Source organism: Thermococcus atlanticus (assembly GCF_054657855.1).
In genome coordinates this window covers 2223453-2281123 of sequence record NZ_BAAHXX010000001.1, presented here as the reverse complement: position 1 = coordinate 2281123, position 57671 = coordinate 2223453, and the positions used below count along the sequence as shown (strand labels likewise).

Annotated in this window: 50 protein-coding genes and 2 tRNA genes (2 of these 52 cut by a window edge); 19 read left to right on the top strand and 33 right to left on the bottom strand. The window is 50.0% G+C overall.

Annotated elements, in window-relative coordinates; translation table 11 throughout:
• The 8 genes from ACYQ27_RS12445 to ACYQ27_RS12410 form a co-directional block, all read left to right on the top strand.
• Nucleotides 1–727, top strand: partial view of an ORC1-type DNA replication protein gene (locus tag ACYQ27_RS12445; protein WP_456396712.1) — the 3' portion only. The gene continues 521 nt to the left of window position 1, outside the view; only the last 727 of its 1248 coding nucleotides appear in the window; the start codon falls outside the window, past its left edge; the stop codon is at nt 725–727.
• Nucleotides 727–2787: a DNA-directed DNA polymerase II small subunit gene (locus tag ACYQ27_RS12440; RefSeq protein WP_460041887.1), complete on the top strand. Its 2061-nt coding sequence runs from the start codon at nt 727–729 to the stop codon at nt 2785–2787. The genes ACYQ27_RS12445 and ACYQ27_RS12440 overlap by 1 nt, the downstream gene beginning before the upstream one ends.
• A 3-nt stretch (nt 2788–2790) precedes the next feature.
• Nucleotides 2791–3876 carry a DUF8203 domain-containing protein gene (locus tag ACYQ27_RS12435; RefSeq protein WP_456452144.1) on the top strand — a complete coding sequence of 362 codons (1086 nt, stop codon included), beginning with the start codon at nt 2791–2793 and terminating at the stop codon, nt 3874–3876.
• A 165-nt stretch (nt 3877–4041) separates the two neighbouring features.
• Nucleotides 4042–9279 (top strand): DNA-directed DNA polymerase II large subunit, encoded by a 5238-nt coding sequence (locus tag ACYQ27_RS12430; protein WP_460041733.1) that lies wholly within the window; start codon nt 4042–4044, stop codon nt 9277–9279.
• Nucleotides 9280–9358: 79 nt separating this feature from the next.
• On the top strand, nt 9359–10399 hold the full coding sequence (locus ACYQ27_RS12425) for an ABC transporter permease (RefSeq protein WP_456396706.1): 1041 nt from the start codon (nt 9359–9361) through the stop codon (nt 10397–10399).
• Nucleotides 10396–11712, top strand: coding sequence for an ABC transporter permease (locus ACYQ27_RS12420; protein WP_456452836.1), 1317 nt, complete (start codon nt 10396–10398; stop codon nt 11710–11712). Before ACYQ27_RS12425 ends, ACYQ27_RS12420 begins: the two co-directional genes overlap by 4 nt.
• 136 nt (nt 11713–11848) lie before the next feature.
• Nucleotides 11849–12529, top strand: a complete 681-nt coding sequence (locus ACYQ27_RS12415) for a hypothetical protein (protein WP_456452838.1) — start codon at nt 11849–11851, stop codon at nt 12527–12529.
• Between the two features lie 48 nt (nt 12530–12577).
• A tRNA-Gln gene (locus tag ACYQ27_RS12410) sits at nt 12578–12653 on the top strand.
• Between the two features lie 133 nt (nt 12654–12786).
• Here the strand turns inward: ACYQ27_RS12410 and ACYQ27_RS12405 are convergent.
• The 8 genes from ACYQ27_RS12405 to ACYQ27_RS12370 form a co-directional block, all read right to left on the bottom strand.
• The gene (locus ACYQ27_RS12405) at nt 12787–13233 is read right to left on the bottom strand and encodes an ASCH domain-containing protein (RefSeq protein WP_460041886.1); all 447 of its coding nucleotides are present in this window, start codon (nt 13231–13233) and stop codon (nt 12787–12789) included.
• Nucleotides 13234–13292: 59 nt separating this feature from the next.
• Complete coding sequence (locus ACYQ27_RS12400; RefSeq protein ID WP_460041732.1) at nt 13293–16673, bottom strand: helicase-related protein; 3381 nt, start codon at nt 16671–16673, stop codon at nt 13293–13295.
• Entirely contained in the window at nt 16666–17682 is a 1017-nt protein-coding gene (locus ACYQ27_RS12395) for a nucleotidyl transferase AbiEii/AbiGii toxin family protein (protein WP_460041731.1), read from the bottom strand. The genes ACYQ27_RS12400 and ACYQ27_RS12395 overlap by 8 nt, the downstream gene beginning before the upstream one ends.
• Nucleotides 17672–18295, bottom strand: coding sequence for a type IV toxin-antitoxin system AbiEi family antitoxin domain-containing protein (locus ACYQ27_RS12390; protein ID WP_460041730.1), 624 nt, complete (start codon nt 18293–18295; stop codon nt 17672–17674). The genes ACYQ27_RS12395 and ACYQ27_RS12390 overlap by 11 nt, the downstream gene beginning before the upstream one ends.
• Nucleotides 18296–18337: 42 nt before the next feature.
• Entirely contained in the window at nt 18338–19129 is a 792-nt protein-coding gene (locus ACYQ27_RS12385) for a restriction system modified-DNA reader domain-containing protein (protein WP_460041729.1), read from the bottom strand.
• A gap of 96 nt (nt 19130–19225) precedes the next feature.
• Nucleotides 19226–20335 (bottom strand): AAA family ATPase, encoded by a 1110-nt coding sequence (locus tag ACYQ27_RS12380; protein WP_460041728.1) that lies wholly within the window; start codon nt 20333–20335, stop codon nt 19226–19228.
• 194 nt (nt 20336–20529) lie between these two features.
• Nucleotides 20530–21102: a hypothetical protein gene (locus ACYQ27_RS12375; RefSeq protein ID WP_460041727.1), complete on the bottom strand. Its 573-nt coding sequence runs from the start codon at nt 21100–21102 to the stop codon at nt 20530–20532.
• Entirely contained in the window at nt 21099–25052 is a 3954-nt protein-coding gene (locus ACYQ27_RS12370) for an Eco57I restriction-modification methylase domain-containing protein (protein ID WP_460041726.1), read from the bottom strand. The genes ACYQ27_RS12375 and ACYQ27_RS12370 overlap by 4 nt, the downstream gene beginning before the upstream one ends.
• A 590-nt stretch (nt 25053–25642) precedes the next feature.
• Between ACYQ27_RS12370 and ACYQ27_RS12365 the strand changes: the two genes are divergently transcribed.
• Nucleotides 25643–26026, top strand: coding sequence for a type IV toxin-antitoxin system AbiEi family antitoxin domain-containing protein (locus tag ACYQ27_RS12365; RefSeq protein ID WP_460041725.1), 384 nt, complete (start codon nt 25643–25645; stop codon nt 26024–26026).
• Nucleotides 26027–26242: 216 nt separating this feature from the next.
• Here ACYQ27_RS12365 and tpiA (ACYQ27_RS12360) read toward each other — a convergent pair whose 3' ends face one another.
• Both tpiA (ACYQ27_RS12360) and coaD read right to left on the bottom strand, forming a co-directional pair.
• The gene (gene tpiA / locus ACYQ27_RS12360) at nt 26243–26923 is read right to left on the bottom strand and encodes a triose-phosphate isomerase (protein ID WP_460041885.1); all 681 of its coding nucleotides are present in this window, start codon (nt 26921–26923) and stop codon (nt 26243–26245) included.
• A gap of 27 nt (nt 26924–26950) precedes the next feature.
• Nucleotides 26951–27454: a phosphopantetheine adenylyltransferase gene (coaD, locus tag ACYQ27_RS12355; protein WP_460041724.1), complete on the bottom strand. Its 504-nt coding sequence runs from the start codon at nt 27452–27454 to the stop codon at nt 26951–26953.
• A 70-nt stretch (nt 27455–27524) separates the two neighbouring features.
• Here coaD and ACYQ27_RS12350 point away from each other — a divergent pair, with 70 nt between their 5' ends.
• Nucleotides 27525–28847 carry an acetate--CoA ligase family protein gene (locus tag ACYQ27_RS12350; RefSeq protein ID WP_460041723.1) on the top strand — a complete coding sequence of 441 codons (1323 nt, stop codon included), beginning with the start codon at nt 27525–27527 and terminating at the stop codon, nt 28845–28847.
• A 25-nt stretch (nt 28848–28872) separates the two neighbouring features.
• Here ACYQ27_RS12350 and arcC read toward each other — a convergent pair whose 3' ends face one another.
• From arcC to ACYQ27_RS12305, 9 genes are all read right to left on the bottom strand, one after another.
• Nucleotides 28873–29820: a carbamate kinase gene (gene arcC, locus ACYQ27_RS12345; protein WP_456452390.1), complete on the bottom strand. Its 948-nt coding sequence runs from the start codon at nt 29818–29820 to the stop codon at nt 28873–28875.
• A gap of 176 nt (nt 29821–29996) precedes the next feature.
• A complete protein-coding gene (locus tag ACYQ27_RS12340) occupies nt 29997–31259 on the bottom strand; it encodes a phytoene desaturase family protein (protein ID WP_460041722.1) in 1263 nt (420 codons plus the stop codon).
• Between the two features lie 134 nt (nt 31260–31393).
• Entirely contained in the window at nt 31394–33352 is a 1959-nt protein-coding gene (gor, locus tag ACYQ27_RS12335) for a glyceraldehyde-3-phosphate:ferredoxin oxidoreductase (protein ID WP_460041721.1), read from the bottom strand.
• Nucleotides 33353–33457: 105 nt separating this feature from the next.
• The gene (tpiA, locus tag ACYQ27_RS12330; protein WP_460041720.1) at nt 33458–34135 is read right to left on the bottom strand and encodes a triose-phosphate isomerase; all 678 of its coding nucleotides are present in this window, start codon (nt 34133–34135) and stop codon (nt 33458–33460) included.
• A gap of 9 nt (nt 34136–34144) precedes the next feature.
• Nucleotides 34145–34510: a DUF1667 domain-containing protein gene (locus ACYQ27_RS12325; RefSeq protein ID WP_456453283.1), complete on the bottom strand. Its 366-nt coding sequence runs from the start codon at nt 34508–34510 to the stop codon at nt 34145–34147.
• Nucleotides 34503–35753, bottom strand: a complete 1251-nt coding sequence (locus ACYQ27_RS12320; protein WP_460041719.1) for an NAD(P)/FAD-dependent oxidoreductase — start codon at nt 35751–35753, stop codon at nt 34503–34505. The genes ACYQ27_RS12325 and ACYQ27_RS12320 overlap by 8 nt, the downstream gene beginning before the upstream one ends.
• On the bottom strand, nt 35743–37242 hold the full coding sequence (locus ACYQ27_RS12315; protein ID WP_456453287.1) for an NAD(P)/FAD-dependent oxidoreductase: 1500 nt from the start codon (nt 37240–37242) through the stop codon (nt 35743–35745). Before ACYQ27_RS12315 ends, ACYQ27_RS12320 begins: the two co-directional genes overlap by 11 nt.
• A gap of 78 nt (nt 37243–37320) precedes the next feature.
• Nucleotides 37321–38835: a glycerol kinase GlpK gene (gene glpK / locus ACYQ27_RS12310; RefSeq protein WP_456453313.1), complete on the bottom strand. Its 1515-nt coding sequence runs from the start codon at nt 38833–38835 to the stop codon at nt 37321–37323.
• Between the two features lie 2 nt (nt 38836–38837).
• Nucleotides 38838–39656: an MIP/aquaporin family protein gene (locus ACYQ27_RS12305; protein WP_460041718.1), complete on the bottom strand. Its 819-nt coding sequence runs from the start codon at nt 39654–39656 to the stop codon at nt 38838–38840.
• A 708-nt stretch (nt 39657–40364) separates the two neighbouring features.
• On the opposite strand from ACYQ27_RS12305, the gene dhaK reads away from it, so the two are divergent.
• The 5 genes from dhaK to ptsP are packed head-to-tail and all read left to right on the top strand — an operon-like array spanning nt 40365 to nt 44249.
• Nucleotides 40365–41366, top strand: a complete 1002-nt coding sequence (gene dhaK, locus ACYQ27_RS12300; protein WP_456394735.1) for a dihydroxyacetone kinase subunit DhaK — start codon at nt 40365–40367, stop codon at nt 41364–41366.
• Between the two features lie 38 nt (nt 41367–41404).
• Nucleotides 41405–42040, top strand: a complete 636-nt coding sequence (dhaL, locus tag ACYQ27_RS12295) for a dihydroxyacetone kinase subunit DhaL (RefSeq protein WP_460041717.1) — start codon at nt 41405–41407, stop codon at nt 42038–42040.
• 1 nt (nt 42041) lies between these two features.
• Entirely contained in the window at nt 42042–42431 is a 390-nt protein-coding gene (dhaM, locus tag ACYQ27_RS12290; RefSeq protein ID WP_460041716.1) for a dihydroxyacetone kinase phosphoryl donor subunit DhaM, read from the top strand.
• Between the two features lie 17 nt (nt 42432–42448).
• Nucleotides 42449–42709 carry an HPr family phosphocarrier protein gene (locus ACYQ27_RS12285; RefSeq protein ID WP_456453295.1) on the top strand — a complete coding sequence of 87 codons (261 nt, stop codon included), beginning with the start codon at nt 42449–42451 and terminating at the stop codon, nt 42707–42709.
• On the top strand, nt 42699–44249 hold the full coding sequence (ptsP, locus tag ACYQ27_RS12280) for a phosphoenolpyruvate--protein phosphotransferase (RefSeq protein ID WP_460041715.1): 1551 nt from the start codon (nt 42699–42701) through the stop codon (nt 44247–44249). The genes ACYQ27_RS12285 and ptsP overlap by 11 nt, the downstream gene beginning before the upstream one ends.
• A 97-nt stretch (nt 44250–44346) precedes the next feature.
• On the opposite strand, the gene ACYQ27_RS12275 is transcribed toward ptsP, so the two are convergent.
• From ACYQ27_RS12275 to ACYQ27_RS12260, 4 genes are all read right to left on the bottom strand, one after another.
• Complete coding sequence (locus tag ACYQ27_RS12275; RefSeq protein WP_460041714.1) at nt 44347–44811, bottom strand: type II toxin-antitoxin system VapC family toxin; 465 nt, start codon at nt 44809–44811, stop codon at nt 44347–44349.
• On the bottom strand, nt 44774–44977 hold the full coding sequence (locus ACYQ27_RS12270; RefSeq protein ID WP_456394729.1) for an antitoxin family protein: 204 nt from the start codon (nt 44975–44977) through the stop codon (nt 44774–44776). Before ACYQ27_RS12270 ends, ACYQ27_RS12275 begins: the two co-directional genes overlap by 38 nt.
• 168 nt (nt 44978–45145) lie before the next feature.
• Nucleotides 45146–46273, bottom strand: a complete 1128-nt coding sequence (gene fbp / locus ACYQ27_RS12265) for a fructose-1,6-bisphosphate aldolase/phosphatase (RefSeq protein WP_456394728.1) — start codon at nt 46271–46273, stop codon at nt 45146–45148.
• A 98-nt stretch (nt 46274–46371) separates the two neighbouring features.
• Nucleotides 46372–46605, bottom strand: a complete 234-nt coding sequence (locus ACYQ27_RS12260; RefSeq protein WP_456453315.1) for a hypothetical protein — start codon at nt 46603–46605, stop codon at nt 46372–46374.
• Nucleotides 46606–46884: 279 nt separating this feature from the next.
• On the opposite strand from ACYQ27_RS12260, the gene ACYQ27_RS12255 reads away from it, so the two are divergent.
• Both ACYQ27_RS12255 and ACYQ27_RS12250 read left to right on the top strand, forming a co-directional pair.
• Nucleotides 46885–47025: transfer RNA gene (locus ACYQ27_RS12255), tRNA-Trp, on the top strand.
• Nucleotides 47026–47126: 101 nt separating this feature from the next.
• A complete protein-coding gene (locus ACYQ27_RS12250; protein WP_456453301.1) occupies nt 47127–47417 on the top strand; it encodes a DUF5658 family protein in 291 nt (96 codons plus the stop codon).
• Nucleotides 47418–47487: 70 nt separating this feature from the next.
• Here ACYQ27_RS12250 and ACYQ27_RS12245 read toward each other — a convergent pair whose 3' ends face one another.
• Genes ACYQ27_RS12245 through ACYQ27_RS12235 form a run of 3 tightly spaced genes read right to left on the bottom strand, consistent with a single transcriptional unit; the run spans nt 47488 to nt 49084 of the window.
• Entirely contained in the window at nt 47488–47940 is a 453-nt protein-coding gene (locus tag ACYQ27_RS12245) for an Lrp/AsnC family transcriptional regulator (RefSeq protein ID WP_456394739.1), read from the bottom strand.
• A gap of 55 nt (nt 47941–47995) precedes the next feature.
• Nucleotides 47996–48550 carry an XTP/dITP diphosphatase gene (locus ACYQ27_RS12240; RefSeq protein ID WP_456453303.1) on the bottom strand — a complete coding sequence of 185 codons (555 nt, stop codon included), beginning with the start codon at nt 48548–48550 and terminating at the stop codon, nt 47996–47998.
• A gap of 42 nt (nt 48551–48592) precedes the next feature.
• Nucleotides 48593–49084, bottom strand: a complete 492-nt coding sequence (locus tag ACYQ27_RS12235) for an adenosine-specific kinase (protein ID WP_456453317.1) — start codon at nt 49082–49084, stop codon at nt 48593–48595.
• Nucleotides 49085–49136: 52 nt separating this feature from the next.
• Here ACYQ27_RS12235 and ACYQ27_RS12230 point away from each other — a divergent pair, with 52 nt between their 5' ends.
• Nucleotides 49137–50054 carry an Lrp/AsnC family transcriptional regulator gene (locus ACYQ27_RS12230; RefSeq protein ID WP_460041713.1) on the top strand — a complete coding sequence of 306 codons (918 nt, stop codon included), beginning with the start codon at nt 49137–49139 and terminating at the stop codon, nt 50052–50054.
• Here ACYQ27_RS12230 and ACYQ27_RS12225 read toward each other — a convergent pair.
• The 7 genes from ACYQ27_RS12225 to ACYQ27_RS12195 all read right to left on the bottom strand — a co-directional run bounded on the left by ACYQ27_RS12225 (nt 50043) and on the right by ACYQ27_RS12195 (nt 56797).
• Nucleotides 50043–50984 carry an SPASM domain-containing protein gene (locus ACYQ27_RS12225; RefSeq protein WP_460041884.1) on the bottom strand — a complete coding sequence of 314 codons (942 nt, stop codon included), beginning with the start codon at nt 50982–50984 and terminating at the stop codon, nt 50043–50045. The genes ACYQ27_RS12230 and ACYQ27_RS12225 overlap by 12 nt on opposite strands.
• Nucleotides 50985–51087: 103 nt before the next feature.
• Nucleotides 51088–51516, bottom strand: a complete 429-nt coding sequence (locus ACYQ27_RS12220; RefSeq protein WP_456453309.1) for a molybdenum cofactor biosynthesis protein MoaE — start codon at nt 51514–51516, stop codon at nt 51088–51090.
• Nucleotides 51517–51526: 10 nt separating this feature from the next.
• Nucleotides 51527–51790: a ubiquitin-like small modifier protein 1 gene (locus ACYQ27_RS12215; protein ID WP_456394736.1), complete on the bottom strand. Its 264-nt coding sequence runs from the start codon at nt 51788–51790 to the stop codon at nt 51527–51529.
• Between the two features lie 69 nt (nt 51791–51859).
• Nucleotides 51860–52102, bottom strand: a complete 243-nt coding sequence (locus ACYQ27_RS12210) for a hypothetical protein (protein WP_460041712.1) — start codon at nt 52100–52102, stop codon at nt 51860–51862.
• Between the two features lie 220 nt (nt 52103–52322).
• Nucleotides 52323–55604 carry a hypothetical protein gene (locus tag ACYQ27_RS12205; protein ID WP_460041711.1) on the bottom strand — a complete coding sequence of 1094 codons (3282 nt, stop codon included), beginning with the start codon at nt 55602–55604 and terminating at the stop codon, nt 52323–52325.
• Between the two features lie 117 nt (nt 55605–55721).
• A complete protein-coding gene (locus ACYQ27_RS12200) occupies nt 55722–56228 on the bottom strand; it encodes a CDP-2,3-bis-(O-geranylgeranyl)-sn-glycerol synthase (RefSeq protein WP_460041710.1) in 507 nt (168 codons plus the stop codon).
• Nucleotides 56229–56260: 32 nt separating this feature from the next.
• Complete coding sequence (locus ACYQ27_RS12195) at nt 56261–56797, bottom strand: GbsR/MarR family transcriptional regulator (protein ID WP_456394297.1); 537 nt, start codon at nt 56795–56797, stop codon at nt 56261–56263.
• Nucleotides 56798–56902: 105 nt separating this feature from the next.
• Here ACYQ27_RS12195 and ACYQ27_RS12190 point away from each other — a divergent pair, with 105 nt between their 5' ends.
• On the top strand, nt 56903–57671 hold the 5' portion of the coding sequence (locus tag ACYQ27_RS12190; RefSeq protein WP_456453110.1) for a hydrophobe/amphiphile efflux-3 (HAE3) family transporter. The gene runs 1475 nt beyond the window's last position; the window shows 769 of its 2244 coding nt (coding positions 1–769); its start codon is at nt 56903–56905; the stop codon falls past the right edge of the window.

Sequence of the window (57671 nt, the reverse complement as noted above, 5' to 3'; positions counted from 1 at the left end):
GATAAACTCCGAGCTTGTGAATGCCAAGGTTAGCATAATCGGCATCTCGAACGACCTTAAGTTCAAGGATTATCTTGACCCAAGGGTTCTCTCAAGCCTGAGTGAGGAGGAGGTCGTTTTCCCGCCCTATGATGCAACGCAGCTCAGGGATATACTCCTCCAGAGGGCGAAATATGCTTTTTATGATGATGTGCTTGACAGCGGCGTGGTGCCCCTCTGTGCGGCTCTGGCGGCGAGGGAGCACGGGGATGCGAGAAGGGCGTTGGATCTGCTCAGGGTCAGCGGCGAAATTGCCGAGCGTGAGGGAGCCCCCAGGGTCACCGAGAGACATGTGTGGAAGGCCCAGGAGAAGATTGAACAGGATACGATGGAAGAGGTCATAAAGACCCTCCCGCTGCATTCAAAGGTGCTCCTGTATTCCATCGTGCTGCTGGATGAGAACGGCGAGCTGCCGGCAAACACCGGCGACGTGTATTCGGTTTATAAGGGCCTGTGTGATTACATTGATCTTGAGCCTTTAACCCAGCGCAGGGTGAGCGACCTCATAAACGAGCTCGACATGCTCGGGATTATCAATGCCAAGGTCGTGAGCAAGGGGCGCTACGGCAGAACCAAAGAAATCCGGCTTAACATAACACCTTATAAGGTCAAAAACATATACCGGCATGACAATCAGCTCCAGTCCCTGTTGACTGTGAACATGTCCCCGCAGAGGAGGCTGCTTTGATGGATCTGGTCAGGGATTTGCTAATGAACAGGTATCTGATAACCCCATCGGCCTATTTCCTTCTTCAAGACAGGTATAAGAGAGACTTCATGCTTTCTGAACTGATAAAATTTGCCCGGACACGGGGAACATTTGTGATAGATAATGCACTGGCCGAGGAGTTCCTCAAATCGAAGGGGTTGATTGCTGAAAAGCCCCCTCTGCTGGAGAGCATTGAAAAAAGTGTGGTGGTCGAAGGGGCACTGGAAGCCCGGGCCGCGGAGGAGGATACGGTTTCCACCGGAGCCGTCCCGGTGGGAGGGGAGTATCGGACTCCTGTTTCCAGTGGAACTTCCCCCGAAACTTCAGCAGCACCGCCTGATTCTGGAGAAATCCCGGGTTTGGAGTTTCAAAATGAGGCGGGGCAGGGGTATATTTCCACTGGAACTGCCCCTGAAAAGCATCTGTTATCTCCCAGTTCTGTGGAAATTGAGGCCGTAGAAATCCCCTCTAATGGGGGCCAGAGTTCTGTTTCCACTGAAGCTGCCTCCGGTGTGCGGCCCATAGAGGTTTCGCAGGAGGCTGAAATCCCTGAATCTGAAGCCTCTGCACAGGAGTTTTCCAGTGGAAATGGCGATGAGGATGCCCCCCGGGTCGTCTATGGGGAGTACGGTGTTCTGGTGCCCGTGGAGGAGGAGATTATCCCCGAGGGTGAGGTGAAGAGCTACTCGACCTATTCTGACCTGAGCATAAGGCCCAGGGAGGATTTTGAGTTTAGGGCTAAGGAAATTCCCGACGAGTACGAGATTAAATTTGATGTAAAAAATGTAAAGCTGAAGCCCCCGAAGGCAAAGAATGCAAACGGCAAAGAGGGCGAGATAATAGTTCAGGTTTATGCCAACTACTTCAGGAGCAGAATGAAGAAGATGAGGAAGCTCCTGAGGGAGAATCCGGAGGTTTCGGGGGTAATTGACATCGCAAAGCTCGGCTATGTTGCTCCTGAGGGGGAGGTTGCGATAATAGGCCTGATAAATTCAAAGCGGGAGACGAGAAAGGGCTACATGTTCGAGGTGGAGGACGGGACCGGGGTCATCAAGGTTTTCATCGGAAGGGATAAGGAGGACTACAGGAAGGTTTTTGATATAGTTCCCGATGCCGTTGTTGCCTTCAAGGGATACTACTCCAAAAAGGGCATTCTCTTCGCCAACAGCATCTACCTGCCCGATGTTCCCCTCTACAAGAGGAATAAACCGCCACTCGATGAGAAGGTCTATGCGGTGCTTTTGAGTGATATACACGTGGGGAGCAACAAGTTCTGTGAAAAGGCGTTCATAAAGTTCCTGGAGTGGCTTAACGGTGAGGTAAACAGCAGGGAAGAGGAGGAGATTGTGAGCAGGATCAAGTACATAATAATCGACGGCGATGTTGTTGACGGCGTCGGCATCTACCCGGGTCAGTACAGCGAGCTGGTTATCCCGGATGTCTTTGATCAGTACGAGGCCCTCGCAAATCTTCTGGCGAATGTTCCTGAGCACATGACAATGTTTATCGGGCCCGGAAACCACGATGCCGCAAGGATGGCACTCCCCCAGCCCGGGTTCTACAAGGAATATGCGCACCCGATTTTAAAGCTTAAAAACGCGGTGATAATAAGCAATCCTGCCGTTATAGACCTCCACGGGAGGGAGTTTCTCGTCTACCATGGCAGGGGAATTGAGGACATTGTCTCGTTCATCCCCAACCGGAGCCACCACAGGCCGGCGGAGGCCATGGTGAACCTCCTGAAGCTCCGCCACCTCGCCCCGACGTTTGGCGGGAAGGTTCCAATAGCCCCGGATCCGGAGGATCTGCTGGTGATTGAAAGCGTTCCTGACCTCTTCCACACAGGGCACGTGCATGTTCTCCAGTACCAGGTCTACCACGGGGTGTTCCTCGTAAATTCCGCCACATGGCAGGCCCAGACCGAGTTCCAGAAGATGGTCAACATAGTCCCGACTCCAGGCAAGGTTCCGGTTATAGATATCGAGACCGCCCGTCTGAAGACGGTTATAGATTTCGGTAAATGGTGCGAGGGGGTTTAAACGATGCAATGGCTTTTTGGGTCTGATGAGGACATTCTTAAACTTGTCGGTAGGCGAGGTTCGTTCCTTAGTCGGATTGGGGTTGCTGTTGGCATTAAGGATTCAGATTTTCCCGTTTTCAGGGAGCTCCACTACGAGTTTATGGAGCAATTTAAGTCTCGTTATCGTGTCTATATCCCCCGGAGAGTTTTTGCATCAGTAGATATTCGTGGAATTTTGATTGATGGGTCCGAGTTTAAAGAGTACATGCTTTTTTTGAGGGATTTTGTTAATGAGGTTGTGAACACCTCGGGTCTCTATGTTAATTTTGTTTTTGCTTCATTTGGGGCATCTAAGATCTCTCTCCCCGGAAAAGAAAAGCCCATAAGTGTAAAAACGTTTATTGAAAGTGTGCTTAAGTCGTATTTTGCATATGTTCCTGTCTGGACCGTTATTCATCGGACCGGGATTAAACGCGCTAGAGTTTATGTAGACAGTTTTTCAACATCTCCTGAGACTCCTGCATGGAATGAATTGTGTAATAACAACGAGGTTTACGTAGTTCCCAATGGAGATAAGGTTAATCTGCTTATCTCCGCGGCTGATTTATTGTTGGGGTACATTGGAACTATACTAAAGCTGAGAAACAAAAAACCTGATATTAGCGAGCTAAAACAGTATCTAAAACCCTTTGGATTTAACGATGATAGATTTAGAATTTACCACGTCGGAAATCGAGACCTGGGTCATATTATTTATAGGGATCCCTCGGTTAAAATAAATCCCCTCCGCTATCGTCCATTTCCGATTGTTTACCTGATTCCTGAACTGTCCCCTGCGGGTTTATTGGCGGGGAAGGACGAGAGAAAACTGATTGAATCCTCCCATGTTTATGAGTACATTCTTAGATATGTTGAAGAACAAGAAGGTTCCCTCAAGATCATTTCCTTCACTGAGGATTTCAAGCACTTGTCAGCTGGTGGTGTTGTAGTCTCTCTTGGCGAACACAGCAGGCGGATAGCTGAATATCTTCGCCTTTTGGGATTCCCCCTTGAACATCTCAACGCTAGAGAACTTATCCATCTTTATGGGGGTGATCCCCGCTTATGAATGGCTCTCTGGATTTTCGAAAGGTTTTTATTTGGAACAGCATAAAATTAGAATGGAGGTACCGCCAGACTAGGCGGTATCTCCTTGGCCGACTTATGCAGTATCTCGTTTTTTATTTTACTCTCCTTTTGATATCCATTAGACTGTTTTGTAGAGGTGATTTCTATGGAACTTTATTCCGATGAAATGAAATCCTACTTCGAATCCCTCCAGCGCGAGATAGACAGGGCATACAAGATGGCCGAAAAGGCCAGGGCAACCGGTCTTGATCCCTCCAGAGAGGTTGAGGTTCCCCAGGCGACCGATATGGCCGGGCGTGTTGAGAGCCTCGTCGGCCCGAAGGGCGTTGCGGAGAGAATAAGGGTTCTGGTGAAGGAATACGGTAAGGAGCTCGCATCGTTAAAGGTTGTTGATGAAATCATAGCGGGAAAATTCGGGAAGTTTGAGAGCAAGGAAAAGCTGGCTGAGCAGGCCGTGAGAACAGCTCTGGCAATTCTCACCGAAGGTATCGTCTCTGCCCCCCTTGAGGGCATAGCCGACGTTAAAATCAAGAAAAATTCTGATGGGAGTGAATACCTCGCCCTCTACTACGCCGGCCCGATAAGGAGCTCCGGCGGAACGGCTCAGGCTTTGAGCGTTCTCGTTGGCGACTATGTCAGGAAAAAGCTGGGTCTTGACAGGTTTAAACCCACAGATGAGCACATAGAGAGGATGGTTGAGGAGGTCGACCTCTACCACAGGGCCGTCACGAGGCTGCAGTATCACCCGAGCGCCGATGAGGTAAGGCTGGCCATGAGGAGCATTCCTGTGGAGATAACGGGTGAGGAAACGGACAAGGTTGAGGTGAGCCACAGAAACGTTCCCGGCGTCGAAACGAATCACCTCCGCGGCGGTGCAATACTCGTTCTGGCCGAAGGCGTCCTCCAGAAGGCCAAGAAGCTGGTGAAGTACATAGATAAGATGGGTATTGAGGGCTGGGAATGGATTAAGGAATTCGTTGAATCGAAGGAGAAGGGGAAGGTCTCGGGGGAGCTGCCGGAAGCGAGTAAAAAAGCCGAAGAAGCCCCTTCTGAGAGAGCCGGGGAAAAGGTCAAAAAAGGCTTTTACTACGAGCTCTATGAGAAGCTCAGGGAGAACATAGCCCCAAACTCAAAGTACACGAAGGAGATAATCGGTGGCAGACCTCTCTTTGCGGAGCCTTCGAGGAACGGCGGCTTCCGCCTCAGATACGGCCGCTCAAGGACGAGCGGGTTTGCGACCTGGTCCATAAATCCCGCGACAATGCTGATTCTCGACGAGTTCCTGGCTGTGGGAACCCAGATGAAGACCGAGAGGCCGGGAAAGGGATGTATAGTTACCCCCGCCACGACAGCCGAGGGGCCAATTGTCAAGCTCAGGGACGGCTCCGTTCTCAGAGTCGATGACTATGAAACCGCCCTGAGGATAAGGGACGAGCTTGAGGAGATTCTCTACGTAGGGGATGCCATAATAAACTTCGGCGACTTCGTTGAGAACAACCAGACCCTCCTGCCTGCAAACTATGCGGAGGAGTGGTGGATTCAGGAGTTTGTTAAGGCTGTGGAGGATGTGTATGAGCTCAGGCTGAGGCCATTCGAGGAAAATGCGCACGACGTGCTGGAAGAGGCCGCTGATTACCTCGATATGGATGCCGGATTTTTGAGGGAGCTCCTGAAGGATCCTCTGAGGGTCAGACCGACGGTGGAGGAGGCCATACACATTTCCAGAATCCTTGACATACCGTTCCACCCCCACTACACCCTCTACTGGAATACGCTCAGGCCTGAAGAGCTTTCATCGCTCCAGAATATCCTCATAAATGCCCAGATCGAATGGGCCGAGTACAGGGGGGTAAAATATGCCAGAAGAACCCTCATTCCCCTCGATGTTCTTGGAAGTGCAAAGCGCCACCTCGAACTTCTCGGCCTTCCCCACAGGGTGGAGGATGGAAGCGTTGTTGTTGAATATCCATGGAGCGCCGCCCTGATGACCCCCCTGATGAACCTTGAGAAAAGGATAGAGGTCAAAGAATTCCACACGCCGATAGACCTGATAAACGAGGCAGGCGAGATAAAGCTCAGGGACAGGGGCATAAGCTGGATAGGTGCGAGGATGGGGAGGCCCGAGAAGGCAAAGGAGCGGAGGATGAAGCCCCCAGTTCATGTTCTCTTTCCCATCGGCCTTGCCGGGGGCAGTTCGAGGGACATAAAGAAGGCAGCGGAGGACGGAAGGACCGCTTTCGTGGAGATAGCCCAGTTCAGGTGCACCGAATGCGGCCATGTCGACATATTCCCGAAGTGTCCCGTCTGCGGGGCCCGGGCAGAGCTCCTCTATACGTGTCCGAAGTGCGGCTTCCAATCAACGGAGGATACGGTCTGTCCTAAGTGCGGGATTGACATGAAGCCTTACGTAAGGAGGAAAATCAACCCCTCCGAGCTTCTGAGCAGGGCAATGGGCAATGTCAGGGTCAATACCATTGACAGGCTTAAGGGCGTCATGGGAATGACGTCGGGCTTCAAGATAGCGGAGCCTCTTGAGAAGGGAATCCTGAGGGCCAAAAACGATGTCTACGTGTTCAAAGACGGCACCATCAGGTTCGATGCCACGGACGCTCCCATCACCCACTTCCGCCCGAGGGAGGTTGGGGTTAGCGTTGAAAAGCTCCGTGAGCTCGGCTACACCCACGACTTCGAAGGGAAGCCCCTGGTCAGCGAGGATCAGATTCTTGAGCTCAAGGTTCAGGATGTTATCCTGTCCAAAGAGGCCGGAAGATACCTTGTGAGGGTTGCGAAGTTCATAGATGACCTGCTTGAGAGGTTCTACGGTCTTCCGAGGTTCTACAACGTTGAAAAGATGGATGATCTGGTCGGTCACCTCGTCATAGGGCTTGCCCCCCACACATCAGCAGGAATCATCGGACGGATTATAGGCTTCGTCGACGCTCTGGTTGGCTATGCTCATCCCTATTATCATGCAGCGAAGAGGAGGAATTGCTTCCCGGGTGATACCAGAATACTTGTTCAGATCAATGGAATGCCCCGGAGGATAACGCTCAGGGAGCTGTATGATCTATTTGAAGAGGAAAGCTATGAAAACATGGTTTACGTCAGAAAGAGGCCCAAGACTGACATCAGGGTTTACTCTCTCGATCCCGGGACGGGCAAAGTAGTTCTGACTGAAATTGGGGACGTCATAAAAGCGCCGAGCACCGATCACCTGATACGGTTCGAGCTTGAGATGGGGAGGAGCTTTGAAACGACGGTTGACCATCCGGTTCTGGTCTACGAGAATGGAAAGTTCGTGGAAAAGCGGGCCTTCGAGGTGAAGGAGGGCGACAGAATATTCGTTCCCAAGCTTGAGTTTGAAGAGGTTAATATTGAAAGTTTCGACTTGCTCAAGGCCTTCTTGGATGAACGGTTCGCACACATATGGGATATTATCATGGTCCGTGGACTCTCTGAGTGGCTGTCCTCGCTTGGAGTGAAAGTTAACGGAGATTACCTCCGCAGAGACTCTCTGCCGCTGGGAGAGCTTTTGAGAATCCTAAAAGAAAATGGGCTTTCGTTCGAAGACGTCCCAGACTGCTGGCTGGCTTTCAAGCGCGATAAGGTTAGAATAAAGAGGTTTGCTCCGATAAAACAGCTGATGCGCGTCCTTGGCTATTATCTGGCTGAGGGCTACGCGAGGAAGAACGACAGCGTCTACCAGATAAGTTTCTCAATAACCGATAGCGAGGTTCGCGATGACTTGAAACGTTCTCTCAGAGAGGCCTTTGGGGATGGCTTTGGAATCTACGAGCGCGGAGAAAAGGTCACGATTGGCTCTCGTATTTTGTACCTGCTGTTTACAGAGGTTCTTGGCGCAGGAAGCAACGCCCACACAAAGCGTGTTCCGTCACTCGTTTACACCCTCCCCAAGGACGTGGTCGCGGAGATGCTAAGGACGTACTTTGAAGGAGACGGAACTATTATTGGCACGAGGCCAATGGTAGTTGTGTATAGTGTTAACAAGGCCCTGTTGGAGGACATTGACACATTGCTAATCTCCAAATTTGGCCTTTACCCGAGCTGGGGTGTGGACAGAGACGCAAATTCCCGTCCCGGCAACGTTGTCCAAAAATACCATCAAGCCAAGGGTGGTACTGTCCCTGTGTCTAAAGTCTATCGTTTGAACCTCTACAGTATTCAGGCGTTGAGTTTCATGAATTCAATTGGATTCATCAGCAAAAGAAAGAATAATGTTGCCGAACAATGGAGAGACTACAACTTCCAACCCTATCGGCGTGCTACGGAAATGGGGGTTCTTCTTAAAGTTCGGTCTATTGGGTTTGTCAGACCTCCTGACGATTTTGTATACTCTCTAAGTGCCACCAAATATCATACTATAATAGTTAGTGATAATATTACTACAGCAAATTGTGATGGCGACGAGGATGCTGTCATGCTCCTCCTCGATGCTCTCCTGAACTTCTCCAGATACTACCTCCCTGAGAAGCGCGGCGGCAAGATGGACGCTCCGCTGGTCGTTACCACGCGTTTGGACCCGAGGGAGGTTGACAGCGAGGTCCACAACCTCGATATCGTGCGCTATTATCCGCTTGAGTTCTATGAGGCAACCTACGAGCTCAAATCTCCAAAGGAGATAAAGTTCATAGAGCGCGTTGAGGATCGCCTCGGAAAGCCGGAAATGTATGAGGGGCTCAGGTTTACGCATGATTCCGATGATATCGCCCTCGGGCCGAAGCTGAGCCTCTACAAGCAGCTCGGCGACATGGTCGACAAAGTGAGGAGGCAGCTCGAGCTGGCCGAGCGCATAAGGGCGGTTGACGAACACCACGTCGCCGAGACGATAATCAACTCCCACCTGATCCCGGATTTGAGGGGCAACCTGAGGAGCTTCACGAGGCAGGAGTTCCGCTGTGTGAAGTGCAACACGAAGTACAGGAGGCCGCCGATGAACGGCAAATGTCCGAAGTGCGGGGGGAAGATTGTCCTCACCGTCTCGAAGGGCGCCATCGAGAAGTATCTGCCGACGGCAAAGATGCTCGTGGCAAAATACAGCGTCCTTGACTACACGAGGCAGAGGATATGCCTGACGGAAAAGGACATTAAGAGCCTTTTTGAGAATGTTTTCCCCGAAACCCAGCGGACGCTCATGAGCCTGAACGCCAATGACATCTGCGATAAGATGATAGCCGAGAGAACCGGAAAGAAAATAAAGGGCAGGGGATACCTTGATGAGCTGAGGGAGAATGGAAAGTTCAAGCGCAGGGAAAAGCCTGTGAGGGTGAAAAAGGAACCGAAGCCGGAGAAAGAGGTTAGGGAGGAAAAAACCCGGATGAAAAAGAAGAAACCGATCCGGCTTGATGAGTTCTTCGGTTCCTGAGTTTTTACCACTGCCCGGCTTAAAAAAGCTCTTGGTAAAATTTATAAGGGTTTTTCTGTTTACTCATGCCGGGGTTACCATGTCACGCACGCTTTTCGTTTTGAGACGTTTCCTTGAAATAATTACAATCAGCCTGATAGTCATGCTCATTCTCTCGGCTTTGATAATACAGGTTTCAAAGAGGAATGTTGTTGAGAGTATAGACAGGCAGGCCTACAGCGTTTTTTACAGAAGCCCCTGGATGCAGGAGGAGGCGAAGAGGCTAAACATGACCCCAAGGCAGTACCTTGAGTACTACTACATCAAAAAGGCCGGGCTATCGGATCCAACCTATGTCCTTGCCCCCCGATATCTGAAGCAGGCTCTGGAGATAATGGTCAGATACCGGAGCAATTTATCGCCGTATATCATAAAAACCATCTCCCTGCTGGCTCTTTCATGGGTTCTGATACTTCTCCTCGGAATCCCCATCGGACTCTTCAGCGGGCTTAAGCGGGACTCTCCAATAGACCATCTTCTGACATTCATGGCGCCTTTTTCGGAGGGAATCCCCGCATGGTGGCTCGCGGGAATCCTCATACTCCTCCTCGGGTTTAAGGTCAACCTCCTCCCGGTTTCCGGCTGGGAATCCCTGCCCCCGAAGGAGGGCATATGGCGGTATCTGGATATCCTCTCCCATCTGGTTATTCCCGTCCTCTCGGTTGCCCTCATCTATGTCTGGGGCTATGCCTTCAGAATCAGAAACCTTGCAATAGAGGAATTTGACAAGGAGTACGTAACGGTTGCCAGGGCGAAGGGCTTCACGGAATGGTGGATCATAAGAAAGCACATATTGAAGAACGTTTTTCCGCCCTTCCTGACGTTCACAACCTACACCCTCCTCGACCTGATTACGGGCACGTTCATAATAGACATAATCTTCGGCCTCAACGGGCTGGGCACCCTTCTCTACTACAGCTTTTCCAGACGTGTTGTCCCGAATCAGGGGGTGGCCATGAGCATCCATCCAATGCTTTTCCTCATCGTGAGCTCCCTGATAGTCATCATCTATGTCGCCGCTGCCGTGATCCTTGAGGCCCTCTACGTGTATCTTGACCCGAGGGTGGGGGTGAGGGAATGAAAATCAGGCTCGGGATTGCGATAATTCTCTTCTTCCTCCTCTTTTCGCTCATCGTTCCGGTAATTGTCCCCGAGAGCGAGCTTTCCGCATGGAATGACATCACCCGCTGGCACTACAACCCGAAATTCGCACCCCCCGAGTGGTACAACTACCTTACCTTTCACGACAGGGCGGTTTCGGAGGTTCTGAAGCCCGAGACCCGGGTGCTGAGGTATTCCGGCGTGACGGCCTACAACACCACGTATGTCTATGAATACAGCTACGATGTTCCGCCCCAGGATATTGTTATACTGTTTGGCCCGAACTTCACGGACAGCTATGTGGTCGATATCTCCCTCCGCAGGCCCGACGGATACACCGTCCACCTCTACAGCAACCCCATCAACTATCCCGAGCTTTTCCTGGGAATAGACAGATCAGTCCGGGAGCAGATTTCGGGAATGGCCTCGTCCTATCTCAACGTTACCATGGATTACTTCACAAACCCCGTTTCCCTGCTGTTTACGGGGAAGAACGGGATGCCCCTCCACGGGAAATACGTCTTTGATATAGTGGTTTATTCCCTCACCAACTCCACACCCCCAACGCCGGAAGTTCGTGTTATAGGCAGCTGCTTCGGACTGATGGGAACCGATTCGAGGGGCAGAGACCTCTGGATAGGCTTCACGTGGTCAATGAGAACCACCCTTCTGATAACATTCCTCGCTGCGGGGCTGCTCTTCCTCTTTGTGATGTTCTTCGGCATCGTATCCGGCTATTACGGCAATTCCGCAGGTAAAGCCGTGGACTTCCTGAACAAGGTTCTCCTTGCCATACCCCTCCTGCCGGCCTCTCTGGCTCTGATTTTTCTTTTCTCAAAGCAGGCATCCGGCCTGGGAATGAGCATCTCAACGTCCTCTCTGGCCCTGATCCTTGCGTCCCTTTTCTGGGGCAGGGATGCTAGGAGCCTGAAGATGATAGTCCTTCAGGAGCTCTCGCAGGAGTACATAGAGGCTGCGAAAAGTCTGGGCGCCGGTGACCGCCACATCATAACGAGACACATCATCCCGAGGGCCGTTGTTGTCGCCACATCGTACATCTCCCTTGCAATCCCGCGCCTCATAGTCTTCATAACATTCATCGGGTTCTTTGGCATGATTCCCGGGATAAACTGGGGCTCATACATGGCGGATGCGTATGTTCAGGGGGCGTTCATAAGCGGCGCCTGGTGGTGGATTCTGCCGCCGGGAGTTGCGATAGCCATCCTAGCTCTGGCATTCGTTCTCATAAGCAGGGGAGTTGAGGAGAGGTTTGCCCTCAGGCAGAAGCTGTAGGCCGGGCCAAGCTCAAGAAAATTGAACAGAAATTACAAACAGATATAAGAATACCAAAAATAAAAAACAAGAAATAAACCAGCAAAAACCATAAATACTTCCTGAGCGTTTCTCAATTTAGCGGTGAAAATCAGTGATAAAACTGGTGCCGAGCGTTGCCTACCTCAGGGTTCAGAAGCAGTTCTTTGTGGGTTACTCCATGGCACTTGCCGGCTGGATCGGTGAATACTATCTGACCTACTCTTCTTATCCCAGACCCGGATTCATGAACCGTGCCCTGAGGAAGCTCGGCTTCCGGCTTGTGGGGGAGGACAGGGAGGAAAACCTGACCCAGTTCTTTTCATCAAAGCACGTCGGGGTTACGGTGAGCTATGAGCCGTACAGCGATTCGATGTTCCTCCAGCTCTATCCCCTCAGGAGGAGGATAGGCGCCGGGATTACGGTAAGGGCCCAGAACATTGAGTTCTACAATCAGTTCGTCGTTTCGATAGAGCCGGCCCAAAGGCTGCCGCACGGAATCAGGAGCCTCGGGATAAATCCCCTTCTGGTGGAGGATGAAGTCCCGGTCTCGACCCCCTACTGGGGTATGGTGCATGAGGACTGGGAGAACGAGCTGAAGCTTCTTGTAATGCTCGATGAGGTCTTTTCGAGGTTTGAAGCCGAGGAGTACCGCTGTCCCATCTGTTTTGCCCCTCTGAGAAGGGAGGGGAGCGTTCTTAAATGCGACAGGTGCGGCTTTGTTTACGCCGCTGAAAGCGACTTCGAGAGCGTCATGAGCGAGTTCTCCCCCGGTGAGAGTGAGGAGTTTGTTTTCTGAGCTGGCCCGATAACTTTTATAAGGCGGGGGAGTTCCATACTATCGGGCAGCCCCGTGGTGTAGCGGCCAAGCATGCGGGACTTTGGATCCCGCGACCCGGGTTCGAATCCCGGCGGGGCTACCATACAGCTCCGCAATTTCTCTAAAAAAGCTCCCATTGCCCTGCTGAACAATTCCATGAAGAATTCGATGTTTTCCGACAAATACTATCCCTTAGGCTCTTCTTCGTAGGGGGTCGCAAGACCAGAAGGCCTGCTTTAAAGCCCGCTCTTCCTTAGGATTTCCCTGTACTCCCTTTCCTTTATGTATCTTCCCGATACTGCGATGAACCTTTGGGGTTTAACGGGTTTCGGGTACTTTCTGATGTTCTTCAGCCTGAGAACCATCCAAGGCCTCGGCCTCCTCCCACGGGAGTGCCACTTGGCTCTTTCGCGATCGTACTCCCTAAGCTCCTTGGGAGTGAGGAAAAGCTCTTTCTCATACTTCTTGAGTATCTCCTCAACGTTCTCCAGAAACTCGACGCTTTCAACCTCAGCCTCCCCGAGCCAAGCTTGGCTTTCTCTGGACGCGTAGAAGACGACCTTCATGCCAGGCTTCACCCTCAGCGTGGAGGGCTTAACAAAGACAGTCTTGCCCTCATTGAGTATCCTCTCAAGGAACCATCTTGGAACGGGGAACGTAGCACCAACAACTTTTTCCTCCATCGTTCTCACCACTCAATGTTTCAGGTTAAAGATTAAATAATGTTCGGAAAAGCAAAATCCTAACTTCCTTTCTCCGTGGGGACTAAGAGTAGCCCTGCAACTATGTGTGGTTTAACTCCTTCCATCCTGCGCTTTCTAATTTCCTCTTTGACCGTCTTACGGCGTGCCGCTATCCCGAAGCGCTCGACGAGATTCCAACAGAGCTCTTCTACCTTGTCTCTTGAAGTATTCTTCTTCACGTTGGCTTTTAAGAGTGCATTTCTGAAAGGTTCATGGTTTAAGTATCCCCAATAGACAAGATCATAGAGCAGACTCAGGGACTCCTTCTCCCCCGGGTTCTTGGCTCTCGCAATCTTCTCTTGAAGTTTACCGAGGATTATTCTGACCTGCCTCGGAATTTTTGACGGCCGCCTATGGGTGTACTCAAGCTCGCTCTCGGCAATCTTTAGAAGTTTCTTAAAGTCAGACAGTGCCTTATTGGCAACAACGCGGTAGGTTTTCATGGCTTCAGTGCTATTGTATGGGGGTGTGTCCTCCTCCAATCCAGTGTCTTTTAACAGCTGTTCGATCGGGACGTTTTGGGGTTTCCACTCACCGTCCACGAGGCGGTAGACGAAATACTGAGCCATCACCCCATTACTGCAGACAAAGAACGCCATCGGGGCACTTTCCTTGGGAATCTTTGCAACGCTTCTCATTGAGTACCTTTTGATGATTTCATTGAACCTTTTCTCATCTGCCTCCTTGTAATCTCTCAAGAGCTTCTCTGCAAACGTTGTAACCGATAATAATGAGCCGCTGAATTCGTCCTCTATTTTCTCTATCTCCTCAGTTCCGTAGATGGCCCTTATTGCCGAGGGATTCCACTCCTCTTCCTCTTGGAGGATTTTTCCATCCGTTCCAAGGGCCCTATTGAACTCCTGAATTCTTCTCTCGACCTTTTGGAGGAGCCCAAGGTTCTCCTCAAGCTTCCTCTCAGGGAAGAAGTTGTAGACCAAAATCTCATCGTGCTCTGTCCCTATTCTATCGACCCTACCTATCCTCTGGATGAGCTTAATTGGGGTCCAGTGAAGGTCGTAGTTTATGACCACGTTAGCATCTTGGAGGTTGAGACCCTCGCTGAGGACATCGGTCGCTATTAAAATGTGAAGTTCCTGAGATTCTTCAATCTCCTCATATCCATTGAATTTTGGAGCGAAGCGCCTTATTTTGTTAGCTATTCCCTTAGTGTTTGAGCTCACATATTCCATCTTTTGGACGATATCATTGGGAAGTATCTTTTTGAGGCCCTTGTAAATCCACTGAACCGTCTCTTCGAACTCACTGAAGACGAGGACTTTCTTACCGTCCTCTCTTAGTTTCACAATTTCCTCCGCTAGTCTTCTGAGCTTCGGGTCTTTCTCAGGGTTCTCATCCAGTTCATTTTTGAGGGGTTCGAGTGCCTTTTTCATGGACTCCAGGATTTTTACGTCGTGCTCCAAGTCCTCAAGAAGTTTCTTAATCCTGAAGCCACCCGCCTTGTAGGTGACTTTGTTCTCCTTCTTGTATTTCTCAATAAGGGCCTTCACTTCATCGTCGTCGAGGACTCTCTCTTTATTGCCACCAATTTTCCCTAGCAGAACATCATCAAACTCGTCTCCAGCAGGAATGAAGCCGTTCTGAACGAATTTAATGAAGTTCTGGGTTTTTATCAGATCCCTCCCCAGGGTCTGATACATAGCATACCAAGAACTCTCCAGACGTTTCAGATAGAGAATTCTCATGATACCCCTGAGTCCTTTACCGGCGGAAGATAAGCTCCTGTAAGGCTCAGCGTCCTGGAACTGGGGCAGAACGTAGTTGTAAAGGTCAAACCTAGTGTAGTTCATTGAGGAAATGCCGTTCAAAAGCAACTCGTAGATGTCTCCTGGATAAACCTCTGATATCGTGTACGTGAGTACGGACAGCTTTCTCTTGGGGAAGCAGAGCTTCTTGTTTTTCTTTACCTTGATGCAATTGCCCTCGCCTCCGTAGAGCTTGAGGATGTCGTATCTAGTTCTTCTTATTAAAACCTCCCTGAATACATATGAGGGGTCTATTTCACCCCGTTCTATGGCTTTTGTAAGATCCTCCCACGTCTGCGGCGTTATCGGGAAGGGATGTCGTCTCTCTGGGAGAAAGAGGCGAATCTGGCTTATTATGTCCTTGTACCTCTTCCTGTACGGTGTCGCCGTGAGGAGGATAAGTCTTTTGCCAGCGACGAGCTCCTGGAGGTTTTTGTAGGATTTCGTGCTTGGATTTGAGTAATGATGGGCCTCATCAACCAAGACCGTCCCAACTCGCTTAAGGTACTTCTCCATTTCCTGGTATTTGTCGGGCGATAACTCCCTGCGTGGCAACAGGCCGGATGAAAACACCCTACCCGGAATGTTGTACTCCCACAATAACCCTTCCCAGTAGCGGACAAGGCCTGGCGGGGCTATTACCGCGACTTCCCTCGGGCGTCCATGGAGAAGATCCAAAAGGGAGAAGTGCTCCAAGAGGGCCAAACCTATGTAGCTCTTACCCAGACCGACAACATCACTTATTAGAACTCCCCCGTACTTGTTAACAATGGATATCGCCCTCATAACGGCATCCTTCTGGAAGGGGTAGAGCACATTTCCCAGCTTCCTCAAGAGAAATCCAGTGTCTTTCTCCAGTATCTCTTTGTAAAGCTCGTACAGGCCCCTAATAAGGACTTCCCACGGTGAGGGCAGGTTGCCAGGAACTTGACCCGCCCAGCTGTTCCTTATTATCTCGAGGAGCTTTGGGTTAAAGAGGAGGGCCTCTTCCCAAATCTCCTCGTACCACTCTTTTAGGCCCTCAAAGTGAGTTGACTGCACAATAGCGTTCAGTTCAGTGTTGCCAGAGAAACCGGCCAGTGTGAAGTTGCTTGAACCAACCAGCCCTATCCGGGTTACCGAGGGCCTTGAGGGGTAGAAGAGATACGCTTTGGCATGCATAAACTCCTTGACGTAGATTTTAATCTCTAGTTTCTCGCTTTGGATCCAGTCCATAAGCCTCCTCAGGAACATCTCGTTCTCCTCTGTCTGCTCCATGAAGTTGGCGTTCTTTTCGATGTCCTCGCTCTGTTGGTCAGGGATCTTTTCCATGCTTTTCTCACGGCGTTTTATCTTTTGAAGGGCCTCAAGGGAGTGGTAGACCATGCTGAGCTGCTCGAAGGTTTCCCTGTTCGTTTGGTTGCCTATCACAATCCTCATCTTGCCCCCGTTTGAGAAGAATTCATCAAGCTCGTTTTGAATCTCCTTCATACCGCTTATGAATAAGAAACCCACGGCAACGTCAATCTGGTTGTAGTCCCCTGAGGTCAAAACTTCCCTGAGAACGTCTATCAGCATCACCCGTTTGTTGTCAACGAGACCGTGTTTGTCGAGAAGATGTATGGCCGATTCAGCCATCGGTTTTCACCCCAACTAAGTCCCCTAGCTCATCAACAATATCCAAGAGTTCTAACCGTAACTCCCCAACGAAGTTCAAAAACTCTTCCCTTGAAAAGGGCTCAACGATGAGTCCAATGTCCCTTCCTATCTCTGGTTCGAGGTTGCTAAGAAAGCTTCCATCCTTGAGAGCCGTTATCGAGTTCTTCAGGTTTTTAGAGGCGGTGGAGCTCAAGTTGAGATACTCCCTGATTTTGCCTTCTATCGCTTTACTGTAACGTGATATCTTGAGACCCCTCTGATGGAGCTTGTAAAGGTCGTAGAGGTCCCTGAGTTTGAACTCTTTCCTCGTCAAGAGAGCCCTAACCTTCTCCACGAGAATCTCTCTGTCAGAATAAGCCACGAGGGAAACTGGATAATAGTTGCCGAGAAACTCAATGTATTTTTTGTATTCTCTTGAAGTGAGCTCAACACGCTTCCGAGATAGGAGAGTATTTGCCGTTAGGGCTTTTGGCTTAAAGGCCAGTCTTTCGGCGTAGTTTATCTCAATTTTTATCTTCTCGCCGAGTGGGGAGTAGAGTATTATCTCCCTGAACCAGCCCGGACCGAGGAGAAAACTGAAATACCTGTGATTGTTGAAGTCGCTGTGATCCTTGTAATGGAATTCAAGGCCCCAATCTCTGGCCATACATCCTAAAATCTCCGCGATTCTACCGGTTTCTTCGTTCAGAAATTTTTTGAGCTTGCTCCTGCTTATCTCTCTGAGCTCATCGCTGTGCCGATACGCGAAGTCCAAATCCCTGCTGAAGCGGTAGTAACCTAAGTGGCACTTTACAAGGCAGGTTCCGCCTTTGAAGACGTAGTTCTCCTTGAAAAGCGGATCCCTCTCAAGCTCCTTCAGAATTGTGTGGATTATGTAATCCCATTCCACAAGGTCTACGGATTTTATTTCGGTTTTCTTTGAAACGAAGTTTGCAAAGCCCCTCCGTTCGTTCCTGCGAATCTCCATTAGAAGTGAATCATTCGCCATTTTCAATCACCTTACGTATTGAACGGGGGTATCTTTTGGAATACTCTTTGAGTTTCGTGGGGTCTGCCATCCCATAATACTCCTTCCATAGTCTCCACGCCAAGCTCTTGGGCAGGGTGCCGTAGTTGGCGAAGTAGAGGAAGTCAAGGAGCGTCTTCTCTAGGTCTGAAAACCGGAGGGAGTCTTTGGTGACTATCCCGAAGTCGAAAAGATTTCTTCTGCTCTGGATTATCCTAACAGGGGTTCCGTTCACTTTGATTGGCTTTGGCCTCGCTATTCTGTCGTTTATCACGAAGACCGTCGTGTAGGTTTCATGGGTGAGACCGCTGAGGATTAAAGCAGTGAAGAGACCGAGGTACCAGTTCTTCGTTATCTTACCCATCCCAAGGGAGAGAAGCCTGTAGATTGAAGGCGAACCCCCGGTCGAGAACTCCACCGGCGTTTTAACGTAGTAGAGGCCCCGCAAAATACGAATAACATAGCCGTACTGGATGAGATAGTTCACAAGGTAATCAACGTCCTCGTTGAAATATGAAGCGAGCCTTTCGAGTTCTTCGCGGGTTATTGCCTCCCCTCCGAACTCTGAGAGGAGGAGCTGAATGATTGGCTTCATGATTTTTAATTTAACTAACAACCCATAAAAAGTTAGTGGTTGTTAGTTAAATCTACGACGTAGGTCATCAATTACATGCTCAGTTCCATTTTCATCCTTGTACTTCCACCATCTCCATCCATTAACTGCTCCTTTAGTTATGTGGCTTGCTGCCTTTGAGAGGCTTGTGTGGACGGTGCCGTCGTTGAAGAGTCTCACCCGACCATCTTCAAGGATCTCTGCCGTGTAGAGGATCCCCTTGTATTCCCTGTAAATCCTAAAACCTGGCCTGATCATTCCCTCCCTCATCAGATCCACAAGTTCGTTTTTGTGCACTCTGTTTTGGAATGGTTTCTCCACTGAAGTGTTTTCCTGTTTAAAAGCGGGGGAGAGTGTTTCAAACAGATGGATGTGATCATCTAGCTCTTTAGAACCCTTCCTTACGAAGGTTTTGAACTCAATTAAGTACGCAGGATAGGAGAGCACTCCCACAGCTTCCCTCACAGCTTCAGTTATTTCATCAATGATTATCACTACATCAGGGGTAGTTTCAAGTATCCTCAATATCTCCCTGTACCTGTCCCTCTCTATCCCATTGGACTCCAAAAGGGCAATCTTGTACGGGTCAGTCTTTATGTAATTGTAAAAGGCATCGGCAAGTTTGTTTTTGGTGTTTGGATTTTTAAGCGCGTTTAGAAACTTCGTTAGCTGGGGAATTATGTGTTCATAAATCCGATGTCTGCTGAGTTCGACCTCAACGATGAACCATCTTCTATTCTTGAAATCAATAACGAACGCGTCTGGAATTGTACCGATGTTAGCCGGACTTTTGATTTTCTTCTTTGGGAAAATCAATGAGTTATCCCAAAGATCACTCGATAGTGCTCGAAGACTATGGCCTCAAGTTCAGCCTCGTTTTTGTATTTATGTGGAACATACCTAACGCAATCTTTAAGGAGAAGTTTCATCGGCAACCCTCCATGAAGTTTCAAATCTAAACTCCAGCACGGCTTTTCTTAGGGGCCTTTCAGGGATCTGATAGATTCCCCTCCTGGGCTTCACAAGAAAACCTCCGTCAACGAGGTTCTTTAACACTTCCTTGGCCCGCCTTTCAGAGATTTTTAAAGTTGAAGTTATTTCAGTTACTATCTCTTCAGTCTCCACCCCGTAAGAGGGACCTTTAGCAATAGTCCTTAGGGCAATAATGTAGGCGGGTGACTTGTAAATCCTGATGAAGTTTCTCAAATCTTCCTTCCAGAGCTTAACTGCGTAATTAATTGTCATCGAGAGGGCGTCCTCGTGGGTTCTTCCCTTGGTTCTAAGCTTACCGTAATATGCTAGAAACCCGGGCACGTTGGAAAGTTCCTTCGCAGCTTCCCTGAGCTCCTCTTCCGGAGAATCTGGGAGGCCCTTTTTTAGGTATTCTACGCTCTCCTTAACGTCCCATCTGGGAATGTTTATCCTCTCAACGTATCTCGCAAAGAAAGGCCTGTCTCCTGTTGGGTTGATTATCCTCTCTAAAAGACCCGGCATTGAGCCTGACAGGACTACAGTAACGTTCTCAAAGCCATCTGAGATAGTCTGGAGCATTCCGAGCATGTTCAAAGGAGTAAATCTCGGAAGGACTTGAGCCTCATCAAAAATGACTACAGTTTTCTTTCCTTGCTTATTGAGGTACCTCAGAAGGTTGAGGAATGCATTTTGGAACTCCGCTATTCCCTTCGGCTTTATGTCCATTTTGACGAGACCGAAGCTTAAGGTTGCCGAGTACTCAAGTTCCTTCTCCGAGATGTTTGTTGATACCGGCGTAAGCTCGGTGTAGCTTATTGCCTCCCTTCCCATTCCAAATGCGAGGTCATAATAGAGGTACCTGTACTTTGAACCGTACTTGTTTAAGAAAACGTTGATAACGCTGGTCTTCCCCACTCTCCTAGGCCCGAGAACTGCCACAAAGTCACCGTCTTCCATAGTCTCCCTCAACTTTTCCACCGCTTCCCGGTGTTGTTCCCCATGAAGGTTCTCCTCCTCCCGAACCGGGCGTGTGCTGAACAAAATGAACACCCCATCACTAGTGATGGGGCTTCACTTATTTAAGATTTTAGGAGGGGGCGACACTCATTAAACTTTTGTGAGAATTCCTTAAGTCCATGTCTGGCAGCTTTTTTTGAAGCACCGCTTGTACCGCCGGTTGATTCCAGAGGAGCAACCTAAAGAAGTTTAAATTTACATTTGAAAGCTCCAATGTTGTATTTTCCTCAATCCCTTTCAGAACGTTTCTTTTTGGTGTCTTTCATGATCCTCTTCATAAGCCTGTCTGCCCCAGTCTCTCGGTTAAACTCCTCCAAAAGCCTGTTTAGAGTGATTTCAAACTCTATTTGCTTCTCGTTTTGGGTTACTTCAACCGATTTGGCAACCTGATAAAGAAAGTCCCAATTCGGCTTGTCCCCTTCAAAGGCAACCATAATTTCTTCCAACAAAAGCCAGTCCTTCGGCTTTAAAAGCCCCTTCAACTCCTCTTTATGGGCAACGAAGAAGAGGATCAAATTTTTGGTAGCATTAATCAGATTCTCATAGTCCTCCCTTAATTTATAAACAATCATCTCAGCCTCTCTTTTTGGATCTTCTGGCTCCAGAATGTAGGAATACAAGACATAATCGCCAATTGCATTAAAATAGTCTCTAAAAAATGTTAAAATTGCCGAGTCCAAATCATCGAAAAAAGGCTGCCCTTTGGTAGCTAATGCCTTTTTCAGATTAATCCTCTTCCATATTCTGTTCAGGACGTTAATAGTGTAGGGAAGGTATTGAAAGGCGTCCATGGTTATCACTTCTTTTTCTTCCCTGAAAACGTCTTCGCCTTAACCAGCCTCGCCTTCACGAGCTCCACAACGGCTTTGTAAACCTCAAGCTGCTCCTCCTCGGTTAGGCAGAGGGCCTCGAAGATGACCCTGTCAAGCTCACGGCGGTCGGGGAGAACCTTGTCAAGGGAGACGTCCTCTGGCTTGATGTTGCTCAAGTCGCGGTTGGGCTTCGGAAGGCCGAGCTCCTCGAAGATGGACTTGATTGGACGGTTTGCCATGCGGTTGAAGGCTTGGAGAAGTTTCTCCATTTGATCTTCTGAGAGCATCTGAGGGTTTATCGTTATGTAGGAAATTATGTCAACACGCTCGTTTTTTATTGGCCCACTACCTCCACCGTACGCTCTTCCCAACAATTCCTTTACTAAGATTTGAAAAGTTCCAATAAGTACGGGGTACAAAGCTACACTCTCTGAACCTATCGGAGTTATGCCAAAGAAGTTATGGTCAAGTTCCACATTACTATCATTGTAATGGATATTATGTCTCTTCGCTTGAATCATTGCCCATGCAATTGGCTCAGTATGAGATGATCCTAAGTCCCACCAGAGTCTCCTCCCACGTAAGGTAGTACGGTTCTGATACCCTCTACTCTCCCCCCACTCGATATACTTCAACGCATGAACTCTTCCCTGCTTCTTAAGCTTCTCCTTCGGAAGGTTGCATAAGAACACCCTGAGCTTAAGGTCTTCAAGTCTAATCCGATAGGTCTTTATCTCCTGTGGGCTCTTAACAACGGGCCTCAAAAACTCCTCCTCGATGTATCCCTCCCATCCTGCCTTATTCTTTACAGCAACTAATCCTTCTTCTGGCTTGTGAACCCTGCCGCAAACTGGACAAACGGGCCACTCCTTGGGGTTCTTTATCGGCTCGAGGTAGAAGAACTCGTTCGCTCCTGTTTTAATCCCAAACCTAACCTCAGCAATCTCCCCAAGCCTCACCAGCTTTCCTTTTCCTTTATCCAGAATCACGTAGAATATTCTTGGAGCCCTGATCAGAATCCCGCCCCACTTCATGCCCTTGTACTCGCCGGAGATGTTGTAGGTTCCGAGGAGTTGGTTCTTCTTTCCGACCTTAAGGCCGCCCATCTTTGCAAGCTCCACCGCTTTAACGCTCCTCACCCTCAGCTCATCGTCCTCGTAGCTGTAAACCTTACCGCCGAACACTTCGATGCCCCTTACCTTTCCAGCGTGGCATTCGAGCAGTTTCCCCACCGTATCGAGGCCGATCTCCTCAAAGCTCCTCTTCAGCAGGACGAAGTTCACGCACTCCTCTCCAGCCGTGTTGAAAAGCTCCTTGGGCTTCCTCGTCAAGACGGTAATCACGGTGTTAACGTCCGCCTGCTCAAAGCTTCTCGTTGTGTAGTCGATGACCGCCTTCAGGTGGGTGAACCTCAGGAAGAACTCCTGCAGGGCCTTCCCGAAATCTACATCCAGCCACGAGTTCGAGGTGATGAAGACCAGTGCACCCTTTGGATTCAGCAGGTTGACGCCCTGGATGAAGAAGTACGCGTAGAGGTCGCTCCTCCCCGGAAGCTTCATCTCATATTTAAACTTGTCCTTGATTATGGACTCCATGTGGTTAATTATCTTCTTTTTGTATGCCTTCTTGAGCTTCTCCTGCTCATTCTTCGGCAGCATCTGGAACTCTGCTAAATCGTAGTACTCGGGATAAATCTTTTCCTGCCTCACGTAGGGAGGATTGGCAATGACGATGTCGAAGCCCCTCTTCTCAAGCATGACATCAGGGAAGTCCAGTTCCCAGATGAAGGGCGGCTTTTCAAGGGCCGAGAAGTCCTCCTTCCTGACGGCCTCAAGGAGCAGCTTTACCTCCTTCTTTTCCCTGGCTTTAAGCTCCTCCTCCAAAGCCTTCTCAAGGAACTCTTGGAGCGCACCCCACTTGGCCCCCTCGATGTCCCTGAGCGTTACAGGCTTCCCATCTATCCTCTCCCCCATGTAGTACTTTCTCACGAGCTCTTTGTAAGCGACTATCGCCTCACTGGCACCTTTCTTGGCCCAGAGAAGCTTAAGGCTCTCCCTGAACTTGGCCAAGGGGATCTCAACGACTTTCTTCTTGTTGCCGATTTTCAGAACAAAGTGTGGCGGGGCGAGAGAATCCCCAATCGCGAGCTTCGTCTCAAGGTTGGGTAGAATGGGCTCGTTTGGAATCCTCCCTTCGCCCTCGATGAGCGCCAGCCAGAGCCTGAGCTTCGCCACCCTTATCGCCCAGTCCTTTATGTCAACGCCGTAGATGTTGTCCCTGATGATTTCGAGCTTCTTTTTGTAAGTAACCCTGCTGTCCTCGGTGAGCTTCTCGTGGAGCTCTATGAGAAGGTGGAACATTCCAACGAGGAACGCACCGCTTCCAGCGGCCGGGTCAACGACCTTAACGTCCTTGAGGGCCTTTTCAAGGGCATCTATCTCTTCCCAGGAGAGGCTCTTTGGATTCCACTCGTAGGATGGTGTGAACACGAACCTCATGAGAAGGTCTTTATCAAGCTTGGTGTTCCTTTCAAGATACTGGTAAACGGCCATCCTGCACATGAAGTCCACTTCGCTCCTCGGGGTGTAGAATATTCCAGAGGCCCTCCTCTCCTCCTCGCTCTCGATCTGCTCCTCCTCTGCAATCAGGGATTCGTAGATTTTGCCGAGCATCGCCGGGTCAACGGCAACCTCAACTTCATAAGGTGTCTCTTCAGTGACGGTGAAGTTGTAGGCCTCAAAGAACCCCATAATGATTTCGGTCATGAGCCTGTCGTCTATCTCCGTAATGACCTCGTCGAGGTTAACGCCCGCTATCTCAACCGGGCTGAAGAGCCCACCGTTGAAGTATGGAACACCGTAGAGAAAGACATCCCTAACTGTGGGAGAGGGAACGCTCTTGATAGCATCGATATCTTTACGGCCGTAGCCTCTCCTCGGACGGTTCATCGCGTAGAGGAAGAGAACCCTGAGGTAGTCCCGATAGAAGTTGCCGCCGTGTTCTTCGTACTGATCGTGGAGCCACCTGACGAAGTTTCTGACATCTACCTCATCTCTAAGATCCCTTCTGAGGGTACTAAGGTCAACTATCCAGCCCTTCTTCTGGAGGAAGTAGACAAACATGAGCCTGTTGAAGAACGTGTGGGCGAAGGTCTTGGTGGCCCTTTCAACGAAAATCTCCTCTCTCTTGGCCTTGGGTATCTCCATCGATTCAGCGGTGAGGAGGTAGTCATCTGGACATAGTGCCCTTAGTTTAGACCCGTATCTCTTTTTAATCCAGTTTTTAAGGTCGTAGTAGTTCCTCTTGTACTCATTAAAGAACTCCTCCGTCAATGGTTTAACGAGCATGTATTTGTCCAGCGCATCCTTGATCAGGCTGGCAGAAAGGCTATCATATTCCCTGAGCTCCAGGGCAACTTTCGCGATGTTTGTTGCCAGCGTCCTGAGCTTCTTCTCCTCTGGGTCGATTACGTAGACGTTGAGCTTTGCGCTCTCAAGCTTTCTCTGGTAGATGGGTATGATGAGCTTCCAGTATTTGTGTTTCTCACTCTCCTGGTTCTCTATCACGTCAAGGATTAGGATGAAGTTGGCGAATGAGATATCCGAGGAATATGAGGTGAAGTTAAGCAGATTCTTCACGAGCTTTTGACGGTATTTGAGCGTGTCCTTCCAAGTTTCAGCGTAGATGACATAGAAGTTCATGCCGAGGTCAGAGGAGGCAACGGAGATTATCCTCAACTCGCCAGTGTTCTCATCCACAAAGTCATCGAGGTAATCCCTCTCAATGTCCTCATCCTCGCGCTCAAAACCCCAGTGCTCGAAAATTTTCCTGAACGTTTCCATAGCATCGCTAAGTGAGGTCTCGGTTTCGAGGCGTTTGAGAAGGGACTCAACGGTTTTGGCCTCGTCCACGAGGCTTTTACTTTCGGTTGTCATCATAATGACCACTCTCCCGATGAGTTTGAGCTACCTTAATCTTCAATCCTGATGCTTTTAAGTTTTAGTAGCGTGTGGGACAAAGTGAAGACCCGTTCACCGGTGACGAACCATCACTTACACTTAGCTCAGAGACACAGGATGTTTGTAAAGTCTAAAAGGCCCAACTGTTTATCAGGTGGTTTAAAATTTTGAAACATAACACCCAACCATGACTCTTTTAACGACGAATTTGAAGTAGCTTGTAATGAACATATCTCAGATTTTCAGATTCAAAATTTCTCAAATAACACTAAACATAAAACAAAAAATGAATGAGTCCAAAGGATTCCAAGTTGAATCCGGTTATTAATCAACCATTAGCTTTTTAAGATAACTCTGAGCATGAAGCTTATCACCAAGTTCATTTTTTCAAAGTACGGGGGCAGGGTAACCACCAGAAAGGAATTGGAGGAAATCTGCAGGAGGTTTGGTGAGAACCTGGGTACATCGTAAACTACTACATAAGCAGGGGCTACCTCGTTAGAATCCTGCGCGGGATTTACTACGTCAGAACCTTGGAAGAGTACAAGCTGGGGAAAACGCCTGACCTGATGAAGCTGATTGCTATGGCCATGGAGAAGATGGGGATAAAATGGTATTTCGGCCTCTACACGGCCCTCAGACTCAACGGGGTCACCTACGAGTACTATTCTCGTCTCTTTGTAGTCACTCCTGCAATAACCCGGCCAAAACCGGTAAAGATTCTCGGTGAGAATGTTCAGTTCGTCAAGCTGAAGAAATCCCTCCTGGGCTTCGGAGTGGTTAAAAGCGGAGAAATTCAGTATTCAGACTTGGAAAAAACCCTGCTGGACTTCATTTATTTAAAGCGGTACAACAAACGCCTTAATGCAAATGCCGTCGTAAGGGAATACATTGCAAGTGCTAAAGCAGAGAAGTTGATAGAATACTCCAGGGCTTATCCAAAGGGAGGTTGAGGCCATTGTTTCCGGGCGATGAGTTCACGGGCTTCATAATCCAGAAAACCGGCATCGAAAAACCTCCACTTGTGAAAAGGGACATAATCCTCCATGCAATCTTTTTGGGCGTTAAACGAGTTTCCTGTTAGAGCGCCCGTTGAATTGTTTGTTGCATCCCCGCCCGGGGCTTTCAAAAGAAAAAATGTAAAATGTTGAAAACCAGAACCCTGCAGATTAAACAATCAGCGAAACTAAGTCCCTTATCGCTTTTTCTGGGTTTTTGGCTTTTGTGACGCCGCTTGCTAGCAGGACGCCGACGCTTCCCAACTCCAGGGCTTTTTTAACGTCCTCGCCTGTGCTTATGCCTGCTCCAGTTAGAACCTTGACGTGTGGGTTGACTTTTTTAACGAGTTCAACCGTGTTGGTGATGACTTCTGGTTTGGCTTTGCTTACTGGAATTCCTGTTCCAATTAATTCGGGTGGCTCTACTGCAACGTAGTCCGGGCCAAGAGCTGCAACCGCGGCACTCACCGCGGGGTTGTTGGAGCACACCATTGTCATGAGGCCGACTTCTTCTGCTCTCCTAATGCTTGCCTCGAGGTCTGCAAGAATCATTCTGTTTTCGGAGTGGTTGAGGAGTGTTCCTGCTGCTCCGGCTTCTTTGACTGCCTCCGGGAGAACGTGGCCTGTGTGGCTGCCCGGCGTTATTGGGTTGATGTGCTGGGCGAAGACTGGAATTTCGACTTCTTGGGCTATTCTGTAGAGGTCTGCGAGCTGTGGTGCGACGACTATGGTTACTCCCGTCTCCTTCCAGACTTTTTCTGCGGCTTTGGCTATTCTCAAAGCCCCCTCACCCGTCGCCTGAGCATAAGCCTTAAAATTAATCGCAATAACAGGCTCACTCAGCATTGATATCACCGCTGGTGTTATCGCTCTTAACCCTTAAACGTCTTTCCCTTTATGGGCCTTGCTTCCACTGGAGACCGGCCTTCCGAAGGGGTCTATGAGACCGGCCCTTATGAGGGAAGAGCTTATCTTCGGTCCTATCCCGCTCCGTACGATTCCTATGGTAACTATCTCCAGGGGCTTCAGCCCCCTCTCCTCCCTTGCGCGGTTGACTATGAGGGCGCCCTTATACGTTTCCTCGCTCACAACGATGGCATCCAGTGATTTGAGCCTGTCCGCAAACCCTATGGCGCTGTTGATCTTTATGATGCGGTAGCCCGAGTATCCGTTGACCTCGAAGAACTTCACAAGGTCGCGAAGGCGCACCCCGTAAGGGAGAATCTTCTCGGCATGGGGCTTCTCCTTTATCATCTCGTCCGAAGTTAGCCCGATATACACGTATCTGCCAACCTCAAAGGCCTTCCTCAGCAGAGCCTTGTGCCCGAGATGGAGCCTGTCAAACGTGCCCCCGACAACGACCTTCCTGTATTTTTTCCCCATGGACAAAGCTTATGCGAAGGAACCAATAAGCTTTTTTATTGCCTGTGGAGATTCTTTCGGGGGTGGTGGTGTGGATTACTTCTTCTACCCTTCAAGCGTCGCGGTCTTCGGGTCATTCAAAAAGGGCGCCATAGCGCACGAAATCCTGAGGAACGTCGTCGAGGGCGGCTTCGAGGGAAAGATAATCCCGGTGAATCCAAAGGGCGGAACCGTTGAGGTTGCAGGGAGAGCCTTCCAAATCCGTGAGCGGCTCGATGAAGCCGTTGACACGGCCATAATAGCCATTCCTGCAAGACTCGTTCCTTCCCTGATCGACGAAATCGGCCCCCTCATCAAAGGTGCGGTCGTTATAAGCGCCGGCTTCTCCGAGGTCGGGAACGAGGAGCTTGAGCGCGAGCTGGTCGAAAAGGCAAAGAGGCACGGCGTTCGCGTTATAGGCCCCAACTGTGCCGGAATCTTCGGCGTTCACGGGAATTTCTTCGGCTCCTTCGAGGTTCGCGTTAATCCTGGCGGACTGGCCTTAATCAGCCAGAGCGGGGCATTCGGCGGGGCTGCACTGGCGATGGGCAACGACGAGGGCATAGGCTTCTCGGCCTTCGTTTCCTATGGAAATGCTGCGGATTTAAACGAGAGCGATTTTCTTGAGTACTTTGCGGATGATGAGAACACGAAGGTCATCGCCCTCTACATCGAGGGTGTCAGGGATGGAAGGAAATTTTTAAATGCACTCCGCTATGCAGCGGCCAGAAAACCTGTCATAATCCTCAAGGCAGGTAAAAGCAAGAGCGGTGCCAGGGCAGCTGCTTCCCACACGGGCTCGCTCGCAGGGAGCTATGAGATTTACCGCGCCGCCTTCAGGCAGGCAGGGGCCATAGAGGTTGAGGAGATGGAAGAGCTGTTCGATGCTGCCAAAGCATTTGAGATGTACACCAGAGCCGGGAAGAGGGTCGCTGTCATAACGAACTCCGGGGGGCCAGGGGTTCTCGCAACGGATAAGCTTGAGAGGCTCGGCCTTGAGATTGCGATGCTGAGCGAGAAGACGGTTGAGGAGCTGCGCTCCTTCCTCCCGCCCCAGTGCTCGGTTAAGAATCCGGTAGATCTCATAGCGGATGCTGATTACGAGCGCTACAGGAGGACGATGGAGGTTGTCTGCAGGGATGAGAACGTCGATGCCCTGCTGGTTATCTGCGTTCCGCCGATTTTCCTGTCGAGCGAAGAGATAGCCAGAGCCATCATCGAGGCCAGCTGTGATAAGCCGGTTATAGCGAACTTCATGGCCGGTGAGCTCACCAGGGACGGCGTTGAGTTGCTGGAGAGGCACGGAATCAAGAACTTCCCGACGCCGGAGAGGGCGGCAAAGGCCATCAGATGGCTGAGCATGAGGGATCTTTAATGAGGGATTGAAAAACTTGGGGCCGTTAGCCCCTGAGAACCTGGGTTCCTGTTTTTCCTTTGAGGGCTTCTTTTGCTTTGTCCAGTGCGGCTATTACTGCTCTTTCGCCGCCCCATTCCACGAATCTCATGGCTGCGAGAACTTTCGGCCCCATGCTGCCTTTCCTGAAGTGTCCTTCCTCGTAATAACGTCTCAATTCTTTAACGCTAACTTTTCCGAGCCATTTCTCCCCGGGTTTTCCGAAGTTTATTGCCGCACCGTTCACGTCGGTGAGTATCATGAAGATGTTAGCGTTTACCTCTTCAGCCAGCTTTTCCCCTGCTAAATCCTTGTCTATAACGGCTTCAACGCCTTTCAGCATTCCGTCTTCCTCTATGACGGGAACTCCGCCGCCTCCGCTGGCGATAACGATGAAGCCCTTCTCGACCAGTTCCTGGATTACCGGGGCTTCAATGTGTCCTTTCGGGTCTGGGCTTGGAACGACCCTGCGCCAGCCCCTTCCTGAGTCTTCTATGACGACCCATCCTTTCTCCCTGGCGAGTTTTTTTGCGGTTTCCTCGTCGTAGAAGGGCCCGACGGGTTTGCTTGGGTTCTGGAAGGCGGGGTCGTTCTTGTCCACGAGGGTCTGGGTGACTATGGTGGCGATTGGCTTCTCCACGCCTCTCCGCTTTAACTCGTTCCTTAAAGCCTGTCCTATCATGTAGCCTATCTGCCCTTGCGTCATTGCTCCGGCCACGTCCATTGGTTGGGCTGGAATTCCGTGGATGGTCTGGCCTGCGTCCATGTGGAGGAGCAAGGCTCCAACCTGGGGCCCGTTCCCGTGCGTGATTACAACCTCGTAATCCCCGTTGAGAATTATGTCTGCAATCTGCCTTGCGGTTTTCGTGACATTCTCCATCTGCTCCCTGTAACTCCCCCTCTGACCGCGCTGAAGAATAGCATTCCCACCCAAAGCTATAACAACACGCTTCATCCTCCCACCTCCGTAAATTGGGGGTGGGCTTTAAAAGATAAAAGCCTTCCTTAGCAATAATGAAGGATTTACAGAAAAAATTTCGGGAAAGAGGGATTGGAGCTTGCATTTTTAAAAGAAAGTCACGCATATGTTTTGAGCGTTTCACACCGAAAACAGAAAATGCCGGAAAGGAATCACAGGTACCACCCATCAAACCTTCCCAGGCCAAGTTTTTCCAGGGTTTTCATAACACCGAGGGCTATGCCGTCTATTTCAATACCTCCCTCCCCCCTGTATGCATCCCCCACAACATAAACATCCTCAACCGGAAGCTCCTCCACAATCTGGCCGGAAGCCACCCGGTTCACCGGATTTCCGTCGAGGTAGGTCTGGATTAACAGAATCTCGCCCTCCCTGTCAAAATCCGGGAAAATCCTGTGGATATCCTCGATGCCGAGCCTCTGCTCTTTTTTGATGTTCTCCGACCTTAATGCATGGTGGAGCATTATCAGGGTGTGGCCTTCTCTGGTTAGCTCCGGAGAAATGCTCGACGGCTCGTTGTAGCCATTTATCCTCTCTGTATCGAGTGTGAAGACGACGGTGTTGCCTATCCTCGGCTTTCCTCTCAGAGCCACGTTGTACTTTATGCCCTCGCTCGGTTTAAGCGAATCCACCTGTTTGAGGTAGCTGCGGTCAAAGTTCCTCCTTCCGATGAGCTCCACGGTTTCTTTAATCCCGATGTTGGAAATCAGAACGTCGTAGTGAAGCTCTTCGTTGTCAGCGGTGATGACCCTTTTTGCCTCGATGTCAACCCCGACAGCTTTTTTCCCCGTGAGGATTCTCCCCCCGCCGGATTCTATGATCCCGGCCAGCTCCCCGGTCAGGGCTTTGCAGCCCCCCTTAATCAGACCGGGCCCTCCCCACCTCAGGGCTGCCTTTATCTCCCTTGCGAGCTCTATTGCGGGGACATCAAGGACGCTGTCAGCCCAGCCGAGAAAACTTTTGATGAAGAGGTCGGTGAACTCGCTGTCCCCTATCCTCTCCCGAATCCATTCGCGCCCGCTCATCCCCGCCTCTTCTCCTGAAGGGAGCTTATTTCTCTTTATTTCGGCCAGCAGCTTAACCGCTCTGGCCTTTTCCCTGAAGCTCAGATACTTCCACCCGTCTCTGTAGGGGAATAGCCTTCCCTCGTAGAGAATCATGCCCTTTGGCCTTGAATTGATGATAGTGACGTGGGCTCCGAGGAGTTTGAGGAGATGCGCAAGGGGGCCGTCGGCACCGTGGGGAATCATGTGGAATGCCCCCGTGGAGAGGCCGAAGCCTTTGTAGTTCAGGTTGGTGCACCTGCCCCCTATGAAGGGGGACTTTTCGATTACGGTGACGTCATAACCTCTTTTCGATAAAAATGATGCCGTCAGGAGCCCTCCGATGCCGGAGCCTATCACCACAGCCCTCATCATATCACCTGAGATTCTGAGGGAGAAGGGGGATATAAGGGTTTGCCCCATGGGCTTTTGATTTAAACCCATGAAAAACACTCAAAAACCGTAAATGCTGAATCTGGCTGAAGAAATTGTGGAAAGGAAGAGGGTTAAATCCGCCAGTCCACATTCAGTATCTCGCTGTATGCCTGCAGGACCCTTCTGAGGTACTCCTTGGCCGTTCCTATTTTGTCCTCCCTGAATTTGGCAGCCCACCTCTCGTTGCCGAACTCCTCGCTTCCCCTGGCCACAAGGTCAATCACCCTCATGCTGTCCCAGAACACCGGCTCATAGCCCGCCTTCTTCGCAAACTCTATGATTCTCCTGAGCTGCTTCCTTGAGTGCTCCTCCATGTCCACATTGACGCCGTAGGCCTCAATGAACAGGGCTTTGAGAACTGACTTCATCCAGCCCCTGTGGAAGCGGCACCAGCCTATGTTGTCGTACCAGAACTCCCACGTCGCGCTGGCAACTATCTTCCCTGCGAGCTCTTCCGGCTCAAGGAAGACCCCGAACTGGTAGAACGTCCAGTATCTTCCCTGAATCGGCAGGGGGATGTAGTTTCCAATCGCCCAGTACATCGTCGGCGTTATCTCCCCGTTCTCGCCGAGAGGGACGAAAACGCCGCAGTCCTTGAAGCTCTCCCCGTAGTTAAGCCTGTCCTTGAACTTCTCATCAAATACAGCACTCGCCTTCCTCTTTCCGAGGCCGATTATCTTCGCAACCTCATTCTCGGCAAAGGCCACGCGGTGTGCTAATTCCGCAACCAGCCGGGCATTGGTTTCACTTGCCTCCACGGGCTTGAGGAGAAGTGATTCCTTTGTGAATTCCGGCTTTCCGCTCAGGCCAACTTCCTCGGGCTTGAGGAGCCCCCTGTGAACAAGCTCAAGAACCCAAGCCGCCGTGCCGCCGAACTCTATCGCATCAAATCCCATCGCATCCGCGGCATGAACGCTGATCTGGCTTGCTCTCAGGACTATGCTCCCGCTGAGGGGACCGTTTGCCTCGAAGGGCTCATATTCGATGTGGTGTCCATCGGCATATTTCTTGCATGCGACGGGGCACGGCTCACCGCAGGTCGTCCAGTTCTTGGTTTCTATGGCCTCTCTGTTGAATGGCTCCCAGTAGTGCTTCATTATGTTCTCGTGAATCTTGATGCGCTCCTCCTTCGGAATGTAGGGCATCCTCCAGTTGAGAATCGGGACAAAGTCTCCCTCGGCGGGGTAGTTTCCTCCAAATGTTCCGCCGGTCTTCAGCTTCGGGTTGTACTTGTACTTCGTGGTCTTTTCGGCTATGACCTCGAACATGGGCTTCTTTAAAACCCCCTCAACTATGGGCCTGGCGTTTCTTATGCTGCTTATATCCTCCCCGGGGAACTTTTTCTTTGCCTTTCCTCCGAAGATTATGGCCACAACGTTGTGGGCCCTCATGAGGACGCTTCCCGGACCGCCCCTCGCGGCCCAGTCCTCGCTGCCGACGACCCTCTCACCCTTCCTGAGGGTCTGGGAGAATATGGCGCCAAAGTTCGTGTTCAGTGCGGCAGGGCCCACACAGGCAATCCTGAACTCGGAATCAAACCTGTCTTTAAAGCTGTCTATGAGGTACTGGGTGAGCGCATAAACACCCTCCTCACCCTTATAATCCCTCCAGATTTCGATAATCTTTTCAAGTTCGATTTCATGGAGCTCGACGTTGATGTTCTCCCCATCGCCGCTGAGAAGTATCACCGTCGGCTTCTCCCGCCTGCCCTTTAGAACAACAAAATCAACGCCGACCCTCTGGAACTGGTAGGCGGCACCACCCATCGCCGAAGGGAAGAGTCCCCCGTAAAGCGGTGAGCGGAACACGAACATCAGCCTGTGTGATCCCGGCAGAACAGAACCCGCAAACGGCCCCTTTCCAAAAACGACAACGTTGTTGGGGTCGTATGGGTCGAGCTGGTAGGTTCTGTAAATTTCGCCGTGAAGGTAGAGCGCATAGTCTATCACGCCGTAGATGTCTTCTTTCTCAATTTCCTCTGCCTTTATCTCCTCATCATCGAGGCTAATTGTGAGAGCCGTAAATTTCATGTTTATCCCCCCGTATCACTCCGGGTGTTATTTACAGTCAATGTATTTAAGATTTTCGAGATATGATTCATATATTCTGAGGGATAAAGAACAAAAGAGGGGGTTTTAGATTATGAGTGATACCAGGTTTCTTATTGCTTTTTCTGGGTTTTTGGCTTTTGTGACGCCGCTTGCTAGCAGGACGCCGACGCTTCCCAACTCCAGGGCTTTTTTAACGTCCTCGCCTGTGCTTATGCCTGCTCCAGTTAGAACCTTGACGTGTGGGTTGACTTTTTTAACGAGTTCAACCGTGTTGGTGATGACTTCTGGTTTGGCTTTGCTTACTGGAATTCCTGTTCCAATTAATTCGGGTGGCTCTACTGCAACGTAGTCCGGGCCAAGAGCTGCAACCGCGGCACTCACCGCGGGGTTGTTGGAGCACACCATTGTCATGAGGCCGACTTCTTCTGCTCTCCTAATGCTTGCCTCGAGGTCTGCAAGAATCATTCTGTTTTCGGAGTGGTTGAGGAGTGTTCCTGCTGCTCCGGCTTCTTTGACTGCCTCCGGGAGAACGTGGCCTGTGTGGCTGCCCGGCGTTATTGGGTTGATGTGCTGGGCGAAGACTGGAATTTCGACTTCTTGGGCTATTCTGTAGAGGTCTGCGAGCTGTGGTGCGACGACTATGGTTACTCCCGTCTCCTTCCAGACTTTTTCTGCGGCTTTGGCTATTCTCAAAGCCCCCTCACCCGTCGCCTGAGCATAAGCCTTAAAATTAATCGCAATAACAGGCTCACTCAGCTTCATGCGATCACCTCATGCGGGCCTCGTTGCCACTATATTCGCCCCGGTGCCGAGGATGTTCTCTATTATGACCTGACCGACATGCACGGGCGCCTCAACCTCCACACCGGCAAGCTTTTTCATTATCTCCCGTATCAGCTCCTTTGGAACTGGCTTATCCGTTTTCACCGAAACCGTGGGGAATATTCCGCCTTTAACCTTCACGACGCTCATGACCACGCGCTTGGGCGCGGTTACCTCCTGAACGGCATATTCCTCTCCTCTGGGACACGTGTATCCCTTAACGCCCGTTATCTTGTCGCCTTCCATGGTCACCTCTATCTCACAGCCGAGGGGACATACTATGCACGTCAGTTTGAACTTTTTGGTTTCACTCATTTGGAACGACCTCCATGGTGATTTTGTCCCCGGCTTTGGCTATATCGGCTTTCCTGAGCTTTATCCTTATCATCTCGGAGGGCTTAACGAAGGGCAGCTTCATTTTCTTCCCTATCTCCGGGAAGCGCAGAATGACGTTTTCCTCGGGCTTTGCCACCCTCGCATATATCATGACGTCCTTTGCATCGGAGACATAATGCGGCACGGCCAGCCTGATGTTCCTGCCCTTAACGAGCTTTTTCCACTTCATGGCAGGCAGCCCTCCGTTTTTGACGAATTCGTAAGCTCCAACCGCCGCCTCCTCACCCTGCTCGACGACGTAATCAACGAGGTCGTTGATAACGAGGGCGTTTCCCGCTACAAATATTCCCGGAACGCTGGTCTCAAGATAGCTGTTTACAACCGGCCCCATTGTTGCCGGGTCAATAATGACTCCCGCCTTCTCTATGACCTTCAGATAGGGCACAAGCCCTGCCGCAAGAACTACCGTATCGCACTCAAGCTCCTCCTCCGTTCCGGGGACTGGCTTGAGGTTCTCGTCGACCTTCGTGATGATGACCCTCTCAACCCTCTTCTTTCCCTCAACCCTCGTCACGGCATGGCTGAGGTAGAGGGGTATCCCGAAGTCCTCTAAGCACTGGACGACGTTCCTCGTAAGCCCTCCGGGATATGGCATCAGCTCTATGACGGCCTTAACATGGGCGCCTTCGAGAACAAAGCGGCGCGCCATTATGAGGCCCACGTCACCGGAGCCCACTATGACAATCTCCTTTCCGGGCATTATTCCGTAGATGTCCATCATCGTCTGGGCCTCTCCTGCTGTGAATATCCCGGCAACCCTGTGTCCCGTAACTCCTATCTCAAACATGTGCCTCTCCCTTGCCCCGGTTGCATAAATAACGGTCTTCGTCATGATATCGAGGAGCCCCTTTTCTGTAACGACCTTCAGAATCTTGTGCCTGTATGAGTGGGGGATAATCTCAAGGACATGGGCGTTTGTGTAGTGTTCGATGTCCATCTCCATGAACTTTTCAATAAAGCGGTATATGAACTCAGTCCCTGTGAGGTCTTCCCTGAAGTAGTGAAGCCCGAAGCCGGGGTGCACGCACTGTATTGGAATCCCTCCGATGAATTCCCTGTTCTCTATGAGGAGAACCCTCATCCCGAGCTCCTTTGATTTTATTGCCGCGGCAAGTCCCGCAGGCCCGCCGCCGATGACAACGACATCATATTCATTCCGCATTCTCCTTCACCTCCTCCCTCAGGAGGACCTTAACATCGCCGATGCCATATTCTGTCCCCTCCCCCTTCAGCGTGACCTTCCAGAGGGGAATCCCGGTTTCCCTGGAGATTATGTTTGCTATCCTTATCCTGCAGTACGAGCCCTGACAGGTTCCGGACATTACGCCGCTCCTCATTTTGATGCCGTCGAGGCTTATCGTCTTTATTCCCATCCTCTTCATTCTGTGGATTATATTCACGATGTCCCCCTCGGTTATCGTGCGGCACATGCAGATAACTCTCCCGTAGGCGGGGTTCTCCCTTATGAGCTCTGCCTGCTTTTCTCTGGGAAGGGCCTTAAACCAGAATGCTCTCCGGTAGGGGTTCCACTTGGACTTTCTGGTGAGTTTTATGTCCAGTTTCCCCTGAATTAACTCTTCAGCTATATACTGGGCTATTGCCGGTGCGGATGTGAGGCCGGGTGACCTTATACCCGCGGCGTTTATGAAGCCCCACGGATCATCGTAGGCCTCTATTATCCATCTGCCGTCAGGGGGCTCCGGTCTCAGGCCTGCAAACGTCCTTATAACCCTGTTCCTTGGCGGGAGCTCCTTCACCAGCTTCTGCGCCCACTCCCACACGAACTCAAGACCCTCTTTTGTTGTTGATGTGTCCTCCTTCGCCTCCTCGGGCAGATCCTGGGCGGTTGGCCCTATCATGAGTCCATTGTTCATCTCGGTGATGACGTAGACACCCTTGGTAATCGGGGTGGGCGTCTGATGCACTATCCTCGTCACCTTCGGCTCGGCATCATCATCAAAAACGAAATACTCTCCCTTTCTGGGATGTATCGTGAAGTAATCTATCCCGGCCATGGCCGAAATCCTGTCCGCGTAGAGGCCGGCGGCATTTATAACGAGGTCTGCCTCAAAAAACCCCCTGTTCGTCTCAACACCCTTAACTTCTCCATTCTCGATTTTTATTCCCCGGACCTCGGTTTCGGGATGGAATCTGACGCCGTTTTCAACGGCGTTCTCAACGATCGCCGGTGCCGCCATGGGAGATGACATCAGGCCTGCTGTGGGTGCCCAGAGCGCTCCCGCGGCGTTCGGGTTGACGTTGGGCTCAAGCTTGAGTAGCTCATCGTGGTCGACCAGCCTGACCCCCGGAACACCGTTCCGCCTGGCGAGCTCAAGGTAGTGCTCCGCAACCTTCATGTCCTCCTCTTCCACGGCGACCATGAGCTCTCCCGGCCATTTGGCGGGTATTCCCAGCTCTCTGGTCCACTGATACCAGAGCCTGTTGCCCCTAACGCAGAGCTTTGCCCTCAGCGGATACTTATCAGGGTCATCTTCATGGCCCGGGTGTATTATTGCCGTATTTGCCTTGCTGACGCCCATTCCTGCGTCGGCATTTTTCTCAAGAAGATGTATCTCAAGCTCATTGTACTGACTGAGGACTCTGGCTATTGAAGCCCCCACAACTCCTGCTCCAACTATAACAACTTTCATTCTTTTTCCCCCGTTGATTGCGTTTGGTATTATGTATGAGAATGCAAATAAAAAAGTTGGGAAGGACAAAATACGGAATCAAATCTCGAATCCAAGGTCCTGCAGAACCTTGGCCCAGCCCAGAGATCTCTTGACAGCCTCCTTCCATCCGCCGTAGAGCCTTTCCCTGGTCTTCTCGTCCATCTTGGGGTCGAACTCCCTCTCGACCTTCCACATCTTTGCAATCTCTTCCTGGTCCTTCCAATATCCGACGGCAAGTCCTGCAAGGTAAGCCGCTCCAAGGGCTGTTGTTTCCTGTATAACCGGCCTGATAACCTTTGTTCCGAGGATGTCTGCCTGGAACTGCATCAGGAAGTCGTTCTTTGTGGCTCCTCCATCGACCCTGAGCTCGGCAACCTTTATACCGCTGTCCTTCTCCATGTCGTGGAGGACATCTCTGGTCAGGTATGCGATTGACTCAAGAACAGCCCTCGCAAAGTGTGCCCGTCTGGTTCCCCTCGTTATGCCTATGACGAGTCCCCTTGCATACTGATCCCAGTATGGGGCACCGAGACCGACGAAGGCCGGGACGAAGTAGACACCGTCGTTGCTTGCCAGGTCGGCGGCGAGCGGCTCAACCTCCGCCGAAACCTCGATTATCTTGAGGGAATCCCTCAGCCACTGGACTGCCGCACCTGTTATGAATATGCTTCCCTCAAGGGCGTATTCAACCTTTCCTCTGAGGCCCCATGCAATCGTTGTAAGCAGGTCCTTCGACTTGTACGGCTTCTCACCGGTGTTCATCAGCATGAAGTTGCCGGTTCCGTATGTGTTTTTGACCATACCGGGTTTGTAGCATGCCTGGCCAAAGAGAGCGGCCTGCTGGTCGCCGGCATCGCCCGCTATGGGAACCTCAGCCCCAAAGACCTTCTCGTCGGTGTATCCGTAGACCTCGCTTGAGGGCTTTGGCTCCGGAAGGATGTCCCTCGGAATGTTCATTATCTCAAGGAGCTCATCATCCCAGTCGAGCTTGTGTATGTTGAATATCATTGTCCTTGAGGCGTTTGAATAGTCAATGACGTGCGTCCTGCCGCCGCTGAGGCGCCAGATCAGGAACGTGTCTATTGTTCCGAAGAGAACCTCGCCCTTCTCGGCCTTCTCCCTGACCCCGGGAACGTTGTCGAGTATCCACTTTATCTTCGTTCCCGAGAAGTATGCATCCGGAACGAGTCCGGTTTTCTCCTTTATCTCGTCGTAGTGCTCCTTCCTGAGCTCGTCCACTATGCCCGCGGTTCTCCTGCACTGCCAGACGATTGCGTTGTATACCGGTTTCCCGGTCTTCTTGTCCCAGAGAATGGTTGTCTCCCTCTGGTTTGTAATACCGACCGCGGCGATATCCTTTGGCCCAACTCCCGCCTTTTCCATGGCTGTCTTGACTGCCCTCATCTGGGCATCCCATATCTCATCCGGGTTGTGCTCAACCCATCCGGGCTTGGGGTAGTACTGGGTAAACTCGTACTGCCCCACACCCCTGAGGTTGCTCTCCCTGTCAAAAACTATTGCCCTGGCCGAGGTGGTGCCCTCATCCAGGGACAGAACAAACTTCTCCAACATCTTCACTCACCAGCCGCTTTTTTTGGCACAAACGGTTTTACCACATATTTGTATATAAGGGCTCCCAATATACCGCCTATTATAGCACCGATGACGGGTGGTCCAATCCAGTACCATCCGCTGAAGAGTCCCTTGGTGCCCACCAGGGTTCCGAAGATACGCGGGGATAAGTCTCTTGCAGGGTTGATTGCATAACCGCTGGTACCGCCGAGGCTGAATCCGATTGAACCCACGAGCATGCCTATGAGCCAGGGAGCCATGTTGGAACCCGGTCCGATATTTTCACGATCCGTTATGGCATAGACACCAAGGAGCAAAATCATGGTTCCAATTACCTCCGCAACGAACGCATTACCTGTTGAGAAGCTGCCGGTGTAATGCGCTGAAATCTCGGATAGGCTATGTCCCCAGGCGGCTTTGTCGATTATCGAACCTGGCCCTGTGCACCAGACGTTGGGCATTCCTGCGCCTTTAAGTCCTTCATAGTAGACAGCATAAACCCCCGCTGCCCCGAAGAAGGCCCCTATAAACTGTCCGATTAAGTAGGAGGGAACCTTACGCCACGGAAGGTCACCATTGACGGCCATTGCAATTGTAACTGCGGGATTTATGTGGGCTCCGGAGATTCCTCCAACTGCATAGACTGCCATAGCCACTGCAAATGCCCAGCCGAATGCTATAAGCAGCCAGTTGTATGCCTGCGGTGCCAGACGGGGTGCCAGGGCAACGTTGGCAACGACACCATCTCCTCCCAGAATTAAGATAGCTGTTCCAACAATCTCGGCAATAATTATTGCCTTGTCGCTTGGTCCATCCGACATACTCTATGACACCTCCAACAAATTTTGCATTAGTATTATAACTTTAAACATTATAAGGATTATTATTTATAACAATTTAATTAATTTATATTGAATAACATCACAAAATATCAAAGTAAAGTGTTATAACAGAAAAAGAACCTCTGGAGTTGTTTATTTGGCATGTAGGGTTCTGCGATATGCAGATATATGGATTGGAGAAAATCACATATAAACCTCAATTTATAGTAAAATGTTATAACATCATAAATCATGCCCAAAAACAACTAAAAATCTCCATTCAGAAGTCCATCACTCGTCATTCACTATTATCTTCTTAAATTCCAGCAGCAATTCCACGAGCTCATCCCAGCTTAACTGGCGGCCAAAATTCTGCTGAAACTTAATTTTTTCCTGTTTCAGATGTAGATAGGTTTCCCTTTTAAGGGGGATTGTCTTATACCTGCTTTTGGATTTGGACACATATCTCTGCAAGGGCACCGGCCCCCTTAAGTTCGATATCCAAAATTTATCCATATAATTATGGAGTTTGGAATACTTAAAGTTTCCTGTATATTTATGCGTATGGCGTAAACAATATTCTGCATTTGATTTATTACTATAGATAATTGTGTTGAAATATTTATATAACAAATTAAATTATTATAACACTAAATTTATAAATATTTGATGCGGAATATATTACAAATAACTGCAGGAGGCAAACCCATGAAAAAGTTGATTAACAGACCGGAAGATGTTGTTAAAGAAATGCTTGAGGGGATGGCAGCGGCACACCCGGACCTCATAAAGGTGCATTTTGAGCCGAACTTTATATACAGGGCAGATGCTCCGGTAAAGGGGAAGGTGGCCCTGATTTCGGGCGGTGGCTCGGGGCATGAACCCCTGCACGGGGGATACGTTGGAAAGGGCATGCTCGATGCAGCCTGTCCCGGAAACGTCTTCACATCCCCAACACCCGACCAGATGTACGAGGCAGGAAAGGTGGTAGACGGAGGCGCCGGAATTCTCCTGATAGTGAAGAACTACACCGGTGATGTCATGAACTTTGATATGGCCGCGGAGCTCTTAAGGGCGGAGGGCTACAGCGTCGAGTCGGTTGTTATAGCTGACGATGTTGCGGTGGAGCAGTCCCTCTACAGCGCCGGGAGAAGGGGTGTCGGTGGAACAGTATTTGCCGAGAAGATAGGTGGAGCCGCCGCTGAAAAGGGCTGGCCCCTTGAGGAAGTGAAGAGGGTCGTTCAGAAGGTTGCGGACAACGTGCGCTCCATAGGCATAGCCCTGACACCATGTACGGTTCCGGCGGCAGGAAAGCCAACCTTCGAGCTCGAGGAGGATGAATTCGAGTTCGGAATCGGCATCCACGGAGAACCCGGGAGAAGAAGGCTCAAGATGAAGCCGGCGGACGAGATAGTGCAGATGATGATGGATGCAATTCTAAAGGACATGCCCCTTGAAAAGGGGGACGAGGTTGCACTGCTGGTCAACGGGATGGGCGGAACACCCCTGATGGAACTTTACATTGTAAACCGGAAGGTTAGTCAGATTCTGGACGGCATCGGCGTCAGAAGATACAGAACCCTTGTGGGGAACTACATAACCTCCCTCGAAATGCAGGGGGCATCGGTAACGGTGCTGAAGCTCGATGACGAGCTGAAGGAGCTGCTTGATGCTCCGGTGCATACCCCTGCCCTGAGATGGGGTCTCTGATTTTCCTTTCCCTTTTTGCATGCAATCCGGTGGTTAAAATGATGTACGACGCGGAATACTTCCTCAGGTTTGTGAAGATATTTGCAGATTACCTCGCCGAGAACAGGGAGTACCTGACACAGCTGGATGCTGCAATCGGCGATGGAGACCACGGCATAAACATGGACAGGGGAGCAAAAGCAGCGCTGGAAAGGCTGAAATCAGCAAACCCCACAACACCCGGAGCGGTTATGAGAACAGTGGGCATGGCAATGCTTTCAAGCGTCGGCGGCGCTGCAGGGCCGCTCTACGGGACGGTGTTCATGAGGATGAGCATAAGCTTCGGCGGCAAGGAGAAGGTCGATGGTAGGGAGTTGGTTTCGGCTCTGGAGCAGGCACTCCTTGGAATAAAAAACCTCGGGAAGGCGGAGGTTGGCGACAAAACAATGGTCGACGTATGGGAGCCCGTGGTGGAGTTCCTCAAGGAGAACATAGAAAACGGAAGAACGCTGCCCGAAATGTGCGAAGAGCTAATATCACTGGCCGAGGAGCGGATGAAGGCGACAATTCCCCTGCGGGCCAGGAAGGGCAGGGCCTCATATCTCGGCGAGAGGAGCATCGGGCATCAGGATCCCGGGGCGACCAGCTCATACTACTTCTTCAAAAGCCTGTGCGAGGCAATCGGGGGGAGGTGATTTGCTCTCGATTTTAATTCTTTCCCACAGTCCGGATATTGCAAAGGGTCTCAGAGAGATGTGCCTGCAGATGGTTTCGGGCGATGTTGTTATTGACGCCATTGGCGGCACAAAAGACGGACGCCTCGGCATTGACGCCGAGCTCGTTTTAAACCGGCTGAAGGTGATAGCGGCCGAGAGCGACGGTGTGGTAATACTCGGGGACATAGGGAGCACAATAATGGCCGCAAAGAACGCCCTCGACATGCTCGGAGTTTCCGGAAAAGTGCGCATAGCGGATGCCCCGCTCGTTGAAGGTGCCATTGTTGCGACACTTGAAGCCTCCATGGGCTCTCCGATGGAGAGGGTTGTCAGAAAGGCAGAGGAGACAAAATTTGTGAGCAAGCTGTAATCCGTGAGGCGGTTCAAATGGGGAAGATAATCAGGAGGGTGACGGTCACGAATCCGGAGGGACTGCATGCACGGCCCGCCGGAAGGCTCGTTAAGCTGCTCTCAGGTGTAAGGAGTTCTGTCACAATAAAGTACAAAGATAAAGAAATCAATGCAAAAAGTGTTCTGAGCGTCATGGCGCTCGGCATAGATCCGGGGGAGGAGGTGGAGGTCATCATCGAGGGCGAAGACGCCGAGGAGGCATGGAGGATAGTTGAGGGTGTTATAGGTGCCGGATGAAATCAGAATATCAGTCAATGCCTCAAATATAATCTCCGAGGGTTATGCTTACGGGATTCTCAGATGTCCTGTTAAATCAGCGGTTTCTTCTGAGGGAGTTATCGGGCTGGATGAGCTGAGAAAAAGGGTTAGCGAGCTGGCGGAAAGAATAGCGAGGGAGTACAGGGGCTCTGCTTTACTTGAGGAACTCGGCGAGGTTTACATCATGATACTCAATGACCCCCTGGTCTGGGAGGAATTTGAGAAAAGGGCACGGGAGGGAAAGCTCTCCGCCGGGGATATCGTGGAGGTGAGGGACTATATAATAAATCTCCTGGTGGAAAGCGGCAATCCCCTGATTATGGAGCGGCAGGATGACATAAGAGACCTCTTCAGCTCCCTCCTCTCCGAGACTGCCTACCCCGAAATCGGGAAGGGCGATGTTGTCTATGTTGATGAGCTGTATCCATCCGATGTCGTGAGATTCCACCGTGCGGGCGTCGGGGCGATCCTGAGCAGGAAGGGCTCCCCCACGGCACATGCATCAATCCTCGCCCAGGCCCTTGAGATTCCGTATATGTGCAACGTGCCTCCCCTCGATGAATACTGCGGCATGCAGGTTTTTGTCGATGCCCTCCACGGGGAGATAAGAATAAACCCCGCGAATATCGAGGACATAAAATCCCTCCTCAGAGAATACGAAGCTGAAAAGGAGAGCCTCAGGAAATACTCGGGGATGAGGTTTGAAAACGTGAAGGTCATGGCAAACATAGGCTTCCTCGCAGAGGTGGATGTTGCGAAGAAGAAGGGAGCCGATGGAGTCGGGCTCTTCAGAACCGAGTTCCTCTTTCTCAACAGGGCACATCCCCCCACCGAAAAGGAGCAGTTCCTCGTCTATAAGAGGGTTCTTGAGGCGTTTTACCCGGACATGGTCATAATCAGGCTGCTGGACGTCGGAGGAGACAAGGAAGTTCCGTATCTCAGGCTTCCGAAGGAAAGCAATCCCTTCCTCGGGGTGAGGGGAATCCGGGCTCTGATGAGGAACGAGGAGATACTGAGGGCACAGCTGAGAGCTTTAATAAAGGCTTCGGCTTATGGAAACCTCGGAATACTGATTCCGATGGTCTCAAAGCCCGGGGAGGTTGAATACGTTAGGCGGCTCATCGAAGAAATATCCGGAACCGTTGAGGCCCGCGGGAGCTTTAAAGTTGGCATCATGGTCGAGGTGCCCTCCGTTGTGTTTTCAATCGAAAAATTCACTGATTACATCGATTTCGCCAGCATAGGCACGAACGATCTGACCCAGTACATCTTTGCCGCTGACAGGATGAACCCCGAGGTTTCGGAGTACTACAGCGACGAGGACGATGCGGTTCTCGCGGCAATAAAGCTCGTGGCTGAAAAAATGGGGGAGGCAGGAAAACCCGTGGGAATATGCGGGGAGCTTGCGGGGAAGAGGCACATGGTCGAGAAACTGCTCGGAACGGGTGTGACATCGCTCTCAGTTGCACCGGCAAAGGTGCCGAGGATAAAGAAGGCAGTATATGAAGCGCTGCGATAAACGCACAGTGTCTGAGTTCTGAGCATTAAGAAAACTTAGATTATGATCGGCAACGGGATATACAGATATGCTAACTAATTGGAAGCGGTGTCTGGGACTATGGGATTATCTCAATTTCCATGACCCTCTTGAAGTCCGAATCGAAAGTGGCAAGCTTCTTAATGCCATACTGAATACACGATGCCATTATCATAGCGTCGTTTGGAAGGAGATTGTATCTGTCTATGAGATCTCTGGCAAGCTCCACGGTTCTTTCAGTTATTTCAACAACCTCCAACCCCGGCAGTACATCAAAAAATTCGTCCAGCACTTTGAGAGCCTTCTTAACTTCCTCAACCTTATCCCTGAGGCCGTACGCTGAGTACCTTCCATGTTTTTTGGCATATTCATTGGCCATAAGCTGGAACCAAAGCTCACCGATAACCGTTGGGTTAACGTAAAATACTGTGTTGGCTTTGAGTAGCTTTTCAAGAGTATCAACGGCCTTCTTATCCCCAAAGAGAAAGTTCAAAATAAAGGATGTGTCAAGGAAGACCCTTTCCCCTGTAGAGAACGTATTCATGGTATGCCTCCTCCAAATCCTTGATATCTATGGCGCGTCTGACCTTCCCAGCCAAACTTAAGACATCCCGTTTGATGATTAGGGTTACCTTTTCACCTTCCTTGAGTCTCACCCTCCTCAGGGGTTTCAGAACCCCGTTTTCATAAACAGCCTCGACGGTCTCCATGTCCTCACCATAGAGAATTTGAAAAAGAGGGTAATAACCCTTTCGTTGATGCAGGATTCTTGAGAGGTGATGGGCCCGCAAACTTTCCTATCAATGGCGCGTTGGAACCCTCGCAAAGGGAGAGGTCGGGGGCAGAACAGGGTAAGATACGGAAAGAAAAAAGTGAAATCACTCCACAGGCTCAAACCTGTCGCTGAGCTTTTTAAGAACTCCCGGAAGGGTTGTGTATTCCATCTCCTCCATTGGGAGCCTGTGGGGCTCGAATGGTCCGTGCCTGCGCATGTAGTCTGTAATCTCAAGCGCCTTCTCCCTGGCCCAATCAAAGGCCGGATCGTCGAAGAGGTCGACCGGACCGATGAGCATTCCCTCGGAGTTTATCTGCCATCCCAGTGCAACGACCCTCGGGGGCCCGTCAAAGCGGGTCGGGTTTGAGTGCCTCAGGGGGACTGGCATTAACGGGCCGTTGTGGGAACCGCGCATCCAGCCGCTTACGAGCTCGGGAAAGGCGAAGGGCTCAAGGACTTCACCCAGGGCCGGGAGCCCGCTCTGAGCTCTCACAATTGCCACGGGGTCATCCTTACCGACGTATTCACCTGCAATCTGGTAGAGCTTCTCGGTGCTTATGACAGCGACCGGCTCGTCCTTCGGTATCCTGTGGCCCTCCTTGGGGAATACCCTCTTGATGACGTAGCGGCTCTTGGCGCCTATGAGGGCGAGGAGGTCGTAGAGCTCCTCAGGAGTGCTGAGAATAACTCTTTTGTGCTCCTTTATGTCCCATACCTCAAAGCGGAAGCCCATGTGCATGTTGGGGTCTATAATCAATCCCGCGGTGTTGAAGGGGTCTGCAAACATCCTGAATATCGGGAGGTTAAAAGCGCCGGGCTCGGTCTTGTCCATGTGGAAGGTAACTACCGGCTCGCTCTTTCTCAGGGTAATCTCCATCTCGGCTATTCCGGGCCCCATTCCCCTTATGTTGCCGCTGAAGGCGTCTTTAAGGAGGTCTTGGCCCGCGCCATAGAGGCCGAGCTCCTTCGCAACCTTCGTGCCCTCCTCAAATGCCTTCCATGCGAGGCCGTGTATCTCGGAGCTGTCCACGCCTTTCCGGTGCGTCATGATGAGCTGAAGGTCATCCCCGCAGTGGGTTACGTGGAAGTCCACGAGAATCCCCTCTTCCTTTGCCCTGGCAAGAACCTCTCTGGCTTTTTCAATCAGGGCTGGATGGACGCTTGAATGCCCCGGCCAGCCGCCTATGTCTGCCTTAATTACGCTAAGGGTTATTTTTTCTCCAACAGCCATTTTGCATCACCTACTCATTTTACTATTTTAGGTTTATAAAATTTTATCATGCTAAAATATATCACCCGTGATGATACATATGCGAACAAAGAAAGAGGTCAGCAGATGTCCGTCCACCCGAACTCCTCTTTTGCCACCTGAATCAACTTTTTGAGCTCCTCCCTTTTGATGTTCACACTGCTGCTTGCCCCGACAAGGGCGATTATGCCGTGAACCTCCTCCTGAACCTGAATGACGTCATCGCTTACCTTGACGACTCTGAGCTCTCTCCTGGCAGTTTCTCCCTCGCCTATGTAGAACTTGTCATGGCCTATCCTTACCGGCTCCTCCACAGCAACCACCTCGTAATATTTTTGTTAGTCAAAGTTAATAAAACTTCCGTCCACACCGGGATGCTCTCAGGACAGGCCCAATAACGGCTCGAAAGGAGCGGAAGCTTTTACATTCTTCTTTTGAAAGCCCCGGAGCGGGGAGGAGGTCAGGGCTATCCTAACGGTATCACACCGGCTGTGCGTTCCAGGTCCCTCTTAAGGACATATTGAGCCCTCCCATCCCGTATCCGAAGTCCAGCACAAAACTTATAAATGCCGGCCCGGTTAGGTGTATTGAATGGGGGCATGGTGTAGCCTGGTCCATCATCGCGGGCTCCAGAGGTATGAGGACTTGCGGGTTTGCTGATTTGGGGATGAGCCTTTGGAGCTCTGACCCGGAGAAACCCGCGGACCGGGGTTCAAATCCCCGTGCCCCCACCATTTCTGCAAACTTTATCTTTGAAAAATTTTAAAAATCTCGACCTTTAACAATAGAAAAGTTATTAAGGACTTTATTCAATATAAAACCAAGGAGAGGTATGATGAAGATTGGCTGGAAGGTTGTGGGTATTTTTCTCGTGGTTTCTGCGGCTGACATTGTCACGACTTTCTACGGAACCTCCCTGGGGCTGGTTGAGGGAAATCCCCTGATCACCTCGGCAGGCAGGCTTATGCTCGGCAGATATCTGATCTTCACGGCGGCGGGTGTCCTGATTCTCCTGCCGTATTCATACTACAACAGGTATATAAAAACAATCCTGGCCGGGATGATAGTCCTTAAGTCCCTCTCTCCTCTGAATAATCTTGTTCTTATTGCCCTGAACCGCCTATGAGTGCTCTCAGGTCGGCACAAATTCCAAATTCCAACCGACTCAACCCAAAAATCAGAAAAGAAAATGCCCGCTAAAGCTCCTCCTTCACAGTGACGAACGAGACCATGGTGACGGTCTGCTCGATCCCCTTAACATCCCTGAGCCTGTCCACGACGATCTTCCCTATCTCCTCGGCCCCCGGAGCCCTGACCTTAATCAGCAGATCCCATTCTCCTGCAATTATATGAACCTCGTAAACCCCCTCAAGCTGTGCGATCCTTTTAGCAACATCCCTCTGACTCAGTCCGGAGTCAGGATCATACCTGGCGAGTATGAATGCTGTCGTCCCGAGATCCAGCTTTTTATAGTTTGGTTTTATCGTGAATTTCTCTATAACCCCCTCTTCGACGAGCTTTTTAATTCTGTAATGCACGGTTGTCCTTGGAATTCCGAGCTTTTTGCTGAGGGCTGCTATATTTTCCCTGGCATTTTTTCTGAGCTCCTTCAGCAGTTTCAAATCGGTAGCATCGAGTGCTGCACCCATCTTCATCCCCATTGTCACTTATCCAATTACTGCCATTATTTTTGACACTGTAGGATTATATAAGGTTTTCTTTTAGCCATTCTGAAAAAGCCTTAAATGCTTTGCCCCTGTGGGATATTCTGTTCTTCTCCTCGGTTGTCATTTCGGCAAAGGTTTTGGTGAATCCTTCGGGCTGGAAAATAGGATCAAATCCAAACCCGCCCGTGCCGCGTTTTTCCCGGGTTATTCTGCCCGCCGTTTTGCCTGTGAAGATGTGGAGCTCCCCGTCATAGTATGCCACGACGCTCTGGAAATGGGCTTTTCTGTTCTCCACACCCTCAAGCAGCTTCAGGATGCCATCGTTGCCGAGGGTCCTGTAGACATATGCGGAGTAGACCCCCGGAAATCCCCCGAGTGCATCTATGAAAAGTCCGGAATCATCGAGGAAGAAGGGCGCTTCAAGTTTATCCTTGAGCCATCTGATTCCAAACCTTGCAACTTCCTCAAGGCTGTCAGCCTGGATCTCGGGATACTCGACTTTCTTCTGGATTATCCTGACCCCGAGAGGCGAGAAATATCTTTCGGCTTCCCTCACCTTGCCCCTGTTTGAGGTGACAAAAATCATCTCCATGAGACCACCGGTAGAAAGGAGGGATGGACAAATAAAAAGCTTTCAGTCAATGGTGTATCCAATCTTCTCAACGAGCTCTCTCCTTTCCTTTCTCTGATCTTCTGTCTCAATTCTGGTTGCGGCTTTGCCGTCCACTATGCCCAGAACAGCCCTTCCAAGCTCGGTCTCGGCAACTATCAGCTGCAGGGGATTCTCACTGGCACCATAGACCATCACAACGGCTGGATGGGATTTTATCGTGTTGAGAACATTTATCGGGAATGCATTCTTCATCAGTATAACGAATACATGGCCGGCGCCAATCTTCAGGGCATTCTTTGCCGCAAGCTCCTCAAGTCCCCTGTCATTTCCGGTGAATCGCGTGAGCTGGGGTTTTGCCTCATTCATGGCGATTCCGAATTTTATCCCCGGAACCGCTGTTAGAAGGGCCTTTGCAAGGTCATCTACTGTAAATATCGAAAAATTTCCCTGCCCTATTATTGCCTCCACCCCTGCGGGTTTCTCTATCTCCACGACTTCTATCCTCATAACCATCACCACAAATATTTTAATAACTGTCTCCATATAACTTTTCCTGTGAGGTTAAATGGGTAATGTGAACCTCAGGGAAATTGAATTCCTCGTTGAACTGTTAAATAAATATCCGATAGAGAGCCTCAGAAAGATAGCCGAGAGTGAGGGGATTGACTATTACCGCCTCAAGCGGATTTATGATAAGTACTACGGAAAGTACATCCAGGTAAATGCCATGTATAACATTTCACGAATAGGCCTGAAGAGCTTTGTTGCTTTCCTCTCGGTGCCGCGGAGTGAGCTCAGGGAAGTTGCATGGAGAATGTTTCAGAATCCATATGTCGTTTATTTAAACGCCATGTTCGGCTTTAAAAACGGAATCTCCGCCATTCTGCACATACCCAGGGATCAGGTCGACCGGGTGGATGATCTGCTCGGAAGATACTCGGATGACTATGAGTACTATTCTGTCCTGTCTTACCCTCCATCAAAGGACAAGAAGGAAACCGGAGAGTGGAACCTGAGCCATGATTATGCTGTTCTGATGGACATTCTGAAGTGGGATGCGAGAACCCCCATGAAGGAGATATCCAGACAGCTCGGAAAGAGCAGGCCCACAATAAAATACATGATGAATCGTCTAAGGGAGGAGGGAATCCTGACGGGATTTACGGCGAACGTGGATACACCGGCGTATGACCGCGGTGTTCTTGGCATAGCAGACGAGATAAAAGGGGATCTGCTGGAGAGATTCAAGGATCACGAGATTATGATAGGGACTCTGAAGCCAAAGGGATACATAATTGAGTGGTTCTTCTCGTCTAAAGAAGACTTGGGCACCAAGCTTTTTGAATTCAGCAGCTATGTGGAAAAGGTGGGCATTGAGTATTTTGACATTCTGGAGGATCTGGAGAGAAGCAGGAAATACTACAGGTTCTCGAAGATGGTAAAAAAGGACGGCAGCGGATACCGCTCAATCTTAGAGTTCTAGGGGACAGAACTCCACACCGAAAGGATCCCCGCTCCCCCTGTACTCAAGAGCCCTGCAGTCGTGGCATATATACTTAAACGGGCATGACCTGCATACCTCAATTCCGTCCTTGGTGAGCTTCCAGAAGCTTTTGAGCCGCTTTTTCCTCATGAGATTTTTTATGCTGGCTTCCCGCACATCCCCTATAACAAAGTTTCTGAGCAGCGGACAGGGGAGTGCGTAGCCGTCAGCGGTTATCGCCAGCGTCCCGGCCAGACAGTCGTGGTATTTTGAATTTGTCGGGTTCAGCGTGCGTTTGAGCTCTATCGTGTTGAAATCCACCTTCCGGAATGAACTGGGGTAGAGCACATCAACATATATCTCTCCGGGGAAGCTCAAACCACTCCTCTCAAGCTCCTCAAACTGCCTGTATGTTGCCATTATCAGCGCTCCATATGCCCATCCGTATTCCCCAAGCTTCCTGAGGTTTTCTCCAGAATATTCAAGCTCCACTATTACCCTGACATCGTCCAGAGGCACAACCCTATCCATGTCCTCAATTCTGACGACAGCGTAGACCTCCGGTATCCCAATGGAGGCGGCGTAATTCGCCATTCTCATGAGGTAATCTACACTGTCATAGTTCGTCAGGTAGATTTCCTTTCCCTTTCTGGCGCGGAACTCCCTTATAAGCTCCTTCATCCTCTCCACGCTGAGCGGTTCTCTCCTGAGGATAAACCTGTTGTTCCCGATGCATCCGATGGATCTCGGAATTCCTGTGACTTCAAAAAATCTTCCTTTTCCCCTGCCAAGCTGGAGAATCAGTCTCTCAAGCCGGCCTGAATGCGCCCTGTAGCTCCACGGGGGTTTTCCAACGGCGGTTATATTCAGCCCGCCCTCCACCTCAACCTGAACGGCACTATCATAGGCAACCCTCTCCATTGCATTCATCACCAGAAAAAGGTCGAGGGCTTTGTATATATACTTTTTCTATACGGATTTTGCTTACTACTTGGTTTAGTTTGCAAAAAATGTAGAGAACAGGTGTGGGCATTCATTCAGCCCTGATGTGCCTGCCGCCTTCAATCCAGAACGTTCCTTCATCTGTTACCTCCTTCTTCCAGACCGGAACCCTCCTCTTAACCTCATCAACCGCCCAGATGCAGGCTTCGAATGCTTCCTTTCTGTGCTCTCCTGATGCTATCACAAGTATCGTGTCCTCCCCGACGTCAAGTTCGCCATATCTGTGCCATATAAGCATATCCTCTATAGGGAACTTTCTCAGCCCTTCCTCCCGTATACGCTCCATCTCAGCAACCGCCATATCCTCATAGGCATCGTAGATAAGCTTCAGCACCTTCCTCCCGTGGCTCTCGTTCCTCACCTTCCCGAGAAAGATCACTATCCCCCCTGCTCTCGGCGATGAAACAAGCCTTACAGCCTCTGAAATGTCAAAAGCATCCCTCGTAATCCTGCACTTCATTCCAACCACCTCAACCCCCGCTCACCGGCGGGAACAGCGCCACGATGTCGCCATCATCGAGAGGTTCATCAAATGATGCATACCTCCCGTTCCTCGATACATTCACGTCGGCGTCCTCATCCTGGGCGAAGACTTCGTTTCCAAGCTCCGGATGCCTCTCCTTCAGCATCTCAAGCAACTCTCCAATCCGGATTCCATCTGGAACCTCAAGTTCCTCCTCTCCAATGCCGATCAGAGATCTGAATCTGGCAAAATAGCGCACTTTAACCCTCATCCTCACCACCGGATAAAGTTCTCGGGAGGGTTAAAAAAGATGATGGATGGAGTTGGCCGAGTCTTTAGATTATGAGTATCGTATCCATATTTTTTGTTTTACATGAAGTCTTGTCCCTATAACACTATATTGTGGGTGTTCTCCCTGCCGGGCAATCCAGTGGAGGTTGAAAGTCTTCCCGGAGTTAGCGTTAATGACTCCTTGAGTACTGTCAACCAAGTTACCGTCAATGTAAAGTTCTAATTCTGCATTCTGACCTGTCGAGTGTGCATTCTTAGCCATAATCCCTTTGATTAAAATCAGCCTGATCATCTCCCTTTTTGTTGTCTTTTCTTTTTACCCCTTTTCAAAGCAATGAAATCGTCTGATGGATATATAAGGTTCCACAGGTAAAAAATGATATAGCCTACTGGGAACGATAAAATGAACACTGCAACTAATGTTTCTGGTTGTAAGTTTCTATTTGTCAACCAAAGTATGATGAATGCGAGAAAATACCCTTTAAAAAGAAAAGAAACAAATGAGTTTCTAGTCATTGCTCATCCCCCACTATCAAATTGTTATCTCCAGCACCTTCATTAATCGGTGTTGTGAATGTTTTATATGCTGACCATATCCAGATTGTAAATATCCAAACAGCTGGATTTGTTTCTGCTGAGATTTTTCCAGTAATAATAATTGCGGCTACTTTGTTTGATGTGCCCCATGGGTCATTCTCAACTTTATTCACAATGTAATCCTTAACTTCTTTGAGTACTCCTTTTTCTCTCGGGTTCATTTGTATTACGTACATTACTGGTTCTTGGAGGGTGTTTAAGTACGTTTTCACTGCTATTGGTGTTCCGGGGTTTATGTCGCTTAAATCTACTGGCACTCTTTCCTGTAATTCATCATTGACTGGAATCGTGAAAGTGAATGTTTCATTGGAATATGGGTCTAGACTCAAACTGCTCGGACTCGGAGTCACCAAATTGTCATCACTGCTCTTATCGTAAATCTCGCCACCAGCAAAGTGAATATTGGTAATCCAGACGTCCTCTGTGGTGCCCCCCAAGTTCTCCACATTAACATGACATGACACTGAATCCACATCCTCCGTAACGAATTCGGGACTACAAGTCATTACCGCACTAATACTACTCTGTGTATTTACCTTTATAGTTTTTTCATCTTTCTCTTGACCGTTGACCATGAGGTAAAAGTCGTAAGTGCCGGGGTTTTCAAGGTTAAAGTCAAACCAGTCCTGATATCCTCCAAGGGGATCAAAGTCAACCACAGCCTCTTTAACCTTAATAACCTCAGTAGAGCCATCCGGCGAACTGTAGACATAATACACCCTAACTGGAATAGAGTACCTTGGAGCATTCTCCACATTTCTGACGTCAATAGCAAACCTCACCCTAGCACCCATTGAAACATCACCGGTGACATTAACGCTCAAAACTCCACTGAAATCACTATTCACTCCAACATTCACCTTTCCTCCCTTTGCGTCCTCCGTGAATTTTTCTCCTCCTACAAGGCTATAAGCTTTGATTGTGTAGGAGTGTTCTCCCTGCCGGGCAATCCAGTGGAGGTTGAGGGTTTCCTCTGAATTAGCGTTAATGACTCCTTGAGTACTGTCAACCAAGTTACCATCAACGTAAAGTTCTAATTCCGCATTCTGGCTTGTCGAGTAAGTGCTCTTAACCTTAACCGTGAAACTCACGTTATCACCGTCCTCTGGTTTTTGGGGTGAAATATTAACGCCGCTGATTTTCAAGCTTCCCGTGTTACCATTATCATCCTCAACGATAATGCTTCCGGCATCTTGCTTTTCATACCCGTTGAACTTGAATGTTCCGGAGTACCCGTAAGTGCCTGTGCTCGCGTATGTGATTGTGGCAACTTGAATCGGGCCGGAATCACTGTTGGAGTCAGCGCTAATGCTGCCTCTTCTCGTGATGGTTCCGGTGGGGGTTGCAATGTTTAACTCGTAACTCCCGCTTACCGGCGCATTATTATCATTAATAATTTTCACGTAAAAGGTTACTGTGTTGTCAGGCTTAACCCTCGAATCTGAGGGCAGGATTTGGAAGTGGATTTTGCTTTTGTCTATGCTCCTCCCGAGGCGGATCGTTTCAGAGTACGGGATTGTGATTGTTTTTGATTGAGTATTACTATCCAACCCTTCTTCGGGAGAATTTATTGATGTTGGCATGTCGTGATTGTTTGGAGTGTAAGTTATGGTCACTGTACCGTTTACGGTTACAATGTCACTCCCCTGAATCCTGCCGCTGGGTTTTGAGTACCAGGTGATTACCCCATCGTCCGGGTGAATTAAATCATAACTCGTTGAATCGCTCAAGCCAGTGCCGCTAACCCTAACCTTAATGTTTGATATGGTGTTGTCCTCGGCTTTTAAATTCACTTCCACCCGGTAAGTTGCGTAATTCTCGGTGACATCATCCTTGACAATGCTGACTCCAGCGGAGAGGTAACCCTCGCTGGATGGAGTGTTTGATTGGGAGGCTGCTATTGGTTTTTTAGGGTTTGTGAGGGGTTCTGACGTGTAAATTCCCTTTAAATGGAAGTTCTCCGAGTACTCTCCCCGCAGTGAGGTTTTGAAGTACTCTCCTAAGTGGCTGGTGATGTTGTGCTCAAGCTGGTTTAATTTTGGGTCGTGATTTCCGAATTCTTCAGCTTTTAAGAGTACTCCCAGATTGCTTAACTCTTCCAATGCTTTGAAGGCATTCCAGTAGTATAATTCGTAGTTTGTTGAGGTGGTTTCTTGGATTGAGCAGTCTAAGGGGATGAGTTTCCAGCGATATGTCCTGGTGATTATCATGATTATGACGTACTCTCCCTGAACCATTATTTTCCTGCTTTTTGTAACGCTTTCAAAGCCAATTTGAGTGGGGTTTGTTAGGTTCCTGGGAATGCGTGGGAGGGTTCTAATCAAACTTTCAGCTGTGTTCTTTGCATCTTCTGTTCTGTCTGTGGTTATTGGGTTGGGTGATGGGTTGATGGAGCATGCTTCGTACTCTGCGGGGTTTTTGGCGTAAGTTGTGCTGGATGTTGAGCTTATGAGTTCTTCCTTTTTGTCTTTGGAGATGTTCATGATTTGTTTTTTCAGGTTCTCGAGTAGGTGAAGCTTCTCTTTGAGGGAGGCGTTCTGGAAGGTTTTGTTGAAGTTTTTAAAGTCCTGCCAGATGAGTGGTACTTCAGTTTTTTCTTTCCATGTTGTGATGGAGGGGAGGTTTAAGCTGGTTGTGTTGGTGTTTAAAAGCTTTTTCCATGCCCATGCTTCATATTGATTGTATTTAAACGCCACTTTGATGAATGCTTGGCTGAAGTTTTCTAGGAATTCTGTTAGGTTGAAGCCTGTGGTGATGTTGTCTTTGTTTTTTGTGATGTAATCCTGTAATGCTTTTATTTCTTCGTCGCTCCATCCCTGTTTTTTGAGTGTTTGAATAGTTTCTTCTGGCAAACCGTTTTTGCTGATGTTTTGGGCAATTTCCTGCAGTTCTTTGGGTGAGTAATAAGTTTTAACTTTGGAGGCTTTCAGTTCTTCTAAGGCCTGCCAGGTTTGGGCTGAAATGTTGGCGGCGTTGAGGGCTCCGAGTTGGGAGTTTTGAATTAATTCTTCGGCCAGTGTTGCATTGTTTGTGGAGTTGAGTTTGACGATTAATCCTGCTTCCCGGTTGAGGATGCTCCAGAAGGCTTGGTACGGACTGTTTGTGGGTTCTGCGAGTGCGAGGTTTTGAGTTACTGCTGTGCTGAAAGTCATTCCAAGCATTAAAACTGCAAGTACTAATCCAATCCTCCTGCTCATTAAACCACCTAACTTTAATTTAGGATAAAATATAAAAACCTTTCCTATACATTTCTAGCACACCACAAAACAACGTAAGCAAAAAACGTAGAGAACAAAAAAGTACATCCAGCCATTCTACCACGGCACGCCCTTCCATCCCATCCTGTAGGCAAAGTAGTTTGCCCCCCAGTGAATGAAGGGCGAGACGACGAGGAGGAATATAATCTGCCCTGAATCTAGGGTTTTTACGGGATAGGCGAAGGCCAGAGCTGATATGAGGAAACCAAGCTGATCAAGACCAATTGCGGGGTATCCTCTGGGCAGATTCGCCCTCCTTTTAAAGAAGCTTCCCACAAGGTCGCCGAAGAGGGCCCCGAATGAGAGGGCAAATGCGAGGAGAAACGCGGTTCTGAATGAGCCGTAAAAGCTTGGTGTCATGAAATACTGAACCATGCCGACGGCCGTTCCAATAGCAACGCCCCCTGCAAAGCCCCTCCATGTTTTTCCATCACCGAGGATCCTCCGTCCGTCCCTCCAGAATCGTCCGCCATCAATCGGCCTCCCTCCTCCGACAAGAACAGGAGAGGCGTTGGCAAAGTAGGCGGGTAGGATGTACCAGAACGCCCAGAGGAGTGATTTCATCAGACCACCGCTCTTTCTATGCTCCCGGACTTTTAAATCTTTGCTCCGCTTTTGATCTTTTCCCCGATGCATTCCAGCAGGGCTTCCAGAACCTCTTCCTCGCGGGCATGCTTGAGGAAGATGCTGATTATTTTTTCGGTTACGGCGTTCCTCCTCAGGGCGAATGCTATTCTCTCCCTTATCTTGTTTGCTTCCTCACTTTCATCGCCCTCAATCGCCTCAAGCGCTTTCAGGAGGCTCTCCCTCGTCTGCCTCACATCCTCCTCGATTTTCTTGTAGTATGCCTCCCTGCGCCATTCCCGGATGTTTTTTATTGCGGTGAAATAGGCCTTCTTGTCCCCCGGCTTTTTAACCCTCTTCACAAGCCCTATGCTCTCAAGGAGCTTTAAAGCTGTGCTAACGTGGGAATGGGAGTATCCGGTTCTTTCAGCTATCTCTCCGAGGCTCAGCGGCTCATCCTCAAAGAAGAGCACGCCGTATATGTACCCGTAAAGCTCGCTCAAACCGAACTTGCGTGCGGTGTTTGCAAAGTGCTCCATCATTATCCTCTTCGCTTCCTCAACACCCATGATGCACCCCTCACATCCTGTTCTGAATCGGCCAAAAGTTTTTTAAAGTTTCACATATAAAAAACTTTCGGAAACTTCCGAAAGTTGGGTGATGAAAGAATGGACATGCTCAGGGCCATTGCGAGGATTATCGTTGAATACAGAATTGCGTTCGGGTTACTTACGATTTTCCTCCTGATAGTCTCCATATACGGACTGCAGAGTCTCCAGTTTGAGACCGACCTCTACAAGGAGCTCCCCCAGAATCTGCAGCCCATCAAGGACTACCAGATACTCCAGAATGAGTTCATGGGCGGGGACAACGTCATCATAGTCGTGAAGATTTCCGGCATCAGCGAAGGGGGAGTTTATGACATCAGAGATCCGAAGGTTATAAAATCGGTCTATGATCTCGAACAGAAGCTCAGACAGCACCCCTATGTAAGCGGAACCTTCAGCATAGCCGATGTCTTCATCCAGAGCCTTGGAAGGCTGCCGAAAAATGAAAAAGAGGTCAGATTCGTTCTGAATGCCCTCCCCGAGAATGTCAGAAGCCAGCTGGTGAGCTCGGACTACACCATGACGCTCATAGCGGTGACAATAAGCAGGGAGAAAAATCAGAGGGCCCTGACCCGCGTGTATAGGGACATCCAGAGGGATATTGAGGATACCAATTTTCCGGAGAATGTTGAGGTTGCGCAGACCGGCTCTATTGGGATAACCTACCGGATTCTGGCCCTTCTCCAGAGTGATTTGAACAGAACAATGGGCATCGCATTCATCATGGTCATCCTCCTGCTCGTCTACTTCTACCGCTCCCCCGTGCGGGCGCTCATACCTCTCACACCCCTCGCATTTGGCGTTACCATGACGCTCGGTTTTATGGGGCTGGCAC

Excerpts from the sequence above, each read along its gene's own strand:
- glpK (WP_456453313.1), bottom strand. The coding sequence starts at position 38,835 with ATGTTGGAGAAGTTTGTTCTGTCCCTGGATGAGGGCACCACCTCGGCC.
- ACYQ27_RS12315 (WP_456453287.1), bottom strand. The coding sequence starts at position 37,242 with ATGAAAGTTGTTATAGTTGGAGCAGGAGTTGTGGGGGCTTCAATAGCC.
- tpiA (WP_460041720.1), bottom strand. The coding sequence starts at position 34,135 with ATGAAGCTGAGTGAGCCTGTTATTGCGATTAATTTTAAGGCTTATGCT.
- ACYQ27_RS12275 (WP_460041714.1), bottom strand. The coding sequence starts at position 44,811 with ATGAATACGTTCTCTACAGGGGAAAGGGTCTTCCTTGACACATCCTTT.
- ACYQ27_RS12420 (WP_456452836.1), top strand. The coding sequence starts at position 10,396 with ATGAAAATCAGGCTCGGGATTGCGATAATTCTCTTCTTCCTCCTCTTT.
- ACYQ27_RS12425 (WP_456396706.1), top strand. The coding sequence starts at position 9,359 with ATGTCACGCACGCTTTTCGTTTTGAGACGTTTCCTTGAAATAATTACA.
- ACYQ27_RS12285 (WP_456453295.1), top strand. The coding sequence starts at position 42,449 with ATGGGGAAGATAATCAGGAGGGTGACGGTCACGAATCCGGAGGGACTG.
- ACYQ27_RS12245 (WP_456394739.1), bottom strand. The coding sequence starts at position 47,940 with ATGGGTGCAGCACTCGATGCTACCGATTTGAAACTGCTGAAGGAGCTC.
- gor (WP_460041721.1), bottom strand. The coding sequence starts at position 33,352 with ATGAAATTTACGGCTCTCACAATTAGCCTCGATGATGAGGAGATAAAG.
- ACYQ27_RS12340 (WP_460041722.1), bottom strand. The coding sequence starts at position 31,259 with ATGAGGGCTGTGGTGATAGGCTCCGGCATCGGAGGGCTCCTGACGGCA.
- ACYQ27_RS12435 (WP_456452144.1), top strand. The coding sequence starts at position 2,791 with ATGCAATGGCTTTTTGGGTCTGATGAGGACATTCTTAAACTTGTCGGT.
- dhaK (WP_456394735.1), top strand. The coding sequence starts at position 40,365 with ATGAAAAAGTTGATTAACAGACCGGAAGATGTTGTTAAAGAAATGCTT.
- ACYQ27_RS12195 (WP_456394297.1), bottom strand. The coding sequence starts at position 56,797 with ATGGGTGTTGAGGAAGCGAAGAGGATAATGATGGAGCACTTTGCAAAC.
- ACYQ27_RS12235 (WP_456453317.1), bottom strand. The coding sequence starts at position 49,084 with ATGGTTATGAGGATAGAAGTCGTGGAGATAGAGAAACCCGCAGGGGTG.
- ACYQ27_RS12390 (WP_460041730.1), bottom strand. The coding sequence starts at position 18,295 with ATGAAGCCAATCATTCAGCTCCTCCTCTCAGAGTTCGGAGGGGAGGCA.
- ACYQ27_RS12215 (WP_456394736.1), bottom strand. The coding sequence starts at position 51,790 with ATGAGGGTTAAAGTGCGCTATTTTGCCAGATTCAGATCTCTGATCGGC.
- ACYQ27_RS12230 (WP_460041713.1), top strand. The coding sequence starts at position 49,137 with ATGGGTAATGTGAACCTCAGGGAAATTGAATTCCTCGTTGAACTGTTA.
- dhaL (WP_460041717.1), top strand. The coding sequence starts at position 41,405 with ATGATGTACGACGCGGAATACTTCCTCAGGTTTGTGAAGATATTTGCA.
- ACYQ27_RS12395 (WP_460041731.1), bottom strand. The coding sequence starts at position 17,682 with ATGGCGAATGATTCACTTCTAATGGAGATTCGCAGGAACGAACGGAGG.
- ACYQ27_RS12225 (WP_460041884.1), bottom strand. The coding sequence starts at position 50,984 with ATGAATGCAATGGAGAGGGTTGCCTATGATAGTGCCGTTCAGGTTGAG.
- ACYQ27_RS12365 (WP_460041725.1), top strand. The coding sequence starts at position 25,643 with ATGAAGCTGATTGCTATGGCCATGGAGAAGATGGGGATAAAATGGTAT.
- ACYQ27_RS12210 (WP_460041712.1), bottom strand. The coding sequence starts at position 52,102 with ATGATCAGGCTGATTTTAATCAAAGGGATTATGGCTAAGAATGCACAC.
- ACYQ27_RS12205 (WP_460041711.1), bottom strand. The coding sequence starts at position 55,604 with ATGAGCAGGAGGATTGGATTAGTACTTGCAGTTTTAATGCTTGGAATG.
- ACYQ27_RS12305 (WP_460041718.1), bottom strand. The coding sequence starts at position 39,656 with ATGTCGGATGGACCAAGCGACAAGGCAATAATTATTGCCGAGATTGTT.
- ACYQ27_RS12200 (WP_460041710.1), bottom strand. The coding sequence starts at position 56,228 with ATGAAATCACTCCTCTGGGCGTTCTGGTACATCCTACCCGCCTACTTT.
- ACYQ27_RS12400 (WP_460041732.1), bottom strand. The coding sequence starts at position 16,673 with ATGGCTGAATCGGCCATACATCTTCTCGACAAACACGGTCTCGTTGAC.
- ACYQ27_RS12250 (WP_456453301.1), top strand. The coding sequence starts at position 47,127 with ATGAAGATTGGCTGGAAGGTTGTGGGTATTTTTCTCGTGGTTTCTGCG.
- ACYQ27_RS12325 (WP_456453283.1), bottom strand. The coding sequence starts at position 34,510 with ATGAGTGAAACCAAAAAGTTCAAACTGACGTGCATAGTATGTCCCCTC.
- ACYQ27_RS12220 (WP_456453309.1), bottom strand. The coding sequence starts at position 51,516 with ATGAAGTGCAGGATTACGAGGGATGCTTTTGACATTTCAGAGGCTGTA.
- ACYQ27_RS12370 (WP_460041726.1), bottom strand. The coding sequence starts at position 25,052 with ATGATGACAACCGAAAGTAAAAGCCTCGTGGACGAGGCCAAAACCGTT.
- ACYQ27_RS12430 (WP_460041733.1), top strand. The coding sequence starts at position 4,042 with ATGGAACTTTATTCCGATGAAATGAAATCCTACTTCGAATCCCTCCAG.
- ACYQ27_RS12440 (WP_460041887.1), top strand. The coding sequence starts at position 727 with ATGGATCTGGTCAGGGATTTGCTAATGAACAGGTATCTGATAACCCCA.
- ACYQ27_RS12320 (WP_460041719.1), bottom strand. The coding sequence starts at position 35,753 with ATGCGGAATGAATATGATGTCGTTGTCATCGGCGGCGGGCCTGCGGGA.
- arcC (WP_456452390.1), bottom strand. The coding sequence starts at position 29,820 with ATGAAGCGTGTTGTTATAGCTTTGGGTGGGAATGCTATTCTTCAGCGC.
- fbp (WP_456394728.1), bottom strand. The coding sequence starts at position 46,273 with ATGGCTGTTGGAGAAAAAATAACCCTTAGCGTAATTAAGGCAGACATA.
- ACYQ27_RS12240 (WP_456453303.1), bottom strand. The coding sequence starts at position 48,550 with ATGGAGATGATTTTTGTCACCTCAAACAGGGGCAAGGTGAGGGAAGCC.
- ACYQ27_RS12405 (WP_460041886.1), bottom strand. The coding sequence starts at position 13,233 with ATGGAGGAAAAAGTTGTTGGTGCTACGTTCCCCGTTCCAAGATGGTTC.
- coaD (WP_460041724.1), bottom strand. The coding sequence starts at position 27,454 with ATGGGGAAAAAATACAGGAAGGTCGTTGTCGGGGGCACGTTTGACAGG.
- ACYQ27_RS12270 (WP_456394729.1), bottom strand. The coding sequence starts at position 44,977 with ATGGAGACCGTCGAGGCTGTTTATGAAAACGGGGTTCTGAAACCCCTG.